The sequence below is a fragment of the Methylobacterium sp. XJLW genome (assembly GCF_003254375.1).
GTDB classification, from domain to species: Bacteria; Pseudomonadota; Alphaproteobacteria; order Rhizobiales; family Beijerinckiaceae; genus Methylobacterium; species Methylobacterium fujisawaense.
Genome location: NZ_CP016429.1, coordinates 3,374,718 through 3,430,026, shown reverse-complemented (window position 1 = coordinate 3,430,026; position 55,309 = coordinate 3,374,718). Strand labels below are relative to the sequence as shown.

Here is a 55,309-nt window from a genome sequence, read left to right as displayed (position 1 = left end):
GCAGATCCCGGCCCTGCGGCGCTACGCGACCGCGCTGTTGCGGCAGCGCGAGGCGGCCGACGACCTCGTCCAGGACACGCTGGAACGGGCGATCCGCGCTTGGCCGCAACGCCGCGAGGGCGATCTGCGGGCGTGGCTATTCGCGATCCTGCGCAACCGCTACCTCGAAGGCGTGCGCCGCCGCCGGGGCATTGAGGTCGGCCCGGAGGCGCTGATGGAGATTGCGGAGGTCGGGGTCGATCCCGAGGCGGCCGTGGGCGCGCGGGACGTGCTCGACGGGATCGCCGCGCTTCCCGAGGAGCAGCGGTCCGTCTTGCTCCTCGTCGCGGTCGAGGACATGTCCTATGCCGAGGTCGCCACCGTGCTCGCGGTCCCCATCGGCACCGTGATGTCGCGCCTCAGCCGGGCACGCGGCCGGATGCGCGCTTTCCTCGATCAGGCCCCGACTATCGTCACCGGGCATCTGCGGAGGGTGAAATGACCGCGTCCGACCCGCGTCCCGTCGGCGAGGACGATCTGCACGCCTTCGTGGACGGACGGCTCGATCCAGGCCGCCGCGACCGCGTCGAGGCGTGGCTCGCTGCGCATCCGGAGGCGGCCGCCCGGGTCGCCGCCGACCGGGCGGTGCGGGAACGCCTGCGGGCGCGCCTCGCGCCCGTGGCGGACGAGCCGATCCCCGCCCGCCTGCGCATCGCGAATCTCGCGGGCCCACGCCGGAGGCGCATCCCGCGCTGGTGGCCTAACGCGGCGGCGGCGGCGCTCCTGCTCACCGTCGGCGGCGCGGCCGGGTGGGTCGGGCGCGGCGCCGTGCCGAGCGCTGGCGCCCCGGCCGAACCAATGACGCAGGCGGCCGTCTCTGCCTTCCGCACCTACGTGGTCGAGGCCGCCCATCCGGTCGAGGTCCGCGCCGACGGCTCGACCGACCTCGTGCGATGGCTCAGCGCGCGCCTAGGCCGACCCGTCACCGTGCCGGACCTGCGGGCGCAGGGCTTCCGGTTGATGGGCGGGCGCCTGCTCCCCGCCGGAGACGAGCCGGCGGCGATGCTGATGTACGACGACGACCGGGGCACCCGCCTGACGCTCTACAGCCGGGCCGGGCCGACCGGCGGGCGCGGCGTGTTCCGTTATGCCCGCGCCGACGACGTCGCCGCCTTCTCGTGGATCGACGCCGGGATGTCTTACGTGGTGACGGCCCGCACGGACGAGGCGCGGCTGCTCCGGGTCGCCGAGGCGGTCGATGCGCAGGTCTCGGGCAAGCGCGAAGGCGCGCGGTGACGCTCGTATCCGAACCCTGCCGGACCACGCCGGCCAAGGCCTCCGCCGAGCCCGAGACGCCATGACCCTCGACCAGTTGCGCATCTTCGTGGCGGTCGCCGAGCGCCAGCACGTCACGCGGGCGGCCGAGGCGCTGAACCTCGTCCAGTCGGCGGTCAGCGCCGCCATCAACGCCCTGGAGAGCCGGCACGCCGTCAAGCTGTTCCACCGGGTCGGCCGGGGCATCGAGTTGACCGAGGCGGGCGGCGTCTTTCTCGGCGAGGCTCGCGCGGTGCTCGCCCGCGCCCAAGCGGCCGAACTCGTGCTCGCGGACCTCAGCGGCATGCGGCGCGGCACGCTGGCCATTCAGGCGAGTCAGACCATCGCCAGCCACTGGCTTCCCCGGCACCTCGTCGCCTTCCGGGCGGCCTATCCCGACATCGTCCTGCGGCTCGGCATCGGCAACACCGCAGAGGCCGCCGAGGCGGTCCGGGCGGGGACGGCGGAACTCGCTTTCGTGGAGGGCGCGATCGACGACGGCAGCCTCGCGAGCGCCCCGATCGCCGAGGATCGGCTGGTCCTCGTGGTCTCGCCCGGCCACCCGTTGGCCGCATGCGCGCGGCCGGGACGATCCGATCTCGCGTCAGTCTCTTGGGTTCTGCGCGAACCCGGATCGGGCACGCGCTCCGCCTTCGAGGCGGCGATCACCGCACTGGGCATCGCACCGGACGCACTCACGGTTGCCCTCGAACTGCCGTCGAACGAGGCGGTCCTCGCCGCCGTCGTGGCAGGGGCCGGGGCAAGCGTTCTGTCCGAAGCGGTGGTCGGACCCTCGCTGCGAACCAGAGCGCTCGTCGCCGTGCCCTTCGCCCTGCCGACGCGGACCTTCCGGGTCCTGCGCCACAAGGAGCGCTACCGCAGCCGCGCCGCCGACGCGCTGCTCGACCTGATCCGTGCCGCTCCTTGATCCGTCGCGGAACTCAGGCGACCTCGACCCTCACACAGTGCCAGGAAGCGCTGAGATAGCCCTTGAAGTTCCACGTCTCGTCCGGCCGCGCCGGTTGGGTCTGCCCAGCGGCGTCCCAGGCGCGCACCACGAGGTCGCGCTCGCCGGACGGAAGGTCCAGCACGATCTCCCAGAACGTCCAGGCGAAGGGGGCGCCGGCCTCGTGTTCCAGCACGGCTTGATGCCAGGACCGACCGCCATCGCTTGAGACATCGACGCGCACGACCGCCCGGTCTCCCGCGATGGCGTACCCGCGGACGGTGGTCTCGCCCATCTTGAGCCGGGCTCCGCGTGCGGGCTCGCAGATCGCGGCGTTGAGCGGCATCGTCTCGATGGTGTGGCCTTTCGCCGGATCGGCGGTCTCGGCCGTCACGTCCGGCGGGAACAGCTTGTAGTCGTCGGCTTGCATCGGGTTGGTCGAGGGGTGGTCCTGCACCGTGATGCGCTTCAGCCATTTCGGGCTGCGCACGCCTGCGAAGCCCGGCACGACGGCTCGCACGGGGAAGCCGTGTTCGGGCAACAGCGGGGCCCCGTTCATCGCGAAGGCCAGCAGCGTCTCGTCGGCGACCGCCTTGGCGAGCGGGATCGAGACGCCGTAGAACTGGCCCTCGACCACATCGTGGCTCTCGAAGGCCACGTGGAGGTCCGAGTGGAGGTTCGCTCCCGGCGCTACGCCCGCCGCACGCAGGACGTCGCCGAGGCGGATTCCGGTCCAGTCCGCCGTCCCGATGGCGCCGCCGTCCCAGGGATCGCCCGAGACCGGGGCCACCGCCCGCATATCGGCGCGGCGGTTGCCGGCGCACTGCATCGTGGCCGTGACGGTCGCCTCGGGAAAACGCGCGCGCAGATCCGCCAGCGACAGATCGAGGGGGCCGACACCCGCGCCGTCGATGGACAGACGCCATGTGGCGGGGTCGATCTCCGGCAGGTCGCCGTGGGAGCGGACGTAGAAGTCTTCCGCAGGGGTCCGGTAACGGGCCCGCAGGCGAGTCAGCGGCGGCTCGGCGTTGTAGGGGCGCTCCCCATGAACGATCAGGCGCGCCATACGCTCGGTCAAGCTCGACATCGGGTGTCTCTATCGCAGAAGGTCGGAGCTCAACGCGCGCGGACGCGCCAGGTGGCAGGCCTCTGTCAGGCGATGCCGAGCAGGCGGATCAGCCCGAGGCTCACGGCCGTGAGGGCGGCGAGCGAAGCGACCACCGCCAGGGTGACGCGCGGTCCCGCCTTGGCGACGCTGCGCACGTCGACGCCGAGGCCGAGGGCCGCCATCGACACGATGGTCAGCGCGTTCGCCGTCGCGGCCATGGGGTGCAGAGCCCCTTCGGGAACGAGCCCCGCCGAGCGAAGACCCGCCAGGGCCAGGAAGGCTAGGATGAACCACGGCACCAGCCGGTGCAGCGGCATCCGGCCCGGGGCGGGGCGCTCATCGACCGCCTGGGACGGTACGGTCGCGTCCGTTTCCGCCCGCAGCCGGCCGATCCCGAGCGAGAGAGCCAGGACCACCGGCCCGAGCATCAGCACGCGGACCAGCTTGACCAGGGTGCCGACCTGGACGCTGAGGGCGGCCACCGGCGCGGTTGCGGCGAGAACCTGCGGCACGGCGTAGACCGTCAGCCCCGCGAGCACGCCGTACTGCATCGGCGAGAGGCCGAGCAGGGGCACGAGCAGGGGCAAGCCGAGAACGACGAGAACGCCGAGCACGGCGGTGAAGGCGATGGACGAGGCGACGTCCTCGCCGTCCGCGTCGATCACCGGGGCCGCCGCCGCGATCGCCGAGTTTCCGCAGATCGAGTTGCCGCAGGCCACGAGGATGGCGAGACGCGGGGCCAGCCCGAGAGCCCGGCCAATGCCGTAGCTCGCCGCGATGGCGAGAGCCACCACCACCGCGATGCCGACGAGAAGCCCCGGCCCGGCCGCGAGCAGCGTCCCGAGGCTGAGCGAGGCGCCGAGCAGGACGACGGCGATTTCCAGGACGGTCTTGGCGCCGAACGCGATACCGTGAACGAAGCGCCGACCTGGGCTCCAGGCCGTGCGGACGGCCGTGCCCAGCACGATGGCGAGGACCAGAGCCTCCAGCCACGCACGGCCGAAGATATGTTTCTCGACCCTCTCCAGCCCGAGGGCGACGCCCGTCACCGCGAGGCAAAGGCTCAGGCCGGGCAGGATGGAAGGCAGGGCAAGCGCGCGTGATCGGAGAAATGCTGCTGCGGGCATGGTGCGTGCACCTCGTGGAATGGATCTGCTACGACCATGACCGCATCCATTCGTTCGCTCCAACGGAACGTATCAATCGTTTTGATCACATGATGCGATGATTTGGCTGGCGACGACGAACGTCGTGCTTCGGACTGAAGCGAGCCTTGTCGATCGGGCAACCCGAGTTTGTGGCTTCGCTGATATGCAAGGAACGTTGCAGATCCCCGCTGACTGGGTCTCCGGAGACACAAGCCGTTGAGGTCAGCGGCGGGCCGTCAGGTCGGTGAACGGGCGCGTCAATTGGATGCCTGAGTGACGGCACGGTCGATGTTCACCCTCTCCGCCCAGTCCTTGGCCTCGGACTGACCCTTGAGGTTGATCAGCCGGGCACCGCTGACGTCGACGTTCTTGAAGTCCGCGCCCGTGACCGTAGCACCGGTCAAATTGGCCCCGGACAAGTCCGATCCCATCAGCACCACGCCGGTGAGATCGGCATCCTTGAGATTCGCATACTCCAGGCGTGACCGGCCGAGGTTGGCTCCCCTGAGGTTCGCGCCCGACAGGTTCACCGAGGTGAACACCGCCCGCATCAGACCCATGGACTGATTCTTGATGTCGGCTCCGCCCTTGAGATCGACCAGCGTGGCGCCGCTCATGTTGGCGCCCTTGAAATCGCCGATGGGCATGGACCGGCTGAGGTCGGCCTCGCTGAGGTTGGCGTCCCGCGCCGTGATGCCGAACATCTTCGCGTCTGCGAGCTTGGCGCCGGAAAGGTCTGCCTTCAGGAGCCATGCCTGTTCGAGGTTTGCGCCGCTGAGATCGGCGCCGCGCAGATTGGCCTTGTTCAGGCGCGCAGTGCGTAAGTTGACGCCCCGGAGATTCAGCCCCGAGAGATCGAGCCCCGACAGCGCCTTGTCGTGCAGGTCGATGGGCTTTCCGTTCGCGTCCTGGATCATCGCCTCGACGTCGGCGCGGCTCATCTCGGCCTTCGTCATGGCGGGTGAGGACATATCGGCACCGAGCAGCAGATCTTGTTCGGCCGCGGCAGGGCCGGCAGCGAAGACGGCGAGCATGAAGCTGAGGGCGAAACGGCGCATCGGTTTACTCCCGGCGGGCGCCACGCATGGCGGGCACCCTTATCGTGTTCGTTGTGTCGCGATGCTATGCCGGGCCGCTGCACCCGGTCGGTGACCCCGGTCACACAAATCAGGCGCGGCGGGAGAAAAGCGCAACGCGCGCCGGACGATCAACCCGTCGTCATGGCCGGGGGACCACGCCAGCCATGACGGATGCCCAGAAGGTCGAGCGGTGGATCGATCGGTTTCCGCTCCTACAGGCTCTCAGCCCGGCGCACCTTCAGATCGCTCGGGGAACCGTGCATTTCCCGGTGCTGGATGCAGGCGCCATCGCCTACGAACTGAATGGCGAGTGTGCCAACTACCTGATGTGCCTGGAGGGACGCACGCGGATCTTCCGGATGTCGGAGGGCGGACGCGAGGTGCTGATCTACAAGGTTGGCCCGGGTGGCACCTGCGCCCTGACCACCCAGTGTCTCCTGTCTGGCGGCACCTTTCCAGCGCAGAGCGTGGCCGAGGAGCGGACCGAGCTCGCGGCCCTGCCGGACAGCACGTTCCAGCACCTGATGGGCGACAGCGCGGCGTTCCGCAGCTTCGTCATGGATGATTACACGCGATTGATGTCCGGCCTGTTCACGCTGATCGACGAGGTCGCGTTCGCACCGCTGAAGCAGCGCCTCGCGCAACGGCTCCTGGCCGAGGCTGATCCGCGGGGCGTCGCCGCGGTGACTCATCAGAAACTCGCGGACGATGTCGGCAGCGTGCGCGAGGTGGTGAGCCGCATCCTGGCACAATGGGCCGAGGCGGGCCTAATCGAACTTCGTCGAGGCGCGGTCGAGATTGTTGACCGGACCCGCTTGGAGGCCGCAGGGCGGCGGTGACTGGCGGCGTGCTGGTGTCCATTTTTGAGGCCGACGCCAATCGAGCTTTACGACTGGGTTGGTTCGGCAGGACCTTGTCTGCTCTTTTTGGCAAGCCCTCCCCAGAGCAGACAGGCCACTACTGGCCAGAAGTTGCCGAACCGTGTCCATTGAACTGCCTGGAAGCGGACATTCCGACCGTCTGCAATGGGTCAGCAGTTCGCCTGCCGCTTTCTTAACTGTCGGCGGACCGCGCGACCACGAAGGCTGGCATCGTGGCCTTCCCGAAAGTGCTGACGGGGTGGCAATTGCCGATATGGCCGGTGCCCGCCCCAGCTAGAGACGACGCCCGAAGACCGCCGACGCTTGCCCCACTTGCCGGCCGACCTCACCTACGGCTCCATGGGCAGCGAGTTCGACGTCATCATCGTAGGGGGAGGCGCCGCCGGTGTCGGCGCGGCGCGACGGCTCACGGCGCACGGGAAGACGACGCTGCTCCTTGAGGCGTCGTCGCGCCTGGGAGGCCGCGCCTTCACGCAGGAGCTCGGGCGATACCCGCTCGACCTCGGTTGCGAATGGCTGCACTCGGGCGACCGCAACGCCTGGGTCGGCATAGCCGAGGCGTCCGGGTTTCCGGTCGACCGGAGCGACCCGCCGTGGGCGAAGGTGCACCCCGGCATCGCCTGGAGCGAGGACGACGAGGAGGCGGCCCGGAAGGCGTTCGGCGATTGGGAGGAGCGGCTCCGGGCGGTCGCGCAGGCCAGCGACCGGGCGAGCGACGCCATGGAGCTCGGGGGCGAGTGGAACCCCTACGTGCGGGCCATCGCAGGCTTCATGAGCGGGGTCGCGCCCGAGGCAGTCTCGGCCACCGACTACCTCGCCTACGATGATGCCTCGACGGGCAAGAACTGGAACTTGCCGCTCGGCTACGGCACCCTGGTCGCCGCCAGCCTCCCGCCCTCGGTGACGCTGCGCCTGGCCACCCCCGTCGAGCGGATCGACCTGACGGCGGACGGCGTCGCCGTCTCGACGCGGGCCGGCACCGTCCGCGCAAGGGCCGCCATCCTCACGGTCTCGACCGCGGTCCTGGCCGGTGACGCGATCCGCCTGCCTCCCGGGACCGAACCCTGGCGCGAGGCGGCGGCCGCCCTTCCGCTGGGTTGCAACGAGAAGGTCTTCCTTGAAATCACGCGCAAGTCCGCATTCGAGCCGGACTCCCACGCCTACGGGAACCTGCGCGACGCGCGGTCCGCCGCCTACTCGATCCGACCGAACGGCTGGCCTGTCATCGAGGCGTTCCTCGGCGGCGAGGGCGCCCGCATCCTGGAAGAGGAGGGCCCCGCCGCCGGCTTCGCGTTCGTGTCTGCCGAGCTGACCGGCCTGTTCGGCAGCGACGTGGCGTCGGCGGTCCGTCCGCTGGCGGCGACTTCCTGGAGCCGGATGGCGTCCGTCAGCGGCGCCTATAGCTGTGCCCTCCCGGGCCAATCACAGGCACGGGCGCGGTTGGCCCGGCCCTTCGAGGACCGGCTCTTCTTCGCGGGAGAGGCGACGCACCCCCACGACTTCACGACGGCCCACGGAGCCCACGACAGCGGGCAGAGGGCCGCCGACGAGGCCTTGGCGGCCCTGCGCGACAGGGACCGCCAGGGAGGGCGCGTCGCCATCGCCGAGCCGACGCGGCCGGCCGGGTAGGGACCTCAGCCGCGGTAGCGCAGCGCGTCGACCAGAACGGCCAGCGCCGGCTCCGGCTCACGCCGGCTCGGGTAGTAGAGGTGATAGCCTAGGAACGGGTCGCACCAGTCCTCCAGCACCCGGACGAGGGTCCCCGCTTCCAGGTGCGCCCGCACCCCGTCCTCGAACAGGTAGGCGATCCCGAACCCGTCCAACGCGGCCTGGAGGAGTAGCGGCTCGGTGTTGAACACCAACTGTCCCTCGACCCAGACCCTCAACTCTCGCCCGTCCTTCTCGAACTCCCAGGCGTAGAGGCCGCCATGCGTCGGCAGGCGCAGGTTGATGCAGGCGTGCGCGGTAAGGTCCTCCGGGCGCTGCGGCTTCGGTCGGCGTGACGCTGCGCGTCGAACGGTTCAGCAGGCGCAACCCGACCCGCGCCTCCAATCCGTTCATGGCGTGGCTCAGCGCCGACTGCGTGACCCCGAGGCGCTTGGCGGCCCGGGTGAAACTGCCCTCGTTCGCCACGGTGGCGAAGGAGAGCAGGTCGGTCATGTCCTGTCTCGCCATCGCCCATCCCCGGCCGAGCGAGTTGTCCCTGGTCCCGTACCACGACGGCGCGAGGATCCATAAGCCTGGCTCATGAGCCTATGTGCAAACAGGGCCTGATCGTTGCGGCCAAGCGCCGTACCTTGGAGCCTATCCAAGCTGTCGGGGTTGCCCGGGCATCCCCTGAACGATGCCGGCCTTCGGTCGGTCATCCCCCGCAAGCTCGGAGGCCGCGATGGGTCGTCCCGGAGACATCTCATTGAATCGGAGAGACATGATGGTCGGAGCATCCGCCGCGGCGGCCCTGGCCGCCACGCCAGCCGGCGCCCGCACCGACGCGGCCCTCGGCGGCACCGACAAGCCCGTGATGGCAAAGGTATCGCTCACCGTGAACGGGCAGCGCCGGGAGCTTGAGCTCGATACCCGCACCAGCCTGCTCGACGCCGCGCGGGAGCACCTGCACCTGACCGGCTCCAAGAAGGGCTGCGACCACGGCCAATGCGGCGCCTGCACCATGATCGTCGACGGGCGGCGCATCAACGCCTGCCTGACGCTCGCCGTGATGCACCAGGGCAGCGAGATCACCACCATCGAGGGCCTGGGGCAGCCCGAGAACCTGCACCCGATGCAGGCGGCCTTCGTGAAGCACGACGGCTACCAGTGCGGCTACTGCACGCCGGGCCAGATCTGCTCCGGCGTGGCGGTACTCGCCGAGATCAAGGCTGGTATCCCAAGCCACGTCACCGCCGACCTCACCGCGCCGACGCAGGTCACCGAAGCCGAGATCCGCGAGCGCATGAGCGGCAACATCTGCCGCTGCGGCGCCTACTCCAACATCGTCGAGGCGATGACCGAGGTCGCCGGGAGGCCCGCATGAAGTCCTTCACCTATGAGCGCCCGTCGAGCCCGGCCGAGGCGGCCGCCGCGGTCGCGCGCACGCCGAACGCCAAGTTCATCGCCGGCGGCACCAACCTCCTCGACCTGATGAAGTTGCAGATCGAAACGCCGACGCACCTCGTCGACGTGAACGGCCTGAACCTGGACAAGGTCGAGGCGACGCCGGAGGGTGGCCTGCGCATCGGGGCGCTGGTGCGCAACACCGACCTCGCCGCCGACGCGCGGGTGCGCAAGGATTACGGCGTCCTCAGCCGGGCTCTGCTCGCGGGGGCCTCGGGCCAGCTCCGCAACAAGGCGACCACCGCCGGCAACCTGCTGCAGCGGACCCGCTGCCCGTACTTCTACGACACGGCGCAGCCCTGCAACAAACGCCAGCCCGGCAGCGGCTGCTCGGCGCTCGACGGGGTGAGCCGGTCGCTCGCCGTCATCGGATCAAGCGAGGCCTGCATCGCTACGCATCCGGGCGACATGGCGGTGGCCATGCGGGTCCTCGACGCAACCGTCGAGACCGTCGACGCCAAGGGGGCCGAGCGGAAGATCGCCATCGCCGATTTCCATCGCCTTCCCTATGACAGGCCCGAGGTCGACACGACCCTGAAGCCCGACGAGCTCATCACGGCGGTGACGCTGCCGAAGCCGGTCGCCGGCACGCACATCTATCGCAAGGTCCGTGACCGGGCCTCCTACGCCTACGCCCTGGTCTCGGTGGCGGCCATCCTCGGCAAGGACGGCGGCGGCCACGTCGCCTTCGGCGGCGTCGCCCACAAGCCCTGGCGGGTCGAGGCTGCGGAAGCCGACCTGCCGCGAGGCGCCAAGGTGGTGACCGACAAGGTCTTCGCCGGCGCCAAACCGACCGAGGACAATGCCTACAAATTGAAGCTCGCCGAGCGCACGCTTGCGGCGGCGCTCAACCAAGCGAGGGCCTGAGCCATGAAGTTCGATACCCCCGCCGGCCAGAACCCCATCGACCAACTTAAGGTCGTGGGCAAGCCGACCGACCGCATCGACGGCAAGTACAAGACCACCGGCACGGCGCCCTACGCCTACGAGCGCCACGACGTGGCGGCGAACCAGGCCTACGGCTACGTCCTCGGCGCCGGCATCGCCAAGGGGCGCATGCGCCGCATCGACACCGCGGCGGCAAAGAGGGCGCCCGGCGTGCTCGCCATCGTGACGACCCTTGAGCATCCCCGCATGGAGCGGGGAATGATGAACGCTGCCTACCTGTTCGGCGGCGACGAGGTGCAGCACTACCACCAGGCCATCGCGGTCGTGGTGGCCGAGACATTCGAGCAGGCCCGGGCCGCCGCCTTCCTCGTGAAGGTCGACTACGCCCCCACGGCGGGCAAATTCGATTTGGCGGCCGAAGCGAAGGGCGCCAAGCCCGTGCCGGGCGACAGCGGCGAGGGCAGCGCCGGCAACGGAGAGGAGCGGGTCGGCGACTTCGAGGGGGCCTTCGCGCAGGCGCCTGTCCGGTTCGACGAGACTTACTCCACCGCCGACGAGAGCCACGCGATGATGGAGCCGCACGCGACCATCGCGGCGTGGGACGGCGACAAGGTCACCCTCTGGACCTCGAACCAGATGATCGCCTGGGGCCATGGCAGCCTCGCCAAGATCCTCGGCGTCCCGAAGGAGAACGTCCGCCTCGATTCCCCCTACGTCGGCGGCGGGTTCGGCGGGAAGCTGTTCGTGCGCGCCGACGCGGTCCTGGCGGCGCTCGGGGCCAAGGCGGCCAAGCGCCCCGTGAAGGTGGCGCTGACCCGGCCGCTCGTCATGAACAACACCACGCACCGGCCCGCCACGATCCAGCGGGTACGGATCGGCGCGACGAAGGACGGCACCATCACGGCCATCGCGCACGAGAGCACCTCGGGAAACCTGCCCGACGGCGACCCCGAGACGGCGGTGAACCAGACCAAGCTGCTCTATGCCGGCGCCAATCGCCTGACCGCGATGAAGCTCGCACATCTCGACCTGCCCGAGGGCAACGCCATGCGCGCGCCCGGCGAGGCGCCGGGCCTGATGGTCCTGGAGGTCGCCATGGACGAGATGGCGGAGAAGCTCGGGATCGACCCGGTCGAGTTCCGCATCCGCAACGACACCCAGGTCGACCCGCAGGACCCGAAGCGCCCATTCTCGCACCGTGATCTGGTCGGTTGCCTGAAGCTCGGGGCCGAGAAGTTTGGCTGGTCGAAGCGCAACGCGAAGCCGGGCCAGGTTCGCGACGGGCAATGGCTCGTCGGCATCGGCATGGCGGCGGCGTTCCGCAACAACATGGTGATGAAGTCCGGCGCGCGGGTGCGGCTGGCCGCCGACGGTACGGTCACGGTCGAGACCGACATGACCGACATCGGCACGGGCAGCTACACCATCATCGCCCAGACCGCCGCCGAGATGATGGGCTTGCCGCTCGACAAGGTGGTTGTCCGCCTAGGCGACTCCGCCTTCCCGGTCTCGTCCGGGTCCGGCGGGCAGTTCGGCGGCAACTCCTCGACGGCCGGCGTCTATGCGGCTTGCGTGAAGCTGCGCGAGGCGGTGGCGCAGCGCCTCGGCATCAACTCGGCCGACGCGGTGTTCGCCGACGGGCAGGTGCGGGCCGGCAACCGCGCGGTGCCGCTCGGCGAGGCGGCGAGCAAGGGTGAGGTTTCGGCCGAGGACACCATCGAGTTCGGCGACATCTCGAAGAAGCAGCAGCAATCGACCTTCGGGGCGCATTTCGTCGAGGTCGGCGTCGACGCCTACACTGGCGAGACCCGGGTCCGCCGGATGCTGGCGGTGTGCGCGGCCGGGCGCATCCTCAACCCGAAGTCGGCCCGCAGCCAGGTCATTGGCGGGATGACCATGGGCACGGGCGCGGCCCTGATGGAGGAGCTCGCGGTCGACACCAAGCGCGGGTTCTTCGCCAACCACGACCTCGCTGGGTACGAGGTGCCGGTCCACGCCGACATCCCGCATCAGGAAGTCATCTTCCTCGACGAGGTCGACCCGATGTCTTCGCCCATGAAGGCCAAGGGCGTGGGCGAGCTCGGCATCTGCGGGGTCGGCGCGGCGGTGGCGAACGCGGTCTACAACGCCACCGGTATTCGGGTTCGGGATTACCCGATCACCCTCGACAAGCTCCTCGACCGCATGCCGGAGGCGGCATGAGGCGGGGCGAAGGAGGCAAGCCGATGCGTCCGAAGATCATCTGCCACATGGTGACGTCCATCGACGGCAAGCTGCATCCGAGCCGGTTCACCAGGCCGGCCGCCGGCGTCGACGCCGGACGGCTCCGCAAGCACTACGACGAGGTCTCCGCTAAGTTCGGCGCTCAGGGCTGGATGTGCGGGCGCGTCACCATGCAGGAGATCTCGAAGGGGAAGGCCCGGACGGTGACAGGGCCGGGCGTCTCCTCGCGCGAGCCGTTCGTCGGCGACCGGAAGGACCGGGACCTCGCTGTCGCCATCGACCCGCACGGCAAGGTGCATTACGGGCAGGACCACCTGCACGGCGACTACGCCGTGGCCGTCCTCTCGGAAGGGGTGTCCGACGCCTACCTGGCGGAGTTGCGGGAGGACGGCGTGTCCTACGTGTTCGCCGGCCCGGACGGACGGGACCTCGCCAAGGCCATGAATGCGCTGGGCGAGGTGTTCGGCGTGGAGACCTTGCTGCTGGAGGGGGCGCCGGCATCAACGGCGCTTTCCTGAAGGCGGGGCTCATCGACGAGATCAGCGTGCTCATCCAGCCTGCCGTGGATGGCCTCGCGGGCGTGCAGACGATCTTCGAGTACCAGGGCGGGCCCGACGAGCGCCCAGGGGCTGGGCAGGCGCTCCGCCACTTCCACACCGAGACGCTTGAGGGCGGCATGGTCTGGCTTCGATACCGGGTCGAAGAGGCACCGGGGAGCTGACACCGAGCGAGGAAACTGTCCCACCGTGACTGCGGTGGGTAGGGTTCGCGGTGACAGGCAGGCCGCGGCGGGTGACGGCGCTCAAACGAGACGGGCGCCGCCGTCGACGTGCAACGTCTCGCCGTTCATGAAGCCGTTGCCCATCAGGAAGACGACCGCGGCGCCCGCCTCCTCCGCCGTGCCGAGGCGGCGCTGCGGCAGCTTCTCGGTGAGCGCGGCGACGTAGGCGTCGCGGTGGGCGCCGAGCGTGCGGGCCAGGAGCGGGGTGTCGGTGGTGCCTGGCGAGAGCGTATTGACCCTCACCGGGGCCAGTTCGAGGGCGAGGCCGCGCGCGAACGCCTCCATCGCGGCCGAGGCGGCGGCGAGGACCGCGGTGCCCTGGGCGCTTGGGCGATCCGCCAGGGCACCGGAGATGAAGGTGACGGAGCCGTCCCGGGCCAGCCGGTCGCCGAGCGCGCGTAGGGTGTGCACCGCCGCCCAGATCCGCTCGTCGAAGGCGCGCTTCAGGTAATCGACCTCGGCCTCCAGCACCTTGCCGGCCACGAAGGTGCCGGCGAGCAGGACGAGGTGGTCGACTCGGGGGACGTCGGCGAGCGCCGCCGCGATGGTCTCGGGGCGGGTCACGTCGGCGGCGCGCCAACCGGCAAAGCCGTTCTCGGCGGCCACGCGCTCGGCGCCCTCGGCGTTGAAGCCGACCACGATGACCTCGGCGCCCTCCGCCTTGGCCTGTTGGGCGGCCGCGAGGCCGATGCCGGAGGTGCCGCCGAAGATGACGACGGTGCGGTCCTGAAGAGTGCTGTTCATGACGATGATCCTTCCCGACGGCGCCCCGATGGCGCCTGTGGGAAGAAGGATGGGGCAGCGCTTCGAGCTTGATAATCGGGCTTGTTGTCGGTTCACTCCTGCCTTCATGGAACAGATCGGCCTCGACCGGCTCACCGGCATCATCGCCTTCGCGCGATCGGCCTCGCTCGGCAGCTACACGGCCGCCGCGCGCTCGCTGGGCATATCGCCGTCCGCGGTCAGCAAGAGCGTGCAGCGGCTGGAAGGGCGGCTGGGCCTGAGCCTGTTCACCCGGACCACGCGTTCGCTGACCCTGACGCCGGAGGGCCGCGACCTGCATGAGCGGGCGCTGCGCCTCCTGCGCGAGGCCGAGGAGATCGAGCAGGCCGCCGTGGCAGCACGCTCGGAACCGGCCGGCGTCCTGAAGGTGACGGCGCCCGTTCCGGTCGGCGTGCACCTGCTGGCGCCGGCGCTTCCGCGCTTCCGCGAGCGCCACCCGCGGCTATCCGTCGACCTGCGCCTCGGCGACCGCTTCGCCGACCTCGTCGAGGAGGGCATCGACGTCGCCATCCGCGTCGGGGAACTCTCCGACTCCCGATTGGTCTCCCGGCGCCTCGCGCCGCACCGGCTCTGCGCGTTCTCGTCGCCCGCCTACCTGGAGCGCCGCGGGACTCCGAGGCACCCCGACGAGCTGGTCGACCACGACTGCGTGAACTTCCGTTTCCAGAGTACGGGCCAGGCCCTGCGCTGGCCGTTCCGGATCGGCGGCCGCACGGTCGAACTGGCCCCGGACGCCGGCATCGTCACGGATTTCAGCGACGCGGTGGCGACCATCCTGGTGGCCGGCGGCGGCATCGGCATCTCGCCGACATACATCGCAGCCCCCTACGTCGAGCGGGGCTTGCTGGTGCCGGTCCTGAAGGAGTTCGCGGTCGAGCGTTCCGTCATCACCGCGCTGTGGCCCGAGAGCCGTCGCGGCAGTCCGAACGTGAGGGCGTTCCTGGCTTTCCTCGGGGAGGTGTTCCCGTCCCCGGCCCCGTGGGACGGCAAGCTTGCGGTCCTGGCGCTCCACAAAGACCCCGGGAATGGGACCGCGTCATGAAGGGAATAGCGGAGCTCCACGTCGGGCGGGCTTCCCTGACGCCGTCGGTGATCCTGCCGGGGCCCAGGGCGGTGATGGCCCGGGCCGCGACTTCGCACAATAGTTCGCTCACGCCGGGCACGCTCGGGAGGAAGATCGACGCCCCGTCCTCCACGGCCGTTACTTCGAGGCGCTGGGCGAGGGCCACGGCGGCGATGCGGCAAGTCTGACCGGATTACCGTGGATCGGCCGCGACCTCCCGGCCACTTCCGCGTTATCCTCCGCTGTCGAGCGAGGGGCGTGGCGATGGAAGGCGACGAGGGCACCGACGACCTTCCCACGGTCACGGAGGACATCGGCCTGCCGACGCCGCCCAGTCCCGGCCGCGTGCCCCCGCCGAACCTGCCGCCGGCCGATCCCGGGGAGGGCGACATCGGAGGCGAGCGTCCCGCGCCCGCGCCGCCTGGGGACGAGGCGTGACAGGCCGTCCGATTGCCCGGGCCACCTTCGTGGGCGATAGGCCCCGCATGCAGACCGGGCCGTTCCTTGTCACCTCTACACTTGGCTCGTGCGAACTCCCGGGCAACTTGCCGCCGTGCCTCCCGGATCGGGCAGGCCGAACAGCGGTCGCGGGGTCCGGTCCGGCGTGAGCGAACCATTCCCGTTCCTTCCATCGGGCGGCGTCACCGGCGCCGAGATCCGGGCGCGCGACTGGTCCGACAGCTCCCTCGGTACGCCGGAGGCGTGGTCGCCGGCCCTGAAGTCCACGCTCGCGCAGATGCTGTCGTGCCCGACGGCGATGTTCCTCGCCTGGGGCCCGGACCTGCTCTGCTTCTACAACGACGCCTACCGCCCGATCCTCGGCTACCGGCTCGACACGGCCCTGGGCCGGCCCTTCCGGGAGGTCTGGGCCAGCATCTGGGATGAGATCGGCCCCCTCGTCGACAAGACGCTCGCCGGCGGGAGCATGACCCTGACCGACATGCCGCTCGACCTCTCGCGCGACGGCACGCCCGAACGCAGCTGGTGGTCCTTCACCTACTCGCCGGCCATCGACGAGGCCGGCAAGGTCGCCGGCCTGCTCTGCGTCACCGGCGAGACGACCACCCGCGTCCTCGGAGAGGCGGCGTTGCGCGAGAGCGAGGATCACTTCCGGCACACCGTCGAACTGAACCCGCAGGTTCCCTGGACCTGCGACCCACAGGGCAACATCACCTCGTTCTCGAACCGATGGCTGACCCTGACCGGCCAGGGGCCGCGCGAGCCCTACGGGTCCGGTTGGATCAGGGCGGTCCATCCCGACGACGTCCCATCGACGGTCACGGTCTTCACGGCGTGCCTCGCCTCGGGCGACCCCGTCGACGTCGATTACCGGCTCCGCATGGCCGCGACGGGCGATTACCGCTGGATGCGCGCCCGCGCCCAGCCCCGCCGGGACGGGACCGGGGCCATCGTCGCCTGGTACGGCGTCGTCGAGGACATCCACGACCGCAAGCTCGCTGAGCGGGACCTGCGCGAACTCAACGCTCACCTGGAACGCCGGGTCGAGGAGGCGCTCGCGCAGCGCAAGCTCTGGGCCGACGTGTTCGAGGTCACCGACGCCCTCGTCTGCGCCCTCGGCCCGGACTTCCGGCTGCTCGCCCTCAACCGCGCCTACGCCGACGAGTTCGAGGCCATCTACGGGGTCCGCCCACGGGTCGGCGACGACCTGATCGGGCTCCTGTCGGACGTTCCCGAGCAGCAGGCCCAGGCGCGGGCCGTCTGGGCGCGGGCGTTGTCGGGCGAAGCGTTCACGCTGGTCGAGGAGTTCGGCGACCCCGACCGCAAGAGGCCCTACTACGAACTGGCCTTCACCCCGCTGCGCGACGCCGACGGCGGCCGGATCGGCGCCTTCCAGTACGCGACCGACGTGACCCAACGGCTGCGCGACCTGGAGCAACTCGCCAAGGCAGAGGAGGCCCTGCGCCAGGCCCAGAAGATGGAGGCGGTCGGGCAACTGACCGGGGGCGTGGCCCACGACTTCAACAACCTGCTGACCATCATCCGCTCGTCGGTCGACCTGCTGCGCAAGCCCGACCTGCCGGAGGAGCGCCGCCGCCGTTACATGGACGCGGTTTCCGACACCGTAGACAGGGCCGCCAAGCTCACCGGCCAGCTCCTCGCCTTCGCCCGCCGCCAGTCGCTGATGCCCGAGACCTTCGATGTCGGCGCGCGCATCGCCGCGACCGCCGACATGCTGGCCTCGGTCTCCGGCGCCCGCATCCGGGTCGTCGTAGAGGTACCGCCGACGGTCGCCTGCCACGTCTTCGCCGACCCGAGCCAGTTCGAGACGGCGCTGATCAACATGGCGGTCAACGCCCGGGACGCGATGGACGGCGAAGGCACTGTCACCCTGCGGCTCGAATGTCGGCGAGGCCTGCCCGAGATCCGTGGGCATGCCGGCACGAGCGGACCGTTCGTGGCGGTCTCGGTGACCGACCAGGGGGCGGGCATTGGCCCGGCGGTTCTCCCGCACATCTTCGAGCCCTTCTTCACGACGAAAGAGGTCGGCAAGGGCACCGGCCTCGGCCTCAGCCAGGTCATCGGGTTCGCCAAGCAGTCGGGCGGCGACGTCGACGTCGCGAGCGAACCCGGCCGGGGGACGACCTTCACCCTCTACCTGCCCCAGGTCGAGGCACCCGCGAAGGACGCCCCGGAGGAGCCGAAGGCGGCCCCCGACGGACGGGCGCTCCGCATCCTCGTCGTCGAGGACAACCTCGACGTCGGGCGGTTCTGCACGCAGATCCTGGAGGAGCTCGGCCACGCTACCGTCTGGGCGAAGAACGGCGAGGAGGCCCTCGCCACGATCGAGCGGGACCCGGACCGGTTCGACGCGGTGTTCTCGGACGTGGTGATGCCCGGCATGGGCGGGGTCGCGCTGGCCCGGCGCCTGCGGACGCTCGTCCCCGAGCTGCCCATCATCCTCACGTCCGGCTACAGCGACGTGCTGGCCCGCGAGGGCACGCACGGCTTCGACCTCGTGCGCAAGCCCTACTCCGCCGCCCAGGTCGCCGAGGCGTTCCGCGTGGTCCCGGGACGGTTGCGTATCCCTGCCGGCTGACGCGGACGGAGCGGTGCGGCCTCTTCGCTCCCCGCGAACGACAGGCGGCGGGACGCGTGCGCGCGACCCGCCGCCCAGGGTCTCAGGTCCGGTTGATCGGGCCGGGCGGCTGCGGCGCCGGCGGCTCGGTCGGCGGATCGCCCTCGGGAGGGGCCGTGTCCGGCGGCGGGTCGCCGATGGGCGGCATCGGGTCGTCCCCCGGGCGCGGCGTGTCCGATTGCATGGTGGGTTTCCCTATCCGGCCCCCAAGGCCGTGAGCGGACGTCAACGCGCTCGGGTCCCGGGGGATGCGCCCATTGGCGGGGGGACGAGGTTTCGTCCACTTCAACCGTGCGCGGCCCTCGCCGCCAGCGCCTCGCTGATGGCCTCATGCAGACGGCTTTCCAGATAGGGACGGGCGACGAAGGGAATGCCGTCAGGCAGGTCCCCGGGCCGCGGGGCCACCAGCGCCGAGACGACCACGACGGCCATGTTCGGGCGGCGGCGCATCACCTCGCGCGCGAGCGCGAGGCCGTCCATCGGTCCCGGCATGCGAACGTCGGTGACCACCAGCCCGACCGCGTCGTCGAGCCTTTCGAGCGCCTGGGCCGCGTTGCCGGCCTCGACCACGGCATAGCCGTCGGCCTCCAGGAGGTCGCGGACCTCCAGGCGGCAGAGCATCTCGTCCTCGACCACCAGGGCTGTCGTCGCGCTCGGGTTATCCGTCATGGCAACCGGTCGCCCGGCCCTTCGTTGCGTCGCACCCTCATGCGACCGCCTGGAAATCGGCCAGCGAGGCCTCGACGACACAACTCACCCCCTCGGGGCGATAGTCGAGGGCGAGGCTGGCGTTGACCTGCGCCGTCAGCCCACGCTCGATCAACCGCGATCCGAACCCCTTCCGGGTTGGCGGCACGACCGGCGGGCCCCCGCGCTCGGTCCAGGCGATGCGCAGCCGCGGCGCCCCCTCCGTTCCGACCAGGGACGCGTTCACCGCGACCTCGCCGTCCGGCACCGACAACGAGCCGTACTTGACCGCGTTCGTCGTCAACTCGTGCAGGGTCAGCGCGAGGGACAGCGCGGCCTTGCCGCCGATCTCGACGTCCGGCCCGGCGAACGAGACGCGCCGACCGGCCGATTCCTGCACGCCGACGCCCTCCCGGACCACGGCCGACAGGGAGGCGCTCTCCGCGGCACCGCCGAGGAGCACGTCGTGCGCCTTGCCGAGCGCGACCAGCCGGCTGCCCAGGACCTCGCGCGCCGCCTCCATGTCGGTGGCGCCGCGCAATGTCGAGGCGGCGATGGCCTGCACCATCGCCAGCAGGTTCTTCATACGGTGCGAGAGCTCCTGGTTGAGCAGCTCCTGCCGTTCCTCGGACCGACGGCGGGCATTGATGTCGGCCACGGCGACGACCGCACCGACCTTCTTCCCGGCCTCGTCGCGCATCGGCGCACCCGCGATCTCGATCCAGAGGCGGCTGCCGTCGCCGCGCTGGTACTCGCACCGCATCTCGGCGTGCTCGACCCCCTCCCGGATGAGGCGGCTCAGCGGGTACTCCTCCGGCGCCACCCGGTTACCGTCCTCATGGAAGGCGACCCACTCACCGTAGCTGTCGGCGTCGGGCGAGGGTAGGACGGGATGGCGAAAGATCTCCTCCAGCCGCCTGTTGCCGCCGATGATGCGGCCGGAGGGCGCCTCCGCGAACAGGATGCCGACCGGCACCGTATCCAAGACCGCCCGCAGGGTCGCCTCGCTAGCTTGCAGCGCCTGGCGCGCCCGCTTCTGTTCGGTGAGGTCGCGGGTGACGGTGCCGTAGCCGAGCCTGCGTCCGTCGGCACCGCGCACGGGGAAGAGGTTGTAGAGGACCGGGACCGCGGCCCCGGTGACCATGTGCCGGAATTTCAGCTCGCCCTCCCAGAAGCCGTCCCGCTCGACCGCCGGCAGCACCTCGTCGAGGACGCGCGAGTGCTCCTCCGGCATGAAGTAGTCGACGATGGGCATGGCCCGGGCCGCGGCGAGGTCGGTCAAGCCGATCAGGCGCCGGCCGGCCTCGTTGACGAAGTCGACGCTCCCGTCGGGAGCCGCCAGGCCGATGAAGTCCTGGCTCTGCTCGACCAGGGCGGCGAGGCGACGCGTCTCGGCATCCGCCCGGCGCTGGTCCCCGACGTCGACCAGCACGGTCACCGCGGCCTGGATCGCGCCCTCGGCGTCACGCACGGGACCGCTCGACACCTCCAGGAGGCGCACCTCGCCCGTCCCGGGGTTACGGTAGCGCATCTCCTCGCCGCGCACCGTCTCGCCCTCCCGCAAGGCGCGCAGGGTCGGGTACTCCGCCGGATCGTACCGGCGACCATCCGTGTGCAGGGCACCGTAGGAGACGTAGCGGGCGTCGCCCTCCGTCCCGAGCCCGTGGCCGAGAAGCTCCTCGGCCTTGGCGTTCAGCGACGACGGCACGCCGGCCCCGGCCCCGGCGATGGAAATGCCGACCGGGGCCTGGCGGAAGATCGCCTCCAGCAGGCCGCGCTCAAGCCCGAACCGCCGTTCGCTCTCGCGCAAGGCGTCCTCGGCCTGCTTGCGCTCTGTCAGGTCGAGCATCGCGCCGATCATCCGGACGGCCCGGCCGGCCTCGTCGCGCAGGACGTAGCCCCGGTCGAACACGTGCGCATAGGAGCCGTCCGCGCGGCGAAAGCGGTACTCGTCCGACCAGGCCGTGCCGGCGCCGTCGATGACGGCGTGGATCGAGGCGTCGACCCGTGCCCGGTCGTCGGGATGGATCTGCGCGATCCACCAGTCGCCGGTCGGCTCCACCGCGTCCGAGGCGTGGCCGTAGGCCTCCCCGAGGGCTTCGTTCCAGAGAACGTGGTTGGTGGCGAGGTTCCAGTCCCAGATCGCGTCGTTGGTGGCACGCGCCGCCAGCCGGTAGCGGTCTTGGCTCTCCTGCAGCCGGAGGGCGCTTTGCTTCTGCTCCGTCCGGTCGCGCAGGATCTTCACGAATCCGATGGCCGCGCCGCCCTCGTCGCGCAGCACCATCATCTCGCCGTTGGCCCAGAAGCGGCTGCCATCCTTGCGCAGGTGCCAGCGCTCGTCGATGCCCCGACCTTCCTCCAGCGCGGACCGCATCTCAATGGCCGGGATGCCGTCGCGTCGGTCTTCGGCCGTGAAGAATGCGTCGGCAGGCTTTCCGCACATCTCCTCGGGGTGCCATCCGAGGATCCTGGTCGCCCCGGCGTTCCAGTCCGTGACCTTGCCGTCGAGGTCGAGCAGGACGATGGCGTAGTCGTGCGCGCTGTCGAACACGGCGCGGCGCCGGTACTCGGTCCGGGCGGCCGCCCTCGTCGCGGCGAGCTCGCCTGCCTCGGCGAGCCCGGAGGCGACCGAACTGGCGAAGACGCCCAAAACCTGCAGGTCATCCTCCGCGAAGGCGTCCGGGCTGCTCGACTGAAGCTTCAGCACGCCGACCGCGACGCCGCCGCGCCGCACAGGCACCAGAAGGCAGGACCTCATCCGCAGGCTTTCGGCGAGATCCCGCTCGACCCGATGGTCTTGCTGTATGTCGGGAACGCGGAGCGGCACGTCGTCGAGGTAGCAGGCACCCGCGAGGCTTCCACGGACCGGGAGGCGAAGACCCAGATGAGGCGCGAGCGCGTCGGTGACGGCACGGTAGACCAGGGAATCCCCTTCGCGGATCTCGACCGCGCCGGCCTCGGCGGTGGGCACGGCGCGCAACGCGCCGGCGAGCACGGCGCGGAAGCTCGCGTCGAGGTCGCCGCCGGCCGCCGCGACCCCCGCGAGGGTCCAGGCTACCGCCTCGCCCTGGCGCCAAGCGCAGTCGCGGTCGGCGAGCGACCGGCGCAACAATAGCTGGTCCATGACCTGCCGGGCGAGCGCCTCCAGGTCTTCGACCTGTTCCGCGATCAGGCCGCCCGGGCGCGGGACGTGGTCGATCACGCACAGGCTACCTAGCACCTGGCCCTCGGGCGTGCGCAGCGGCGCGCCGGCGTAGAAGCGCAGGTGCGGCACGCCGGTCACCAGCGGGTTTCTCCGGGTCCGGGGGTCGAGCGTCAGGTCCGCGATCTGCAGGACGCCCGGCTCCGCGAGAACGAACTTGCACACCGAACGGTCGAGGTCGGTCTCGCAGGGCGGGAAGCCGGCACGCGCCTTGAACCACTGGCGGTCGCGGTCGACCAGGCTGATCAGGGCGACGGGCGCGGCGCAGAGGCGGCGCGCGAGGTTGACGATGTCGTCGAAGCCGCGCTCGGGCGGCGTGTCGAGGATGTCGAACGCGGCGAGCGCGGCGAGGCGCGCGTCGTCCTCGACGAGGGGCCGGTTCGTGAAGTCGAGGTTCACGGAGCCAGCTCCCTAAGCGTGACCGTGGGAGAGGGTGGCTTGAGCCTGTCCGGCTCGCTAGCGTCGACGGCAACTATCCGGCCGCCCGGGGCGTAGATGGCCCCGAGAACCTCGGCGAAGTGGTGCCGTACGGCGGCGTGGCACTCGCACGAGGCCGCCTCGGCCCGCGCCCGGTCCGGAAGCGTCAGCCGCCTATGGCCGATCTCGATCAAGCCGTCGCGTCGCAGGCGTCCCAACACCTCCGTGAGGTAGGCGCGCCGAACCCCGAGCATGTCGGCCAGCACCTCATGGGTCACCGGCAGGTCGGGCGTCCCCAGCCTATCCTGCAGGGTCAGGAGCCAGCGCATGCAGCGTCGCTCGATGGTGTGAGCGGCGTTGCAGGCGACCGACTGCAGCACCTGCGCCAGCAGGCAGTCGGCGTAGCGCACGAACAGGTCGCGAACGGTCTTCGAGGCGTGCTTGGCCTCGGCCAGGCGGTCGGCGTTGATGCGGATGACCGGGCCGGCGACCTGCACCACGGCCTGCCCGAAGGCTGGCAGGTAGCCCTGGCTGACCACGCCGCCGATGGCGCCTTCGCGACCGACGGTGGCGGTCTCGACCGACTTGCCGTCCTGGAGCGGCACCACGAGCGTCACGACGCAGCCCTGGGCCGGGAAGGTGACGTGGCTGACGTCGTCGCCGGCCCGGAACAGCACGTCGCCGCGTCCGACCTCGCGCCGCTCGGCATGCGGGGCCAACAGGCCGCGGTCGGCGTCGTGGAGGGCTTCGAGCAGCAGGTTGCCGTCGAGGGAGCGCAGGGGGGATTTTGTCACGGAACTTCGTCGGTCGGCGGCAATCGGGTTGTCCAGTAGCGAACTTCCCGGCGCAAAGATGTCCGTTACCTGACAAGTTGCTGTGAAGCGGTGGCCGAGAAGCCAATTTTCTCGACTACGAGGTCGGGTAGCCGAGAACGAAGAAGCCGGTGATGGTCGTGAGGGGGGCCCCAGCGCGTCGCGTGCCGCCCTCGACGTGGACGTCGAGGTGGAGGGCGGTCTGGTCACGGATGTAGATGAACACCGACCGGTCGCCGCCGTCCGTGCGGGCCGTCGCCCGATACAACGTCACGCCCGCCAGCGTGAAGGGCGTGGGCCGGTCGAACGCCGTCGCCATGCCCTTGCTGACCGAGCGCACCACGGACCTCGCCCGCGGCGTTCAGGCCCGCCACCATGGCGGCCTGGACGTCGGCGGCGACCTAGCGGTCGACCACGCGCTGGAAGGATTCGGCGTCGACTTCGAGGGATAGGGAGAGACGTGCCATGGGCCACGGTCGCCGGGGCGCACGCAACGGCCAACCCCCGCACGTCACGGTCGGTCTGGTCCCATGCGTGACGTGCGGGCACGATGCTCCCATGCAGACCGAGACCGAACGCGCCCGCTGGGCCGCCGCCTTCGCCGACCAGTTGGCCGGATTCGCGCCCGGCCCCTATCCGGAGGCGCCCGAGGAGGCGCCGGCCCGGCCCGCGTCCCCGGCGACCAGGCTCGCCAAGTCACAGGAGAACGCGCGCGGCCGCGCCCAGCGGTCCCGCGAAAAGGCCAAGCGGGCGGCGGAGCTCGACAGCGCCATCGCCGACGGGCTGCGTGGCATACTCCGGGCCCGCAAGGTCTTCGAGCGCATGCGCGACGGCGAGCCCTTCGCCGACATGGCGGTGCGGATCGAGCCGATTTTCGCGAAGGCGATGGAACGGCTCGTCGAAGAGCACGGCTGGGAGCGCCCGCTCGCGAGCCGCGCCCTCACGGCCCGCCTGCTCCGCCCGGCCAAGCCACCGCCGGCGTAGACGCCATCACCGCCCCGCCTTCGAGGCCGCCCCATCCCGGGCGGCCTTTTTCATGTCGGGCCGTGACGTTCGCGGCGACCCCGTGACGTGCGCCGAGCGCCCTTGGGCGTGCCGTACGCCGAAGTAACGGAGACGTCCCTGCAGGGAGAATGGCTGGCCGTCAGGGCTCGTTAACCATAGCGCCCAGGGGTTCTTTCACCCCGATCACAGGCTTCCGGCGCGGGACTCTTGAGGACGGATTCGAGAGCTGCGATCTCCAATGCACACCCGCTCCACGGAGGCCCGCCATGACCTACCACACGTCCGCTCACCAGGTCGCCGGCGCCTTCGACAGGGGCATGCAGAGCATGGCCCTGGGCATCGGCTCCGCCCTCATCCAGGAGCGTGCCGTGCGCCAGGCCGACCGCCAGGCTGCGAACGCGATCCGCGCCCAGACGGCGCGCCTCGTCTACGACCGGGTCCTCGCCGAGGAGATGGCGGCCCAGCGTGCGGAGGCCGCCCGCCAGGAGCAGGCCGAGCGCGCCGCGCGGTTCCGGTTGCAGCGCCAGATGGCGGCGCTGGCGGCCAAGCGCGCCCGGGGCTAACTCGTGCCTTCGTGCGCACGATTCGGCGGCGCGCAGCAAGAATCCAGGGCCACGACCCCGTGACGGGCTCAGTCAGCGCAAATAAAGAAGGCCGCCCTGATGAGGGGCGGCCTTCGTCGTTCCGGAGTGGCTGCGGGCGTCAGGCGGCCCGGGGGCGCGGCGCCGGGACCGGCTCGCGCATCGTGGCGGCGACCTCGTCGATCTTCGCCTGGATGACTGCGCGGCCTTCGCGGACCGGCCCGGCCAGGGCGGCGAGGCGAGCCTTCTCGGCATCCGTCCACTGCGCCGCCGTCGGGACCGGCGGGAGCCCCTTGAGCGCCCGCTCGCCGAGGAGGAACTGCCCGATGTGCTTCGCCTCGTACGCCAGGAGCGCGGCCCTCTCCTCCACGTCGAGGCTGTCCAGATACGCGCGAGCGCGCTCGTCGAGGACGCCGGCTGCGCGCTCCTCGCCGCAGGGGAAGAGATGGTCGCCGGCGGCGCGGCCCCACTCCTCGCGGGCGTCCGGCTCGACCACGTCTGCCTTGGGAAGCACGCGGGGGCGAGAGAGCTCGCGCATGAGCTCCTCCTCGGCCATGGCCTCCTCCTGCGGGGGCGTCGGCAGGACGGAGGCCGCGGCGCGGAGGACGTAGCGCGTGCCGTCCCAGACGAGGCGGGGGGCGCGGGCCATGGCGGCGGCTACGGACCGCATGACGGAAGCGACGAAAGAACGAAGCGACATCAGTGTCTCCTGGTGATGGGGTGATGCTGAAGGGCGGGGTGGAAATCGACTAGGGGACGACGCCGAGAGCGACCGCCTCGGGGTACGTGACGTTGCGGACCCAGACGTGCCGGCCGGCAACGCGGGCACAGTAGACGTGAGCGAGCTCGTCATCGTCGGCCGGGTAGGCGCCGTCGGCCTGCCAGTCGTGCCCCGGCTCGGCGACGATTCGCGTGAGCCGGTCCGGCCATCCCGCCGCGACGACGGCGGCCCGGTACCGGCGTTCGCTCGCGCCGGCGGGGTCGACGAGGTCCTCCGCCGCCTGCTCCGACACCGGCACCAGGGCCCCGCTCCGGACGACGGCGTGGCCGCCGCGCGTGTCGACGACAGTCCCCTCGGGCGGGAGGGATTCGAGGAGCTCGACGCGGCGCAGGCGACCGCCAGGGCGGGCCTCCAGCGTCACGAGCCATAGGGGGGTCTCTCTCATCGGCATGCTCCCGAGATCCGCTGACAGGAGTATCGTGCCACCCATCCCGGAAAGTATCCAAGGGGCCTGACCTGCGACATGTTGAGCATTAAATGACACCATTAAACAGTTTAATGATACCACTTAATCGGTCGACTTGAGTTTTTGAGGTAAAGTTCAAAATAATCTCTTGTATCTTTCGGGCCGAGGGCTACCTATATCCGCGTACAACAGGATTTGGGGGCGTCGGGTGGCACGGGCACTTCGAGAGACTGACGTCGTCTCGCGTCTGCGGGCGGCATGTAAAGAAGCCGGGGGGCAAGCTCGCTGGGCGGAGGGGGCGGGCTGCTCGCCGCAATACGTCTCCGACGTTCTCCTGGGACGGCGTGCTCCGGGCGATTCCGTCCTGCTGGCCCTCGGTCTGCAGCGCGACGTTCGTTACGTGCCGCGCGCACCGGAGCCGGTCGAGCTCTGCGACGCCGCCGGCGAGGTCCTCGTCCGCGCTCAGAGGGTCTTCGCCTGATGCTCGGCTCCAGGGACTACATCATGGCTCCGACGGGCCTCATCCTCCCCGGCAAGGTCGCCGCCGACCGTGCCCGCGCCGCCCGCAAGCCGAAGGCGATGGACTTCTTCGCCGGTGCCGGGGGCATGTCCTTTGGCCTGATCCAGGCTGGCTACGAGGTGGTGGCCGCCGCCGAATACGACTGCGGCGCGGTCGTCACCTACTGCCTGAACCTGTGCAGGTACGGTCAGTTCACGATGCACTTCGTGACGCCGGAGGACGGCGTCCGGATGGAGCGATTCCTCACGAAGTCGTTCAAGGCGGCGGGCGTCACCGTCGCCGACGGCGCCGTGAAGGTCGACGGCAAGCTCACGGACAAGCGGCTTGGCCTCGCCGGGGCCGGGCTGATCTCGGGCGACCCCTCGATGCCGGGCGTGAGCCACGTGTTCGTCGGAGACGTCCGGAAGCTCACGTCCGAGCGCATCCTGGAAACGCTCGGCATGAAGGTCGGCGAGCTCGACGTCGTCTGCGGAGGGCCGCCCTGCCAGGGTTATTCCAAGGGCGGGAAGCAGGACGTCTACGACCCCCGGAACGGCCTGGTCTACGAGTTCGCGCGCTTCATCGTCGAGCTCCAGCCCAAGGCCATGATCATGGAGGAGGTGCCCGAGGTCGCGACGATGATGGACCCGGACGGCGTGCCGGTGCTCGACAAGCTGCGCCGCATCCTGGAGGACGGGGATTTCCGGGGCTATGACGACTTCCGGAAGATGGCTCATGGCGGCCCGGACCGCGTCGGGGTCATGAGGGGCGCCACGCCCAAGCGCCTCGCCGCCGAGGCCAAGCGCGAGTGCAAGGCTGCCGCCCGCGCCGCCAAGAAGGCCTCGGCGCCTCGTCCCCATGGCCTTCCCGGCCAGATCGATCTCTTCGGGGAGGCTGCGTGATGCCCCGCGGTCTCGCTCACCCTGACGAGGACATCTACGTCCGCCCGTCCGCCAAGCTCGTCGCCCGGGTCTGGGACGACTGCGGCGAGCACGCGGTCCTGGAGCGCTGGTTCTGGCTCGGCAAATGGACCTTGCAAAGGCTGGCCGTCGAGGGCCGGGCCGAGGCGCGCAAAGCCATGGGCGCCGCGCCGATTCGCGGTTACCACCGTTCGACGACTCCGGAGCAGGAGGCCCAGGCGGTCGCCGCCGTGCTGCGCCTCGGGACGATAGATGCCGCCTGCGCCGCGCTCGGGCTGCACTACACGACCGTGCGTCGCGCCCTGACCGAGGCCGGCGTGCAGCCGCCCCGCGTCGACCGCCGCGCCGTCGCGCTCCGGTCCGCCGCCACCAGGCGGGCGAGGAGGGCCGCATGACCCGGGCCTTCGACGACTACGACTTCGACGCCCGCCAGCGCGCCGCCGAGGCGGTTGAGGAATACGCCCTCTACGCGGCGACGACGTTCGCTTGCCAGGCCTGCGGCGAGGAGCACGACATAGCCGACCGCGTGGTCCTGCGGTCCCATCCCGAGATGCCGGCGGTCTGCTGGCTCTGCGCCTCCTCCGAGTTCCCGAGCAGGAGGTCGTGATGCCCTCTAGGCCTCGCTCCATCTTCGTCGACCAGCTTTACGGCGTCGACGCCGTCGAGACCCGGCGCCGCCTCGCGCTCGCGAAGGCGGCGGTGAAGGCGGCCGCCATTGAGGGCGGCTACGACCGCGCGCTGCTGGCGACGCTCTCCCGCGTCGAGGCGGATCTCCTCTGCGCAGCGCGGGCGGCGGTCGTCGACCTCGCCGAGGCGCTCGCCCTTTACGAGGACGGCCGCGCGGCGCCGCCGGAGCCCGTGCCGGAACCGAAGCCTCCGCCCGCCCCGGTGGCCCCGGTTCGCTACGCCCGCCTTCCCAAACTGAAACCGAGGACTGCCCCATGAACAGCCGCCATCCTCCCGTCTCGCACATCGCCGGTGTCCTCGCCGCCCGGGAAGGCCGCGTCCCGTCGCACATCCTCGCACAGGACATCATGGACCGCCTGACCCGTGAGGGATTCGTCATCGTGCCGGCCGGCGGTGACGCGGCCGCCGCGCACGCGGCCCTCGCCGAGCTCGACAGCGTCCTGCACTTCCCCGGCGAGCCCGAGCCTCTGGCCGGCTTTGCCGCCCAGCTTGAGATCGAGGACGACACCGACCTCGGACGAGCCTGCGCCCGGGCCCGGGCAATCCTCGACTACGGGGCCGCCCCATGAGCGCCGTCGTAATCGTGGAGTGCGGGCGCGAGACCCGCACCGCCTTCGTCTCCGAGCGCGACGCGAACGGGGACGAGCGCACGGAGGCCGCGGCCTCCATCATCGCGGGCTTCCGCGTCCACGGCTACATCCTAGCCACCGGGCCTATGCCCGATGGCGACGTGGCGCCCGCCCTATGGCCGTTCCCCCTGAGCGACACCCTCGACATCCACACGCAGATCGCCGGCTTCCAGCGGCGAATGGGTAGCGGAACCGCTTCCCCACGCGCCGCGGTGTTCAAGGCCATCCGTGGGACGGTGCGAACGGTGACGTCGTCCGAGATCGACGCCTACCTCGGGCGCCCGCCCGCTACGCCGGCCAAGCCGGCTCGCCGCAGGGCCTTGCCGCCGGCGCGCCCGAACGTCCCCGTCCAACTCGCCCTCTTCTAGGAGCCCGCCAGTGTCCCATCTTCGCCTCGTCCCCCCTTCTGTCCCGCCGGCGCCCGAGCCGGCCATGCCGCGGGCCTACGCGCCCCCGCCGGCGCCGGTCCGCGGCTTTCCGTACCCCTCGCAGGCCTTTGCCGTGCACGGCGCGCGCCTCGCTCCGTCCCGCGCCTACCCGGACCGCGTCCCCGCGCCCCCCGGCGGCCGCGCGCACGTCACCGAGAGCCCGTCCGACCTGGACTTCGAGCAGGCGGTCCTCGTCGGCCTGGAGCGCCTCGCCGCCGGGCGCGAGCTCGTAGACGACCTCGGCAAGCCGGTCGACCGGTACGAGCGGCAGAGGTGGGCCGGGCGCCGGGCCGCCGGGTTCGCCGGCATGCAGGCGCGGATTCGGCCGCATCTCACCGGCTCCCATCCCTGGGTCGAGCACGCCCGCGAGCTCATGGAGCGCCTGGCCGCCGAGGAGGCCTGGTGGCTCACGGTCGAGGGGAGGCGCCGGACCTGAAGCCGCTCCGTCGCGCGCCCGGCGATAGGGGCGCCATCGCCTTCCCCATCCACCCCGGTTTCCCGTGAGGACCAACGTGCAGTACATCGACGAGCTCCGCGACAACGCAGGCACTCATTTCCGCGAGTGGCTCCGCGCCCTTTCCGCCGGGGAGGCCTCGGCCCGCGCGGCGGTCTGGGGCCTCGGCCTCGACCTGGGCGGCCTCGATCCGGCCGATGCCTTCAAGCGCGTGGCCGAGGCCGTGGACCGGCACGCCTCCCGGCACCGCGTGCTCTACGCCGCGGCGACGTGCGGCGGCCCCTACGACGACGACGCCATCGAGAGCGCCCTCGCCATCATGGCCGTCGCCGAGCGCGGCATGCCCGAGGGCGAGCGGGAGGTCCGCCTGCGCGACCGCATCGTCGCGCGGATTCGTGAGGGCTCCTACGACGAGGGCGATGTCGAGTGGCTGGAGGTGCGCGCCGCCGGGATGACGGACGCGCAGGTCCTGGCCATGGACCCCTTCGATAGTCAGGGCATCGTCGAGATCGGGCGCCGCGTCGTCACCTGCGGCAGCCCGGTTAGGGACCACTGGACCCGGCGCGTCATCGAGCCGGGCGAGCGGCATCTGGTGCTGCGGGAAGCCCTGCAGGGCCGCGAGACCGAGACGAGGCACTCGCTGCTCTCGGCCTATCTCCACGTCGTCTGCAAGGACGGCGGCGCGGCCGAGTTTCTCGACGTCTATGACGAGCTTGTCGCCCTCGCGAGTTAACCACTCGTTAACCGTACAACAGCACATCCCCTTGCAGGCCGAGAGCAGCCGGGGTATCCATTGGGTTAGGTTCGACGGTAACCATACCTCTAACCTTGACTCGACGCTGCGGCCCCAATGGCCCTTTCTCGTGCGCATGGGGCGACCCGCCCTGCGCACGAGGAATACATGACGCACGACCGTTTCACGCCGCCTCGCCTCCCGAAGGCGCTCGAACCGCGCGTGGCAGAGATGATCGCCGCCGCGAAGCAGAACCTGCTCCTGCAGCAGCGCATGTCGCAGGACGAGCAGACCGCCTTCATCCGGAGCCTCGCCGAGGCCAAGGTCATCGTCTCCATCGGGCCGTTGCCGAAGGGGGTGGGCCTTCGCGGCGAGGTGTCGATCTCCGTGATCAAGGGCGAGGACATCATCGCCGCCCTCAACGCAGCCGGCTGGGAGCTTGAGGACTTCGTCACGGTCTTCGTCCACGACGACATGCTCGCGACGCTCTGGCATATCGCCTACGGAGACGGCGACATGGGCGTCGTGGCACGGGAGGCCCTGCAGAGCCGGGACGCCGGCGCCCTCGACCGCCTGCCGTACTGGCTCACGCTCAGCCAGGTGGATCGCGTCCGCAAGATGGGCGAGAAGCTGCGCCGGAATCCCAACAAGAAGGTGCCCATCGAGATCAAGGCCGCGGTGCGGCTCGCGGACGCCTGGACGGCGAGCCGCCCGGTCTCCACGCCCCCGGATGCAGTCTGGCACTAAGCTCCGCTGCCTCCCCCGGGGCGGGCGAGGTTTACTCCTCCGCCTCGCCCTCCATCGCGCGCCCGAGCCGGATCTCCTCCGGCACGTCGGGCGTCGCCGCCATACGCTCCCTGATCTCCTCCAGCGAGGCCGGCCGGTAGCTCCACCGGTCCACGCCGACGTCGCATGACTGCGCGGTGTCCGACAGCAGGCCGTGCACGTGCCCGAAGCAGTGGCGCGAGCCCCGGAATGCGCCGACCCAGGCGCGCATCGGGTAGTGCGAAAACACCCACCTTTCGCCGGCAAGCTTCGGCGTCGCCAAGTCGTGGACGGCGTGCCAGCCCAAGCCGGTCGTCTTTGTCTTGTCGTGGTTGCCCCGGACGAGGATCTTTCGGCCGCGCAGGCGCCGGAAGATCTGCGCGCACCGCTCCGCGCTCGCCCCAAGGGCAAAGTCGCCGAGGTGCCAGACCTCGTCGCGCGGGCCGACGACCGAGTTCCAGGCCGCAATCAGGGCCTCGTCGTGCTCGGCGATGTCGGTGAAGGGCCGGCCTGCCATAGTCAGGATTCCGGCGTGGCCCCAGTGGTGGTCGGCGGTTACGAAAATCGTCATGAAGGCAGCCTCCTGCAGGGGCTGCCGCCGCGCGGTCACGCCCCGGGAATGGGTCTCGTCGGGATGGGGCGCGCTATTCGTTTCACGGTGACCTCGCGGTTGACGGGCCAGGGATCGCAGCTGGGGATTCCCCCGGTCAAGCGTCGTCGCCCGGGACGGTTAACAAACCCTGGGCGGTCGGCCGGCCGGCGGCTACCGAGCTCGGCGAACCTCGCCCGACACCAGGGCGCATATTTCGCTGGACGCCTGACGTGCCACGGCTTCGGCCACCGGCACCGGACGAGGGCCGCGAGGACGTCCTCCATGGAAGCCCGGGGCCCGAGGCGCGCGGTCAGCCTCTCGACGCAGTAGTCCCCCTTCCGCGCCGGGCACCAGGGGCAGACCAGCCGCACCCGCCGGTAGGGGAACTCGCCCAAGCACCGCGGTACCCGCATCGCGTCCCCTCCGTTGAACCGCCTCGCTCGTTCACTATTTGTTCTTCATGGGGAGACGGTCAATGCCAAGCCTGGACGACATCGTGGCCGCGGCCGCCGGGGACGAGCGGGACGCCCTCTGGAGGGCCATGGCGGAGGACATCGAGGCCCTACGGTCCGGTAGGGGAGGGCCGGGATTCGTGCGGGCCGAGCGCCCGGCCGACCTGGCGAGGGCGCTCGGCCGGGACCGGCGGGCTCAGGCCCCGAGGCGCGCCCGTTCCTGATCCACCGCCTCCAGGATGGCCTTGACCCAGACCTGCATCCCCTCCGCCTTGAGTTCGAGCCTCTGACTGTGAATGTAGTGCCGGAGCGTGATGGCCTGGGCCAACTCGCGCTCCTCGTCGGCGCCGCCCTGCGCCTTCCGCCGCGCGTGGGCCAGGATGGCCGATCCCGCGCCGCCCAGCCGCTCCATGTCGAGGAAGGTCGGCAGCGTCCGCCGGACGTCGTGCGGGGTCCAGTGCCGGATGCCGTGGGCGGTCAGCAGGTCGTCCTCGGGCCGGAGCGTCACGCCGCCCTTCCGGGCCGCCTTGGTCTTTCCCTTCATGCGGTCCAGGAACTGTGTCATCCCGACGGCGGTCGTGCGCTTGCCCGGGACACGGCTCGGGAACAGGCAGACGCCCTCCCGGGGCGCGCCGACGCGGTCGAGCGCCGCCAGGGCCTCGGGCGGCACCGGCAGGGCGTGCGGCCGCGCGCGCTTCTTCTGGCCGTTGGCGTGCCCGGCACCCTTCATCTCGGCGGCCGTCCAGGTCCAAATCCTCCAGCCGGGCCGCTCGGGCCAGTCCCGCGTCGTCGCCCGCAGCGTCCCGGTCAGGGCGGTGGCGCGCTGCCCGGTTAGGACGACGGCCCATAGCGCCGCGAGCATCCCGGGCCCGGTTTCCTTGGCGGTTCCCCCGAGCGCCTTGAACCGCTCGGCCAGGACGAGCGTCCGGGCGAGCTCCTCGATGGTGGGCGTATGATCGCGGGTTCCGGAGGCGTATTCGACGGTGAGCCGCTCCCGCCACCACGGGAATTCGACATGCGCCAGACCGGCCCGCGGGGCGTGGTGGCGCCAGGCCCAGTCGAGCGCTGCCTTGACCGCCTCGACGCTGTCGGCGGCAGCGGACAGCGTGTGGGCCTTCGTGACCCGGTCCCGCATCGCGACGAAGTCCTTGAGCTCGACCGCCGCGACGCGCCTCATGGCGAACCCGTCGTCCAGCGTCCGGCGCAGGTGGCGCTCGAACTGGACCCGCCACCTGTCCTTCAGGGTCGGGAGCTTCGTCTCCAGGAACAGGTCGACGAGGTCGCGCCATTCCCACGGCCCGCGCCGGCGCCGCTCCTCCTCGGTCATCTCCGGCGGGTCGTCGGGGTGGGGCTTCGTGAAGGCGATGTCGAGGGCCTGCTCGGTCCCGATGCCCCGCGCCGAGACCTGGGCGAAAACGTCCAGCTCGAACGCGACCTCCCTCTTCGTCAGGCCCCGGCGCTCCGCGGACCGGACCTCGTCGGCGGCGACGCGGGCCGCGACGACGGGCAGATCGTCCATGTCGCCGAGGGTGACGGTCCCGGTGCGGCGCTTGAGGAGCCACGTCCCGGAGCGCCGGGTTACGCGCAGCACCAGCCCCTGGCACTCAGTGTCCACGAAGTCGAAGCCGCGCCCCTCCAGCGCCTCCTTCGAGATCAGGCCCTTCGCCCGCTTGACGTGGGCCTGCGTCAGCTTCGTCCGCTCGCGCCCGTAGCCCCCTCGTTCCGCCCCCGCCATCGACGCCTCCGCCTGGATACCATGGGGATACCACGCACTTCGCCGGGACCCGGGGCAAGCCGTCAGGCTGCGTAGGAGGGTGAAAAACCGTTTGTTATCAAAGGGAGGGTTAACGGTCGACGGCGTCAGCCGGACCTGCCCGGAAGGGCCTTATCAGCTTCCCAAGCTGAATGTCGTCGGTTCGATCCCGATCGCCCGCTCCAAAGACTTTTTCACTTGTCCAAGGTATCAGGCAGCATCGTCGTTCGCTGCTCATCAGCCGGCGACTGTTCTCGTACGACGATTGGACAATAGACCCAGCCTCTCCAGTGCGGCATTTCGTCTGGGGTAGCTGCTAATGTTCGGCGGCTGCAAGGCACGTCCCGCGAAGGAATAACCATCGTCCGATGGGCCTGAGGGACCACCGTGCTCAAAGGAGCCGCGCGAGGGCCGTGGCTGATCGTCTGACCGGACGCGAGGCTGCAACAATCCCCTCCCCTCAACTGCCAGCCCGTTCCTTCAAAGCATTCGGTCATCCTGACTTCGTACCTTCGTTCGTTCCGCAGGAAGGCTGGCGCCATTGTTTCGAGCCGGAAGTAGGAAAGCTGGCCCGGAAGGTTCCGCACGCCGGAGAATGGGACGGCAGGCCTTCCTGCCGGAACGAATGCTTGGTTGAAAGTCGAGACGACCAAGTCAGTTCTTAGATTTTATTCGCGATTCCGATTGTTTATCGATACGAACGAAGTACAGCGACCAGGTTTTCATCGCGCTCGTGGGCCGATGTCGGCAATAGGCGATCTTTTGGATCACCTGCCGCCTATCCGAAAGATGATGGTCAGTTTCGATCGACCATCAACTCCGTATTTCCTGACCAGGTGCGCTGGACTGTCAGCGTCGGGCGGAACAAGTTCGGCAAGCCAATCATCGTCCGGGTGATCGCGCCAGCGATGCTTGCGGAGCGCGACGTCGAAGCAAGCCGGATCCCGGAAAGCCGATGGCGCCACACCCATCGGCGCTCGACGAGGGCCGCAGCCAGTTTCTTGAGACGTCTCACTCCTTGCGCCAGCAGTTATCACTCTGCGCGGAGATCTCCGCCTCCTCGCACGCCGGCGCCAAGCTCTTGCCTTGGGCTATCCGCACCTCGATCTGGCGCAGCTTCAGCACCACCTGTTGCGCACCCGTCTTCCGGCCTCGCCGCATGTCCGACTCCTCCGGTCCTGGCTGATCCCCTCTATTAGACCGGCCCAAAGCCGGCCGGTCAGGTCACTTCGACCTGTGCGCGGCTCGGACGGGTCAGATATAGGCGGAGGCCAGGGCCGGCGAGCCTTCGAGCGCGTGGGCGAGCACTTCCAATCCGTGCGTGATCTGCTGCCGGGTCGAGGGGCCGCCGAGACAGAGACGCACCGCCTCCGGCGGTGTCCCCGCGATGCAAAACGGGTCGCTGCCGATGACGCCGAGCCCGGCCGACCGACCTTGGCTGGCGAAAGCCGATCGCGTCCAGCCCTCCGGCAGCGTGATCCAAACGTGGAAGGCATGTGGGTCGGCAGTATAGATCCCGGCTGGAAGCATCGCGGCCGCGATGCGCTGGCGCGCGGCCGATTCCTCGCGAACGAACTGGACGATGGACTCCGCCGTGCCATCCATGATCCAGCGCGTCGCCAAGGCCGTCGCGATCGGCGAGGCCATCACGGTCGCGGCTCGGAGTGCGCCGCCGAGCGGCAGGGCGGAACGGGCGCTCGGGGCGACCAGGAAGGCGAGGCGAAGTCCGGCACCCAGGCACTTGGTGTGTAGGGCGGTGACAAAACCATCCACTGGAGCGTCGGCTTTGTGCTGATGCGGGCGGTGTAAAAGCCGGCCAGTGGAGAGGCTTCTCTTTCGAGAGGAGCCGAGGATGTTCGTCGTGGAAGTCTACGCAGCCGTTCGGCAGTTCGTGTTCATCGAGGGCCAGTCCCGGCGTGAGGCGGCTCGGGTCTTCGGGTTGAGCCGAGAGACGATCGCCAAGATGTGTCGGTTCTCGTTGCCGCCGGGCTACACACGCTCGAAGCCGGTCGAGAAGCCGAAGCTCGGCCTCTTCTGCCAGTGATCGCGGCGATCCTTGAGGCGGACCGGACTGCACCGCTCAAGCAACGCCATACGGCCAAGCGGATCTTCGAGCGCCTACGCGACGAGCACGGCTATGCCGGTGGCTATACCGTGGTGAAGGACCACGTACGGATCTGCCGAGCACGGGGCAGGAGACTTTCGTGCCGCTCGCCCACCCGCCCGGCCATGCCCAGGTCGATTTTGGCGAGGCGGTCGCCACCATCGCTGGCGTGCGCCGCAAGATCCATTTCTTCTGCATGGATCTGCCGCACTCCGACGCCTGCTTCGTGAAGGCGTATCCGCGGGAGACCACCGAAGCTTTTCTCGACGGCATGTCGCCGCCTTCGCCTTCTTCGGCGGCGTGCCTCTGTCGATCCTGTACGACAACACCAAAATCGCAGTGGCCAAGATCTGCGGCGACGGACAGCGTGAGCGTACGCGCGCCTTCACCGAGTTGGTGAGCCACTGCCTGTTCCGGGATCGCTTCGGCCGTCCGGGCAGGGGCAACGACAAGGGCAAGGTCGAGGGGCTGGTCAAGTTCGCCCGGTCCCACTTCATGACCCCGGCTCCGGAGGCGGCCTCGTTCGAGGCGCTGAACGCTGACCTGGAGCGCCGCTGCCGAGCTCGGCAGAACGAGTGCGCCGGGCGGCATCCCGAGAGCATCGGAACGCGGCTCATGGCCGATCGAGTGGTTCTGCGAGCCCTGCCGGCGGTGCCGCTGGAGCCGTGCGAGAAGAGGGCCGGGCGCGTCTCGTCGACCGCGCTGGTGCGCTATCGCGGCAACGACTACTCGGTGCCGACCACCTACGGCTTCCGGGACGTGCTGGTGAAGGGCTTCGTCGAGGAAGTCGTGATCCTGTGTGCGGGGTCGAGATCGCCCGGCACCCGCGCAGCTACGGCAGCGGCGTTTTCGTCGCCGAACCTCTGCACTACCTCGCGCTGATCGAGACCAAGCCGAACGCCCTCGACCAAGCCGCGGCACTCCAGGGCTGGGATCTGCCCGAGGCGTTCCAGCACCTGCGCCACCTTCTGGAGGCGCGCATGGGCAACCGCGGCAAGCGCGAGTTCATCCAGGTGCTGCGCCTGATGGAGGCGATGCCGAAGGACCTCGTGGCCTGGGCCGTCACCGAGGCGATCCGGCTCGGGCGATTGGCTTCGATGCGGTCAAGTTGATCGCGCTGGCCCGTCTCGAACGGCGGCCGCCTCGGCTCGACTTGTCGGCCTACCCGCATCTGCCCCGGCCTGCGGTGCGCGCGACGATGGCCGCCGACTACACGGTGCTGGTGCCGGAGGTGGCGGCATGAGCGTGAGCGGCGATGAGACGACACCGGGCGTCCTGCTCGCCCATCACCTCAAGCAGTTGAAGTTGCCGACGGTCCTGCGCGAGTACGACAAGGTCGCCCGGGACTGCGCCCGGAGCGGCCTCGACCACCCCGCTATCTGCTGCGGCTGGTTGAGCTGGAACTGATCGACCGCGAACGGCGCATGGTCGAGCGCCGGATCCGGGCGGCACGCTTCCCGGCGGTGAAGAGCCTCGACACCTTCGACTTCGCCGCCATCCCGAGCCTGAACAAGATGCTCGTGCTGGAGCTGGCGCGCTGCGGCTACGTCCTCGGTCGGGAGAACGTCATCGCGCTCGGCAACTCCGGCACCGGCAAGACGCACATCGCCCTGGCTCTCGGACTGGCAGCCTGCCAGAAGGGCTTCTCGGTCACGTTCACCACGGCGGCCTCGCTGGTCAACCAGCTCATGGAGGCGCGTGACGAGCGCCGCCTGCTCCGGCTTCAGAGGGAGCTGGCCGCGGTGAAGTTGCTGATTGTCGATGAACTCGGCTACGTGCCGCTGTCGCCGACGGGGCCGAGCTTTTGTTCGAGGTCCTGTCCCAGCGCTACGAGCGCGGCTCGACGGTGGTGACCTCGAACCTTCCGTTCGAGGACTGGACCTCGGTCCTGGGCTCGGAGCGGCTGACCGGTGCGCTGCTGGATCGGCTGACCCATCACGTCAGCATCCTGAGCCTGAACGGAGACAGCTACCGCCTCAGATCCTCCCGCAGCCGGCGGGCCGCACAGACAGGGCGGAGCAAAACCAGGCCACCCTTGATGACCCTGATCCCGCGACGGGCGAGATCCGGCCAGCCTGACCTCACGATCCGCGACAAACGATGAAGAGGCCCGATCGGGCCCCTTCATCGTTCAGGCTGTCCGCAGTCCGTGGCCTGGTTTTACTCCGCCACGGCGGCCTAAAATTGGTCCGCCCTTTACACACTTGGCGAGACCCGCCACGTAGTAGGTGATCTCCGGAGCAAGCTCCGCAAAACTCGGTGGCGGAGTCGGGCAGATGCGCGCGTAGGCGTCGTCCTCGATGATGGTGACGGCGTATCGCCGCGCAACCGCGATAATGGCCTCGCGCCGAGCCCTGGGCAGGGTCGCGGTGGTGGGGTTCTGCAGCAACGGATTCAGGTAGATGGCCTTCGGTGCGACTTTGGTGCAGGCGGCGGCAAAAGCATCCGGGTCGACCCCGAATCGGTCCATGGGCAGATCGACGAGGCGCAGCCGCAAATGCGCGGCGAGTGCGCGGATGCCCGGATAGGTAATCCGCTCCGCGCAGATCGTATCGCCCGCCTGGGCGACCTGACCCAGTATGCTGAACAGGGCGCTGTGCGCACCGGGGCAGATCAGCAGGCGCTCCCGGGGCGGGACGATTCCGCGGCCTTTCAGCCAGCGCAGAGCCGCTTCCTTATCCTCCTCGGTGCCGCCGAAGCCCTGGTAGCGCAGCAGGCTGGTGAGATCGCCGGACAGGTCCACGAACGCGGCTTGCATGCGGGCTTGCAGGGCCGGCGCGTCGGGCTCTGGGGGCAGGTTCATGGTGAAGTCGACCGGCCCGATCCGACGCGCTGCCGCCGCACCGCTCGAACGGGGCGGACGCGCCGGATCGATCACGAAGGTCCCCTGGCCGACGCGCCCCTCGATCAGCCCGCGCTTGTGGGCCTCGACGTAGCCGCGCGAGATCGTCGTGAAGTTCAGGTCGAGCGCCTCGGCGAGTGCGCGGTGGGTCGGGAGGCGCGTCCCCGCCGTCAGACGCCCGGTCCGGATGTCATCGGCCAACGCCTCTGCAATGGCGAGGTAACGAGGCTTACCCCACCGCTTCAGATCCGGCACCCAGAGTCCGACCCCACCCGTCTGCGGCTTGGGTCGTGCGTCTCGCTCCGGCGAAGTCATGCGTGGCGGCCCAGATCATGATGCGATCAATGCGTGATTGTATGGCTTGCAATAGCCATACCGCGGCCATACCTCGAACATTCCCTGGGTTATTTCCATACAATCCATATAATCGCAGATTCGCGAATGCGCACGCGTTGGCGATTTTTTGTCCACGTCACGCCCATCTGGTAGGCCCCGGATACAGATCCAGCGAGCCTAAGCCGTGATTATTGATCGCATTATTGTATGAATATAACACCCGCGCTTTGTATGGCCCATTGATCGAAGCCCTCTGGCACACCGCTTGCCATGAATGGACTGCGACCGCTCGAAGATCAGTCTGCCGCGGTTCAATCCATCGAGGAGAACGATCAATGCCTGCTGTGAACCGCGAGCCTCACAAGAAGGGCGATGTCCTGGTCGATTACGAGGAGAAGGTCTTCGAGGACGTCAAAGCCGAGCCGGGCCAGAAGGCGCTTGTCACCTTCCACACCGTCGCGTTCGAGGGCTCCATCGGCCTCGTCAACCTGCTTCAGGCGACGCGCCTGCAGCGCAAGGGCTTCGAGACGTCCATCCTTCTCTACGGCCCGGGCATTACGCTGGGCGTCCAGCGCGGCTTCCCGAGGCTCGGCGACGAGGCCTTTCCAGGTCACCTCAACTTCAACAACCAGCTTGAGAAGTTCATGGCCGAGGGCGGCAAGGTCTATGCCTGCCGGTTCTCGACCCAGGCGCTCTACGGACACGGCGAGGCCGCCTTTATCGAGGGCATCCGCATGATCAATCCCCTCGACGTGCTCGACTGCATCCTCCTGCACAAGCGCGACAACGCCGTGATCATCGACACCTGGACCGTCTGACCGGGCCCTCGGCCCCCAATCCGGGACGTCGCATCCGGCGGCCATGCGGGACGTGGCCGCCGTCACAGCCGGAGGTTCAACCATGTCAGAGAACCGGATCGTGCGGGCCGCCGCCGTCCAGATCGCGCCGGATCTCGACCGGCCGGAGGGGACCCTGGAGCGGGTGCTGAACGCCATCGATGAGGCCGCCGCGAAGGGCGCGCGCTTCATGGTCTTCCCCGAGACCTTCGTCCCCTACTACCCCTACTTCTCCTTCGTGCTGCCGCCCGCGCTGCAGGGCGCCGAGCACCTCCGCCTCTACGAGCGCGCGGTGGCCGTGCCGGGACCCGTGACGCAGGCCGTCTCGGCCGCCGCGCGCCGCCACGGCGCCGTGATCGTGCTGGGGGTCAACGAGCGCGACCACGGCTCGCTCTACAACGCGCAGCTGATTTTCGATGCGGACGGCTCCCTGAAGCTCAAGCGCCGAAAGATCACCCCGACCTACCACGAGCGCATGATCTGGGGTCAGGGCGACGGCGCCGGGCTCACCGTGGTCGAGACGGCGGTCGGCCGCGTCGGCGCGCTGGCGTGCTGGGAGCACTACAACCCCCTCGCCCGCTACGCCCTCATGGCGCGCCACGAGGAAATCCACGCGGCGCAGTTCCCGGGCTCGCTCGTGGGCCAGATCTTCGCCGATCAGACGGAGGTGACGATCCGCCACCACGCGCTGGAGGCGGCCTGCTTCGTGGTCAACGCCACCGGATGGCTCACCGACGCGCAGGTGGCACAGGTGTGCCCGGACGAGCGCCTGCGCGGCGCCTGCCGGGGAGGCAATTGCACCGCCATCGTCTCGCCGGAGGGCAAGCACCTCGCGGATCCCCTCGGGCCCGGCGAAGGCATACTCGTCGCCGACATGGACCTCGCGCTGGTGACCAAGCGCAAGCGGATGATGGACGCGGTCGGCCACTACGCGAGGCCCGAACTCCTCAGCCTCCTCCACGACGACCGGCCGGCCTCGTTCGTGCACCAGCCGATCCATTCCCAGACCGATTTCCGGAGCCTCGACCATGAGCCGTTCTCCGCTTCCGACGAGCCGTCCCGCGTGTCCGCCGGTGGTAGCGGGCCTGGTCGGGATGCCGACGGAGCGCCTGATCAACGCGTTGCAGTCCTACGGCGTTAGGCTCGCCGACACCCGCGCCGGGGCGCCGAGCCGTCGGGGCGGGGCCGGACCGTCGGACCACAAGGCCATGACCATCGCGGGCCGCACCGTGATGGTGCCGGTCCACACCGAGGCCGCCTTCGACTCGCCCTTCCTGGTCCGTCACCCGGACGCCAACGGGGTCTCGGCGATCGAGCATGACGGCGTGGTGATCGGGCAGGCGACCTTCCCGGGCAAGCCGCGCTTCTACGCGCTCTCGACCCTCGACGGCGTGCCTTACGCGAAGATCGCCGTTCTGCACGGGCGGGACGTGCTCGCCACCACCGTGCTCCAGACCTGTATCCGCTACGCCAGTCGCACGAAGACCTGCCAGTTCTGCTCCATCGGCCAGTCCCTCGCCGCCGGTCGCACCGTCGCGCACAAGACGCCCGAACAGCTCGCCGAGGTCGCCCGCGCGGCCGTGCTCCTCGACGGCGTCAAGCACATGGTCATGACCACAGGCACCCCGAACGCGACCGACCGGGGCGCCGCCGTCCTCTGCGCGAGCGCCTTCGCCGTCAAAGCCGCGGTCGACCTGCCGATCCAGGCGCAGTGCGAGCCGCCGGATGACGACCGCTGGTTCACGCGCATGAAGGCCTCGGGCATCGACGCCCTCGGCATGCACCTGGAGGCCGTCACGCCCGAGATCCGGGCCCGGATCATGCCCGGCAAGGCGAGCGTGCCACTGGAGCGGTACTATACGGCCTTCGAGGCGGCCGTTCCGGTCTTCGGGCGGGGCCAGGTCTCGACCTACATCCTGGCCGGCCTCGGCGACGCGCCGGAGGCGATCCTGGAAATGGCCGAGCGCCTCATCGGGATGGGCGTCTACCCGTTCGTGGTGCCGTTCGTGCCAATCTCCGGCACGCCGCTGGAGAGCCACCCGGCGCCCGGCCCCGAATTCATGCACGGCATCCTCAAACCCCTCGCGGACATGCTGGTCGGCGCGAATCTCCGCGCGACCGACATCAAGGCCGGCTGCGGTCGCTGCGGCGCCTGCTCGGCGCTTTCCACCTACGAGCGCGCGGGGGCGACCTCATGATCCTCGAACCCGTACCGCCGTACTGGCCAAGCCACTTCCGCATCAAGTTCGCCACGAGTGCGTGGGAGCGGCGCGCCTGCGCGGCGCTGCGCCGCCAAGTCTTCTGCGCGGAGCAACGCATCTTCACCGAAGACGACCGGGACGCCGTCGACGCGCACGCCATCCCGATCTGTGCCCTCTCGACGCTCGGCGGCGACGCCGATGCCGTCGTCGGCACCGTTCGCATCCACCACGGATCGGAGCGTCCCGGCGAGTGGTGGGGCTCGCGCCTGGCCGTCGCCGGACCGTTCCGCGGCACCGCCGCGCTGGGCGCCGGGCTCATCCAGGTCGCGGTCGCCTCGGCCCATGCGCGGGGCTGCACGCGGTTCCTGGCCCATGTGCAGGACAGGAACGTCCCGTTGTTCCGGGCCCTGCACTGGACGAGCCTCGAGGAAGTCGCCTTGCACGGGCGAGCCCATCACCTGATGCAGGCGGACCTCGCGGCCTACCCGCCGATGCACGATCCGGAGCACGGGCTCGTCACGTTCCGCAAGGCCGCGTGATGACGGCGGGCTTCGACCTCCAGGCCCTGGCCGGCCAGATCCGTGACGCGCGCGGCGTCGCCCATAAGCGCGACATCGATGCCGTGGTCGCGCGGCTCGGCCTGACCAGCCGGCGCGCCGCGGTGCCGGTCGGTGACGATTGTGCCGCCATACCGGATGGCGACGGCCACCTGCTGTTCGCCATCGAAGGCTTTCTCGACAGCTTCGTCGCGGCCGATCCGTATTTCGCCGGCTATTGCGGGGTCATGGTCAACCTCAGCGACATCGCCGCCATGGGTGGGCGGCCGCTCGCCGTGGTCGACGCGCTGTGGAGCCGGGATGCCGCGGCGGCGGACCCGATCCTGGCAGGCCTGTCCGACGCTGCCACGCTCTACGGGGTCCCGATCGTCGGCGGTCACACCAACACGCGCGCCCAGGCGGGCAACCTGGCGGTCGCCGTGCTCGGCCGGGCCGGGCCGCGCCTGCTCACGAGCTTCGACGCGGCGCCCGGCGACGACCTCGTCGCGGCGATCGACCTGCGCGGACGCTTCCGCGAACCCTACCCGTACTGGGACGCCTCGACCGGCACGGCGGGCGAGCGCCTGCGCGGTGATCTCGCGTTGCTGCCGGGCCTCGCGGAGGACGGGTTCTGCCGGGCGGCCAAGGACATCAGCATGGCGGGCGTCGTCGGCACCGCCCTGATGCTGCTGGAATGCTCGAAGGTCGGCGGTGTCATCGACCTCGACGCGATCCCGCGGCCTGCGGATATACCGCTCGCCCGCTGGCTCAACGCCTTTCCGAGCTTCGGCTACCTCCTGAGCGTTCGCCTTGAGCGCACGGCCGCCGTGTGCGCGCGGTTCGCCGAGCGGAACATCGCGGTCGCCAGGGTGGGTCAGCTCGATGCAAGCCGGGTCGCCCGGGTGCGCGATGCCTCCGGCGAGGAAGCCGTGGTCTGAGACTTCGCGGTCGGCCCGCTGATCGGCTGCGGCCAGGACGACAAGGATGCCGTCCGATGACGGCCCTGCGCATCGCCGTCCTGACGCATTCCACCAATCCGCGGGGCGGGGTCGCGCATTGCCTCGCCCTGGCCGAGGCCCTGTGCGCGCTCGGGCATGAGGCCGTGGTCCACGCGCCAGATCCGTTCGGGCGCGGCTTCTTTCGCCCTGCCGCCTGCCCGATGGTCTCAGTGGCCGCAAGGCCGGTCGCCGGCACGACGGTCGACCTCGTCCGGGCTCGGATCGACGATTACCTGCGCCACTTCGCGTCCCCCGCCGCCTGTGACTTCGACGTCTTTCACGCCCATTGCGGCATCGGTGGCAATGCCCTCGCGACGCTCAAGCACCGCCGCTTGATCCCCGGCTTCGTCCGCACGGTCCATCACCTCGACAGCTTCTCCGACCCGGTGCTGGCGGATTGGCAGGATCGCTCGATTCGTGAGGCCACGCGCCTGCTCTGCGTCAGCCGCGCCTGGGCGGACCGGATCGCGGGCGATCTCGGTACGGAGATCCCCATCGTCGGGAACGGGGTGGACCTGTCGATCTACCGAGCGATGCCGACCGAAGCCGACGCGATCGTGCGGGCGCGCTGGGGCCTCGGTGGCGGGCCGATCGTCCTGAGCGTCGGCGGATTTGAGGAGCGCAAGAACACCACCGGGATCATCGAGGCCTTCGCGCTCCTGCGCAGACGCCACCCGCAGGCACAGCTCGTGGTCGTGGGCGGCGCATCGCTCCTCGATCATGCGTCCTACGGCGCCCGATGCCGCGCCGCACTCAGCGCCCACGGACTTGTGGTCGGGCCCGGCGAGGCGGTGATCAAGACCGGGCCGGTCTCTCAGGCGGAGATGCCGGCCTTCTATCGGACGGCGGACGTTCTCGCCTTCCCCTCCTGGAAAGAGGGCTTCGGCCTCTGCGTGCTGGAGGCGATGGCCTGCGGCCTTCCGGCGATCGTCTCCCGCCGGCCGCCCTTCACCGAGTATCTCCGGAGCGACGACGCCCTCTTCGTCGATCCTGGCGATCCGCGGGACATCGCCGACGCCATGACGGCCGCCCTGGCCCCGATGACCCGCGCCGGCCTGCACGCTGCCGGGTCCGCCCGGGCCGCCACCCACTCCTGGCGCGCCTGCGCCGAGCGTCACCTCGCGACCTACGCGGCCTGCGCCAGCGTCGAACGGGAGCCGATCCATGCCTGAGATGCATTTCCACATCCGCTGGCCCGATGGCCGGCGCGAGGCCTGCTACTCGCCCTCCCTCGTCGTGAAGGACTTCCTCGCCCCAGGCGAGAGCTATGCCCTCGACGACTTCGTCGAGAAGACCCGCACGGCCCTCAACATCGCGAGCGAGCGGGTGCGCGAGAGGTACGGCTTCGCCTGCTCGTCGGCGATGGCCCAACTCGCCCGGATCGAGGCCGCGGCGAAGCGGCAGGCCCCGGGCGGCCTCGTCACGGTCGAGACCTTCGAGCCTTGAACCAGAGCGTCCTTAGGAACATCCCGGAGTCAGAGCCATGACGTCCACGTCCCGTCACGTCCCTGTCGCCATCGTCGGTGGCGGCCAAGCCGGCCTCTCGGTCAGCTACCACCTGAAGCAGCGCGGCATCGAGCACCTCGTGTTCGAGAAGGAATCCGCGGCGCATACATGGTCCTCGCAGCGCTGGGACACGTTCTGCCTGGTCACGCCGAACTGGCAGTGTGACCTGCCGGGGCACCCCTACGATGGGCCGGATCCTCACGGGTTCATGAAGAAGGACGAGATCGTCGCCTACCTGAAGGGCTTCGTCGCCAAGGTGAACCCGCCGATCCGCGAGGGTGTCGCGGTCACACGGGTCGAACGCCGCGAAGATGGTCTTTTCTCGGTCCGGACCTCGGACGGCGACTACACGGCGAGCGAGGTCGTGGTCGCGTCGGGCGGATATCATACGCCGATCATCCCGCGTATGGCCGAGAAGCTGCCGGGTTCGGTCACGCAGATCCACTCGAACCAGTACCGCAACCCGGCGCAACTGCCCGCGGGCGCGGTTCTGGTGGTCGGCTCGGGCCAGTCCGGCGCCCAGATCGCCGAAGACCTTCATCTCGCCGGCCGCACGGTCCATCTCGCGGTCGGCGACGCGCCGCGCTGCGCCCGGTTCTACCGGGGCCGCGACGTCGTCACGTGGCTCGCCGACATGGGCTACTACGAGATGACGGTCGACAATCACCCGCTGCGCGACGGCGTCCGCGACAACACCAACCACTACGTGACCGGCCGCGACGGCGGGCGCGACATCGACCTGCGCCGCTTCGCCCGCGAGGGCATGAAGCTCTACGGCGCTTTGGACGACTACCACGACGGTACGCTGCGCTTCCGCGACAACCTCAAGCGCTCACTCGACGGGGCAGACCAGACGTACAACGGCATCAACGCGGCCATCGACAAGTACATCGCCGAGAACGACATCCTAGCTCCGGTTCAGCAGCCCTACACACCCGTTTGGGAGCCGGGTGAGCCCGTCACCGGCCTTATCCTTGCGGGCTCCGGCATCACGTCGATCATCTGGTGCATCGGCTTCTCGCCGGATTTCCGGTGGCTCGATGCGTCCGTCTTCAACGGCGCAGGAAGCCCCAAGCACAAGCGCGGGGTGACGAAGGAGGACGGTGTCTACTTCATCGGCCTGCCCTGGCTGCACACCTGGGGCTCGGGCCGCTTCGGCGCGGTCGGCCGCGATGCCGAGTTCGTCGCGCAAGCCATCCAGAAGCGCCTCGGTACCGAGCGGTTCGCTCTGAAATTCGCCGTGTAGCTATCCACCCCATCCACTTTCCGACAGTCGGTGCGATGACGCGCGGACATTGCTGCATCCCGGCTTGTAAGTCTTAGTCGCGCCACGTCCAGAGATTCGTCTTGAAATCGCCAGGGCCGGGATTCGCGTAGGCGGCTCGAAGGGAAGACGTTTCACGTCGGTCGATGCCTGTGTTCCTGCAAACGAAGCATCCTGGCCCGATCGGCCACCCGGATCCGAATCGCGCACATCGGGCGATCATTTTATATCGACCTGCGGGATGATAGATTTTGCATCCGTCTCGCCCCAGGAAAATAAATAATGTCGCGACGAGCGGGGCGCCAGCATCCTAGCTTGGCCATTGCCACTGCATTCGATTTGTGAGACCCTTCAGCAACGTCGAATATACCGAGAGCGTTGCGATGCGCAGGGCTTGGCGAATATTTTATTTGGCCATCGCCTGCGCCGCGGGGCTCGTTGCTTCGCCGGATGCACAGGCGGCGGAATATGCGCAAGGCATCTACGTTCTCGGCAACCGCGGCCCCCTCGCGGGCGTGACACCGCCGCCGGGCTTCTACTTCGAGAGCGAGACATACTACTATTCCGGCAATTTCGGCGGAAACCGCCTCTTCCAGGGCGGCGGCGTCATCGCCGCCAACATCAAGAACGACACGAGCGCGAACTTCGTTACGCCGATCTGGGTCACGCCGTTCGAGATCCTGGGCGGCAATCTCGGCTTTTCCATCACTATTCCGTTCGGCACGCCCAACGTCAGTGCCGGGGCCGTCCTCGCTTCGCCGCGCATTGACCGCATCATTGCCGGCCGCGAGCGGGATGCCAACTTTACCGTCGGCGACATCTATCTCGCCTCATTCGTAGGCTGGCATTCCGGCAACTTCCACTGGAGCGGCACGCTCCTCGGCGTCGTCCCGTCCGGCAGTTTCGAGAACGGCCAGCTCTCCAATATCGCACTCAATCGCCCGGCGATCGATCTCAGCGCCGCGCTCACTTACCTCGATCCGCTTCTCGGCTACGAGCTCTCGGTCGTGCCGGGCATCACATTCAATTGGATCAATCCAGCGACGCAATACCTCACTGGCACGGAGTTCCATCTGGAATGGGCGGCTTCGAAGTACCTGAGCAAGGAACTGTCGGTCGGCCTCGTTGGCTACTATTACAACCAGCTCACCGGCGACAGCGGTTCGGGCGACAGGATCGGCTCGTTCAAAGGTCGAGTCACGTCGCTCGGTGCCCAGATTGGCTACACCTTCAAGCTGGGCGAAATCCCGGTCTCGACGAATGTGCGCTTCTTCCGCGAGTTCGATGTCAAGAACCGCTTCGCCGGCACGGCAACGTACCTGACGATCTCTGCGCCACTCTGGGTCGCTCCGGCACAGCAGCTGGCGGACCATAAGCCGCTCGTGACGAAGCTCTGACGTCGGTTACGGATTATCTCTGCCCAAGAACGCGGCCACACGGGCTAGCCTCACATCCGAGGTCGATTTGGCCAAGTGGGACGGTGAGGGGTCAGACACCGGGCGTCGTCATCGGCCGATGGGGTGAACGCGGATGTGCGGTGCAGATCGGCTTGTTCTCCAAGCATGCAGTCTGCTTGGCGCCTCCCGGACCGCGCCAGAACACGACCGGCGACAAGCCAAAGCTGCGTGGACGCCTGCAGCCTACGGACTTCCCGCGCGGGAGCAGCGTGCATCGCTGGCCACTGCGCTGAAGGACAACGTCCCTGAACGCCGATCGCAGCCCGGCCTATATCTGCGCCGATCGCCTCCAGGGAGGAATGACTCATGCCCTGCAAGGCCGCACCATTGGCTTCTTCAAGGGCGGGCAGATTGTGAGAAGGCCTGCAGCGCGTTTGATGCCGCCGCAGGCAGAGCTTGCAGATCGTTCATCCGCGCTTTTGCGCCTGCGATTGAAAATCGCGGAGCGCTTCAGGTGTCACGCTCGACTCCCCGAGATCCACAATGATCCGATTCAGCTTGCCGGTGAAGTTGAACGGAACCTGATAGTCAGAGTCATCGACAGGCGTACCGGTATCGAGACCGACATCCAGGGTTTCATCCCAGGCAAAGGTGAAGGGCAGCGTACGCGGCAGGGAACGCCGTGCCACTTCCTGGCCGTCGACGGAAAGCGTACCCGACCCGCCTCGCGAGAACGGGCCGCCGTTCGCGTCCATCTGCCAGTCGAAGACAAGGGTGTGCCGACCGGGCGACAGCGCGACCGCGGCTTCCCATTTCGGTCGCTCCATGCCCAGCAGGTTCATTGTAAACACAGGCTTGCCCTCGCGCAGGTACAGGCCCCAGCCGGCAAAGCGGCCGCCTTGGGTAATCAGCATCCCGTTGGCCCCGCCCTGCGGCACCTCAATTTCGGCCGAAATTCGATATGAGCGATTGAGGATATTGGGCGCCGAATTCGCCTGAATGCCGAAGACCGGCGCTGTATAGATGAATTGCTTGCGGCCGGCGGCCGGGCCCGGTCGTGGCGTGATCATACCCGTGATCACCGAATTGTTTACAGGGAGCACTTGATAGCGGGTCGCTTCCACAAGCCAGAGCTCCTGCATGACACGCAGTCGCTCAGGCTCCTGTCTCGCAAGATCGTTCAACTCTGTGGGATCCTGCGCGAGATTGTACAGCTCCCAATTGTAGCCGTTGATCGCATCATCGGGAACCGGGGCGCCCGGATTCCACGGCGTGGCTATGGGTGTCGTGCACGCGACCCATCCGTCGTGGTAGATCGCGCGGTTGCCGAAGATTTCGAAATACTGGGTCTTGCGATGGGACGGCGCATCCGCGTTGGGCTTGTCCCAGGTGTACACAACACTGGTGCCTTCCACCGGCGCTTGTGCAATCCCGTTCACCATGGTGGGAGGTGGAATGCCGATCGCTTCGAGCAGCGTTGGCACGATATCGATCACGTGGTGAAACTGCATTCGTATTCCGCCCATGTCGGCGATACGCTTTGGCCAGGAGATTGCCATACCATTGCGTGTGCCGCCGAAGTGCGACGCCACCTGTTTGGTCCAGCGATAAGGCGTATTGAATGCGAACGTCCATGGCACGGCCATGTGATTATAGGTGCGGTCGCTGCCCCAGGCCTCGATCAGCGGCAACTGCTGCTCGACCGTGAATGACTGAAGATTGAAATAGGCGACCTCATTCGGCGTGCCGTTCATGGAGCCTTCGGCACTGCTGCCGTTATCGCCGCTGATGTAGATGATCAGCGTATTGTCGAATTGTCCGAGATCTTCGACCGCCTGGATCACGCGGCCGATCTCGTGGTCGGTGTAGGCGAGATAGGCCGCATAGACCTCCACCTGCCGCGTGAAGAGCCTCTTCTCGTCGATCGTCAGGCTATCCCACCGCTTCAGGAAATCCGGCCACGGCGGCAATTGCGCGTTCGCCGGAATCACGCCCAGCGTCTTCTGATTGTCGAAGATCTGACGGGCAAGCGTTTCCCAACCGGCGTCGAACTTGCCCTTGAACGTCTCGATCCAGTCTTTCGGCGGCTGGTGCGGCGCGTGCGTGCCGCCTGGCGCGTAGTGGATGAACCAGGGACGGTTGGGCGTGACCGCCGCAAGCGTCCTGATGTGGCTGATGGCATCGTCGGCCATCGCGGTCCCGAGATTCCAATCCTTCCGTCCGACGTAAGGATGGATCGGTGTTGTGTTGCGGAAGAGGTTGCCCGGCTGCCATTGGCTCGTATCGCCGCCGACGAACCCGAAGAAATAGTCGAAGCCCATGCCGACAGGCCAATTGCCGAACGGGCCGACGGGATTGGCTTCCCACGCAGGGATATTGTGGTTCTTTCCGAACCAGGCTGTGGAATAACCGTTCAGACGCAGCGTCTGCGCCACCGTGGCTTTCTCCGGCGGAATAATCGAGTTGTATCCGGGAAAGCCCGAAGACATTTCCGAGATATTTCCGGTCCCTGCCGAGTGATGGTTGCGGCCCGTGAGCATGGCTGCACGCGTGGGCGAGCAAAGGGCCGTGGTGTGGAAGGCCGTGTATCGAAGACCGGCCGCAGCGATCTTGTCGAGCGCGGGGGTCGGGATGAGGCCGCCGAAGGTCGACGGCGCGCCGAAACCGACGTCGTCGGTCAGGATCAGAAGTACATTGGGCGCGCCCTCCGGGGCAGCAACCGCGGGCGGCCAAGCGGCAACGCTATCCTTTGCCGTCGGCATGATCGTGCCGCTGAATTGCGGCGTTGGCGTCGGCAACACACGGCTGTTCGGGAACTCGACGGCATTCGGCGCCCCTGGGCTTCCACGGAGCTGCGCGTGGACAGCGGTTCCTGTCACAGCCAGAGCGGCCGTTCCGGAGAGCAGGGCACGGCGGGTTGGACGGAACGTTGCGCCTTCGGGGGGCGTCGGCAAATCAATATTCGGCGCTGTCTCAGAGGGCTCGCTTTTCTTGATCATCGCAGTCCTCCCGCTGAGGCCGATCGCGTTCGATGCCCGGATCTGACGACGCAACGAAAGCCAAGATGGCTCGTCGAAGTGTCGACTGCCTCGGCATGTCGCGCCGCCGGACGGTAGCGTTGGCAGTAGTTCGGCGAGCACAAGTGTGAACCGCCCTTGATCACCTTCCGGGGAATGTTGATCTCCGGCTGACCAGGGTCGTAGCTGCCTTCCACGCATCCGCCGCGCGGATTCATCGGGATACAGCAAGCCTTGGGCGCATCGCCCTCATGCCTTGGCGCGTACCAGTCGGTCGTCCACTCCCAGACATTGCCGATCATGTCGTGCAGGCCGTAGCCGTTGGGCGGGAACGCGGTCACCGGCGAGGTGCGCTCGTAGCCGTCCAGGGCGAGATTCTCGTGCGGGAAGGCGCCTTGCCAGGTATTGGCCATGTGCCGGCCGCCCGGCGTGAGCTTGTCGCCCCAGGCGAACTCGGCCCCGTCGAGACCGCCGCGCGCGGCGTATTCCCACTCAGCCTCGGTCGGAAGGACCTTGCCGGCCCAGGCTGCGTAGGCATCAGCGTCGGCGTAGGCGACGTGCACCACCGGGTGATCGTCAAGGCCGGCGATCGAGGAGCCCGGCCCGTAGGGCCGCCGCCAATGCACGCCGAATCTAAAGCGCCACCACGCGCTCCAATCGTGCAGTTCGACCGCGCCCCTGGGCGGCTTGAACACGAGTGAGCCGGGCTTCAGCATGTGCGGCAACGCGCCGGGGTAATCCTTCGGGTCGGGCCGGCGCTCGGCCATCGTCACGTAGCCGGTGGCGCGCACGAAGGTCCGGAAATCGGCATTGGTGACCGGCGTGCGGTCGATCCAGAAGCCGTCTATGCAGACTCGATGGACCGGGGCCTCTTCCGGATAGTGCCGGTCCGAACCCATCCGGAACGTCCCTCCAGGCACAAAGACCATGTCCGGCGAGGGATCTGACGACATGGCGAACCGGTGGAGGATGGGAGCTCTCGGCATCGCGCGCGCCTCAACGCGGACCAACGAGAATGCCTGCTGAAGGCGTGCAGCAACGTATCAAGTCTGCGCACGGCAGCTTGACCGAATGGGACAGGGGATCGGTTTCGGCTCGGAAGCGCACTGTCCCATCCGGCTAGATCTGATGGAAGTTTCCCTGAGCCTGCGCGCCACGGTCCGCACCCGTAGGCCGAGATACCGGATCTCCGGATACTCTTCGCTTCAGCCCCGATCGAAAGAGCCCCTTTCGACGGCCCGTTCAGGGGCGGCACAGGCCGATATGGGACGTCTGTCTAGCCCGCTGGGGCGCCCAAAAACCGCCGTTCGGATCTCGGCCCGATCCCGCAGGCTGCCTCGTGTTACGATAGCGGTTTCGAGTGCCGCGCGTGATCGGCGGAGAACGGGCGCGCCGTGCGGGTAAGCCGTGCGGCCCTTACGGAAAGGCGCTAAAGGCGCTCCATGTCAGACGCTCTGTTTTCGCCGGCCGTGGCGCGCAACGCCGGACCCATCGTCGAAGTCCTGAAGCGCGTCATGCCGCCCGACGGCCTCGTTCTCGAGATCGCAAGCGGGTCTGGTGAGCACGCCGTTCACTTCGCCAATGCGATGCCCGCGCTCGATTGGCAGCCCAGCGATGCAGACGAAGCGGCGCGCCGCAGCATCGGCGCCCATGCGCGGGCCTCGGGCCTGGCCAACATTCGTTCGCCGCTCGCGATCGATGCGGCCCGTCCGCCATGGCCGGTGGCGCGGGCCGATGCGCTCGTCGCGATCAACATGATCCATATCGCGCCCTGGGACGCCACCACCGGGTTGATGGCGGGCGCGGGCGCAACGCTTCCGGCGGGGGGCGTTCTCTATCTCTACGGTCCGTTCCGAGAGAATGGTGCCCACACCGCGCCGAGCAACACAGCGTTCGATGACAGCCTGCGAGCGAGGAACGCGTCCTGGGGTGTGCGTGACATCGAGGCCGTCGCGGCCGCCGCCGGGGCGCAGGGGCTACACCTTATCGAGCGCGTCGCGATGCCGGCCAACAATCTGAGCCTGATCTTCCGGAAGACAGGCCAATCCCCTGCGCCTGTCCGGGAGGCATCGCTTTGACCTCATCGACCTCGACAAGCGCAGTCGTGATCGGCGCTTCCGGCGGCATCGGCCAAGCCCTGGTCTCCCGACTCGCCGCGAGTGAGGCCTATGCGCCGATCTTCGCGCTCTCCCGCTCGCAGCCGTCAGTCCCGCGTGGCGTCCGCACCCACCCGATCGATCTGGGCGACGAGGCATCGATCGCGACGGCCGCGGCCAAGGTCGGTGAGGCCGGATCAGCCGGTCTGATCATCGTCGCGACCGGCATCCTCCATCAGGAGGGCGTCTTGCCCGAGAAGGCGCTCAAGGCGCTCGATCCCGCCGCCATGGCCGCCGTCCTTTCAATCAACACGATCGGCCCTGCGCTCGTCGCCAAGCATTTCGTGCCGTCGCTGGCGCGGGAGGGACGGTGCGTGTTCGCGGCGTTGTCGGCGCGGGTCGGATCCATCGAAGATAATCGGCTCGGGGGCTGGTACGCCTATCGCGCCTCGAAGGCGGCTTTGAACCAGATCCTACGGACCCTCTCGATCGAGGTGGCCCGCAGCCGACCGGACGCAATCGTCGTCGGCCTGCATCCGGGCACAGTCGCCTCCAACCTGTCGCGGCCCTTCCGGCCCGACCCGAGTGCCGAGGGTGTCTTTCAGCCCGATGAGAGTGCGGCTCATCTCCTGCGCGTGCTCGGCGACCTCGAAGTGAAGGATACCGGAGGCGTCTTCGCCTGGGACGGCACGCGTATCCCAGCCTAGGCGCGGCACCCGCTGGCGCGCGTCATACGGTTTATGCCGGGGGGATCGGCAGAGGCCAACGTCTGGTCTTCGCGTGGCCAGCATATTCGCATCCAGAATGCGCCCCTTTCGGTTTTGTGAGGCAAAGTCCTTCGGACCCTGAAGCGGCCGGGGTCCCTCGGTTGTCGTCGGCACTGTCTCGTCGGGGGACATGGACGCCGGCTCGCGCCGTCGGTCGGACCTGCAAGCCTTGCCTGTGTGCGGCCTGTCCGGCTCAGGGCATCGGAAACCAGTTTCCGTGGAAACCTGGCGGGATCCGGTGCCCGAGCCGGACAATCGCCATGGGGGGCGCCTCGAACGAGCGAGCATCGAGGATCGCAAAGTCCGTCGTTTCATGCGCCGTGTCGATCACGAAGCCCATCAGCCAGCCTTCGTCCTCACCAGCACCTTCGCTTGCAGGCACGAACACGAACTCGCCCGGGACGTGATGCTCGCCGAACGGGTGCACGCGGCGCTCACCCGTCTCAAGATCATGCTTGTAGAGCGTCGTCGCGCCGGCAAGCTGCGGATTGCCGTCTGCGGGTACGGACACCGTGTAGGCATACCGATATCTCTGTCCGAAGCGGCGCTCGTCGATGCGGGGAAACTCCTGCGCGGCCTGGTCGATCACGCGACGCTCGACGCGTTGCGTCGTGGGGTCCAGGGTCCAGCGCTCAAGCCGACCCAGCGTGTCGAGTTCGCCGCCCTCCGAGGCGAACATCGTCGGATAGGCGATCACGTCGAGGATCACGCGCCCATCCTCACCGTCGAAGGCGTTGACGGCATGGAAGACGAAGGACGGCTCGACGTCGCACCACACGATGTCGGTGGCGCGCCCGTGACGAGGAAGCAGCCCGACCCGGGCGCGGTGAGCGCTGTTCCAGCGAAACGGGAAGCGGTGGCCGGCGAGCACGGCCCGCATCGAGAAGGTGACGGGAAGGTCAAGCACGATCACGAAGCGTGCCGTGATCGCGCAGTCGTGGACGCAGGGACCGTGCTGGACCGCGATCGGTACGTCGCGGACCACCTTGCCGGTCGCCGAGACGACGACGTGGCGGATGGCGTCCCAGACACGCCCGTCATAGGCGATCGCGTGGGTCTCGCCGGTGATCGGATCGCGGTGCGGATGACCGGTGAAGGATCCAGCGAGCGTGCCCTCGAACGGATTGTAGCGTTGCGTCTCCAGGGTGTCGGAGAGTTCGACAGGGAAGCTGCCTGCTTCGACGACCGCGAAGGCGCGGCCCCCG

Annotated in this window: 52 protein-coding genes and 6 pseudogenes (2 of these 58 only partly in view); 38 read left to right on the top strand and 20 right to left on the bottom strand. The window is 69.0% G+C overall.

The genetic code is table 11. The annotated features are described in order from the left end of the window. The 3 genes from A3862_RS15895 to A3862_RS15885 all read left to right on the top strand — a co-directional run. Positions 1-481 carry the 3' portion of a sigma-70 family RNA polymerase sigma factor gene (locus A3862_RS15895; RefSeq protein ID WP_056459972.1) on the top strand. It extends 29 nt beyond the left edge of the window, so 481 of the gene's 510 nt are visible here — the last part of the coding sequence; the start codon falls outside the window, past its left edge; it ends in the stop codon at positions 479-481. Then, positions 478-1,275 (top strand): anti-sigma factor family protein, encoded by a 798-nt coding sequence (locus A3862_RS15890; RefSeq protein ID WP_091970823.1) that lies wholly within the window; start codon positions 478-480, stop codon positions 1,273-1,275. The genes A3862_RS15895 and A3862_RS15890 overlap by 4 nt, the downstream gene beginning before the upstream one ends. A gap of 61 nt (positions 1,276-1,336) precedes the next feature. Next, entirely contained in the window at positions 1,337-2,221 is an 885-nt protein-coding gene (locus tag A3862_RS15885) for a LysR substrate-binding domain-containing protein (RefSeq protein WP_056459965.1), read from the top strand. 13 nt (positions 2,222-2,234) lie between these two features. Here A3862_RS15885 and A3862_RS15880 read toward each other — a convergent pair whose 3' ends face one another. The 3 genes from A3862_RS15880 to A3862_RS15870 form a co-directional block, all read right to left on the bottom strand. Continuing rightward, a complete protein-coding gene (locus A3862_RS15880; protein WP_024830153.1) occupies positions 2,235-3,326 on the bottom strand; it encodes a molybdopterin-dependent oxidoreductase in 1,092 nt (363 codons plus the stop codon). A 65-nt stretch (positions 3,327-3,391) separates the two neighbouring features. After that, a complete protein-coding gene (locus tag A3862_RS15875; RefSeq protein ID WP_024830154.1) occupies positions 3,392-4,474 on the bottom strand; it encodes a YeiH family protein in 1,083 nt (360 codons plus the stop codon). 278 nt (positions 4,475-4,752) lie between these two features. After that, entirely contained in the window at positions 4,753-5,553 is an 801-nt protein-coding gene (locus A3862_RS15870; protein WP_024830155.1) for a pentapeptide repeat-containing protein, read from the bottom strand. A gap of 185 nt (positions 5,554-5,738) precedes the next feature. Between A3862_RS15870 and A3862_RS15865 the strand changes: the two genes are divergently transcribed. Further along, positions 5,739-6,413, top strand: coding sequence for a Crp/Fnr family transcriptional regulator (locus A3862_RS15865; RefSeq protein ID WP_024830156.1), 675 nt, complete (start codon positions 5,739-5,741; stop codon positions 6,411-6,413). A gap of 381 nt (positions 6,414-6,794) precedes the next feature. Then, on the top strand, positions 6,795-8,084 hold the full coding sequence (locus A3862_RS15860; protein ID WP_111474357.1) for a flavin monoamine oxidase family protein: 1,290 nt from the start codon (positions 6,795-6,797) through the stop codon (positions 8,082-8,084). Between the two features lie 5 nt (positions 8,085-8,089). Here A3862_RS15860 and A3862_RS15855 read toward each other — a convergent pair. After that, positions 8,090-8,630, bottom strand: a pseudogene (locus A3862_RS15855) (LysR family transcriptional regulator). Between the two features lie 256 nt (positions 8,631-8,886). Between A3862_RS15855 and paoA the strand changes: the two are divergent. The 5 genes from paoA to A3862_RS32100 are packed head-to-tail and all read left to right on the top strand — an operon-like array spanning position 8,887 to position 13,398. Further along, on the top strand, positions 8,887-9,486 hold the full coding sequence (gene paoA / locus A3862_RS15850; RefSeq protein WP_236962116.1) for an aldehyde dehydrogenase iron-sulfur subunit PaoA: 600 nt from the start codon (positions 8,887-8,889) through the stop codon (positions 9,484-9,486). Next, positions 9,483-10,433: an FAD binding domain-containing protein gene (locus A3862_RS15845; protein WP_111473746.1), complete on the top strand. Its 951-nt coding sequence runs from the start codon at positions 9,483-9,485 to the stop codon at positions 10,431-10,433. The genes paoA and A3862_RS15845 overlap by 4 nt, the downstream gene beginning before the upstream one ends. 3 nt (positions 10,434-10,436) lie before the next feature. After that, entirely contained in the window at positions 10,437-12,656 is a 2,220-nt protein-coding gene (gene paoC / locus A3862_RS15840; RefSeq protein ID WP_111473745.1) for an aldehyde oxidoreductase molybdenum-binding subunit PaoC, read from the top strand. Between the two features lie 23 nt (positions 12,657-12,679). Beyond that, entirely contained in the window at positions 12,680-13,195 is a 516-nt protein-coding gene (locus A3862_RS15835; RefSeq protein WP_236961312.1) for a 5-amino-6-(5-phosphoribosylamino)uracil reductase, read from the top strand. Further along, positions 13,177-13,398, top strand: coding sequence for a hypothetical protein (locus A3862_RS32100; protein ID WP_236962114.1), 222 nt, complete (start codon positions 13,177-13,179; stop codon positions 13,396-13,398). Before A3862_RS15835 ends, A3862_RS32100 begins: the two co-directional genes overlap by 19 nt. Before the next feature lie 81 nt (positions 13,399-13,479). Here the strand turns inward: A3862_RS32100 and A3862_RS15830 are convergent, their stop codons facing one another. After that, entirely contained in the window at positions 13,480-14,202 is a 723-nt protein-coding gene (locus A3862_RS15830; RefSeq protein WP_111473744.1) for an SDR family oxidoreductase, read from the bottom strand. Between the two features lie 106 nt (positions 14,203-14,308). Between A3862_RS15830 and A3862_RS15825 the strand changes: the two genes are divergently transcribed. The 3 genes from A3862_RS15825 to A3862_RS15815 all read left to right on the top strand — a co-directional run bounded on the left by A3862_RS15825 (position 14,309) and on the right by A3862_RS15815 (position 18,362). Then, on the top strand, positions 14,309-15,283 hold the full coding sequence (locus A3862_RS15825) for a LysR family transcriptional regulator (protein ID WP_111473743.1): 975 nt from the start codon (positions 14,309-14,311) through the stop codon (positions 15,281-15,283). Positions 15,284-15,568: 285 nt separating this feature from the next. Continuing rightward, positions 15,569-15,742: a hypothetical protein gene (locus tag A3862_RS31545; RefSeq protein WP_164706372.1), complete on the top strand. Its 174-nt coding sequence runs from the start codon at positions 15,569-15,571 to the stop codon at positions 15,740-15,742. A 166-nt stretch (positions 15,743-15,908) separates the two neighbouring features. Continuing rightward, on the top strand, positions 15,909-18,362 hold the full coding sequence (locus A3862_RS15815; protein WP_236961310.1) for a PAS domain-containing protein: 2,454 nt from the start codon (positions 15,909-15,911) through the stop codon (positions 18,360-18,362). An 82-nt stretch (positions 18,363-18,444) separates the two neighbouring features. Here A3862_RS15815 and A3862_RS31540 read toward each other — a convergent pair whose 3' ends face one another. The 5 genes from A3862_RS31540 to A3862_RS32370 form a co-directional block, all read right to left on the bottom strand. Next, entirely contained in the window at positions 18,445-18,585 is a 141-nt protein-coding gene (locus A3862_RS31540) for a hypothetical protein (RefSeq protein WP_164706371.1), read from the bottom strand. Between the two features lie 101 nt (positions 18,586-18,686). Further along, a complete protein-coding gene (locus A3862_RS15810; RefSeq protein ID WP_236961306.1) occupies positions 18,687-19,037 on the bottom strand; it encodes a response regulator in 351 nt (116 codons plus the stop codon). A gap of 70 nt (positions 19,038-19,107) precedes the next feature. Then, positions 19,108-22,689, bottom strand: coding sequence for a PAS domain S-box protein (locus A3862_RS15805; protein ID WP_111473740.1), 3,582 nt, complete (start codon positions 22,687-22,689; stop codon positions 19,108-19,110). After that, positions 22,686-23,501 (bottom strand): Crp/Fnr family transcriptional regulator, encoded by an 816-nt coding sequence (locus tag A3862_RS15800; RefSeq protein ID WP_111473739.1) that lies wholly within the window; start codon positions 23,499-23,501, stop codon positions 22,686-22,688. The genes A3862_RS15805 and A3862_RS15800 overlap by 4 nt, the downstream gene beginning before the upstream one ends. A gap of 115 nt (positions 23,502-23,616) precedes the next feature. Continuing rightward, positions 23,617-23,745 carry a hypothetical protein gene (locus A3862_RS32370; RefSeq protein ID WP_257791595.1) on the bottom strand — a complete coding sequence of 43 codons (129 nt, stop codon included), beginning with the start codon at positions 23,743-23,745 and terminating at the stop codon, positions 23,617-23,619. Here A3862_RS32370 and A3862_RS31830 point away from each other — a divergent pair. The 3 genes from A3862_RS31830 to A3862_RS15785 all read left to right on the top strand — a co-directional run bounded on the left by A3862_RS31830 (position 23,738) and on the right by A3862_RS15785 (position 25,087). Then, positions 23,738-23,971, top strand: coding sequence for a hypothetical protein (locus tag A3862_RS31830; RefSeq protein ID WP_205782289.1), 234 nt, complete (start codon positions 23,738-23,740; stop codon positions 23,969-23,971). The two genes, A3862_RS32370 and A3862_RS31830, sit on opposite strands and share 8 nt — an antisense overlap. 106 nt (positions 23,972-24,077) lie before the next feature. Continuing rightward, a complete protein-coding gene (locus A3862_RS15790) occupies positions 24,078-24,503 on the top strand; it encodes a hypothetical protein (RefSeq protein ID WP_111473737.1) in 426 nt (141 codons plus the stop codon). Positions 24,504-24,790: 287 nt separating this feature from the next. Next, positions 24,791-25,087 carry a hypothetical protein gene (locus A3862_RS15785; RefSeq protein WP_111473736.1) on the top strand — a complete coding sequence of 99 codons (297 nt, stop codon included), beginning with the start codon at positions 24,791-24,793 and terminating at the stop codon, positions 25,085-25,087. 139 nt (positions 25,088-25,226) lie between these two features. Here the strand turns inward: A3862_RS15785 and A3862_RS15780 are convergent, their stop codons facing one another. Beyond that, positions 25,227-25,805 carry a hypothetical protein gene (locus A3862_RS15780; RefSeq protein ID WP_111473735.1) on the bottom strand — a complete coding sequence of 193 codons (579 nt, stop codon included), beginning with the start codon at positions 25,803-25,805 and terminating at the stop codon, positions 25,227-25,229. A 49-nt stretch (positions 25,806-25,854) separates the two neighbouring features. Continuing rightward, complete coding sequence (locus tag A3862_RS15775) at positions 25,855-26,271, bottom strand: hypothetical protein (protein ID WP_124262982.1); 417 nt, start codon at positions 26,269-26,271, stop codon at positions 25,855-25,857. A 525-nt stretch (positions 26,272-26,796) separates the two neighbouring features. On the opposite strand from A3862_RS15775, the gene A3862_RS15765 reads away from it, so the two are divergent. From A3862_RS15765 to A3862_RS15725, 9 genes are all read left to right on the top strand, one after another. Next, entirely contained in the window at positions 26,797-27,693 is an 897-nt protein-coding gene (locus A3862_RS15765) for a DNA cytosine methyltransferase (RefSeq protein ID WP_124262981.1), read from the top strand. Further along, the gene (locus tag A3862_RS15760) at positions 27,693-28,106 is read left to right on the top strand and encodes a hypothetical protein (protein ID WP_111473732.1); all 414 of its coding nucleotides are present in this window, start codon (positions 27,693-27,695) and stop codon (positions 28,104-28,106) included. Before A3862_RS15765 ends, A3862_RS15760 begins: the two co-directional genes overlap by 1 nt. Next, positions 28,103-28,318: a hypothetical protein gene (locus tag A3862_RS15755; RefSeq protein ID WP_111473731.1), complete on the top strand. Its 216-nt coding sequence runs from the start codon at positions 28,103-28,105 to the stop codon at positions 28,316-28,318. The genes A3862_RS15760 and A3862_RS15755 overlap by 4 nt, the downstream gene beginning before the upstream one ends. Beyond that, a complete protein-coding gene (locus tag A3862_RS15750; protein WP_111473730.1) occupies positions 28,318-28,656 on the top strand; it encodes a hypothetical protein in 339 nt (112 codons plus the stop codon). The genes A3862_RS15755 and A3862_RS15750 overlap by 1 nt, the downstream gene beginning before the upstream one ends. Then, entirely contained in the window at positions 28,653-28,967 is a 315-nt protein-coding gene (locus tag A3862_RS15745; protein WP_111473729.1) for a hypothetical protein, read from the top strand. The genes A3862_RS15750 and A3862_RS15745 overlap by 4 nt, the downstream gene beginning before the upstream one ends. Continuing rightward, on the top strand, positions 28,964-29,395 hold the full coding sequence (locus tag A3862_RS15740; protein WP_111473728.1) for a hypothetical protein: 432 nt from the start codon (positions 28,964-28,966) through the stop codon (positions 29,393-29,395). The genes A3862_RS15745 and A3862_RS15740 overlap by 4 nt, the downstream gene beginning before the upstream one ends. A gap of 64 nt (positions 29,396-29,459) precedes the next feature. Beyond that, positions 29,460-29,891 carry a hypothetical protein gene (locus tag A3862_RS15735; protein WP_111473727.1) on the top strand — a complete coding sequence of 144 codons (432 nt, stop codon included), beginning with the start codon at positions 29,460-29,462 and terminating at the stop codon, positions 29,889-29,891. 76 nt (positions 29,892-29,967) lie between these two features. Beyond that, the gene (locus A3862_RS15730) at positions 29,968-30,642 is read left to right on the top strand and encodes a hypothetical protein (protein WP_111473726.1); all 675 of its coding nucleotides are present in this window, start codon (positions 29,968-29,970) and stop codon (positions 30,640-30,642) included. Between the two features lie 168 nt (positions 30,643-30,810). After that, positions 30,811-31,389, top strand: coding sequence for a hypothetical protein (locus A3862_RS15725; RefSeq protein WP_111473725.1), 579 nt, complete (start codon positions 30,811-30,813; stop codon positions 31,387-31,389). 31 nt (positions 31,390-31,420) lie between these two features. Here the strand turns inward: A3862_RS15725 and A3862_RS15720 are convergent, their stop codons facing one another. The 4 genes and pseudogenes from A3862_RS15720 to A3862_RS15695 form a co-directional block, all read right to left on the bottom strand. Continuing rightward, the gene (locus tag A3862_RS15720) at positions 31,421-31,978 is read right to left on the bottom strand and encodes a metallophosphoesterase family protein (RefSeq protein WP_111474355.1); all 558 of its coding nucleotides are present in this window, start codon (positions 31,976-31,978) and stop codon (positions 31,421-31,423) included. Between the two features lie 669 nt (positions 31,979-32,647). Beyond that, positions 32,648-34,186 carry an integrase family protein gene (locus A3862_RS15710; protein ID WP_111473723.1) on the bottom strand — a complete coding sequence of 513 codons (1,539 nt, stop codon included), beginning with the start codon at positions 34,184-34,186 and terminating at the stop codon, positions 32,648-32,650. 1,032 nt (positions 34,187-35,218) lie between these two features. Further along, a pseudogene (locus tag A3862_RS15700) lies at positions 35,219-35,365 on the bottom strand (IS3 family transposase); the annotation flags it as partial. A 93-nt stretch (positions 35,366-35,458) separates the two neighbouring features. Then, a pseudogene (locus A3862_RS15695) lies at positions 35,459-35,953 on the bottom strand (PLP-dependent aminotransferase family protein); the annotation flags it as partial. A gap of 103 nt (positions 35,954-36,056) precedes the next feature. On the opposite strand from A3862_RS15695, the pseudogene istA reads away from it, so the two are divergent. After that, positions 36,057-37,551: pseudogene (gene istA, locus A3862_RS15690) on the top strand (IS21-like element ISMdi7 family transposase). Further along, a pseudogene (gene istB, locus A3862_RS15685) lies at positions 37,548-38,387 on the top strand (IS21-like element ISMdi7 family helper ATPase IstB). Before istA ends, istB begins: the two co-directional pseudogenes overlap by 4 nt. A gap of 109 nt (positions 38,388-38,496) precedes the next feature. Here istB and A3862_RS15680 read toward each other — a convergent pair. Continuing rightward, positions 38,497-39,465: pseudogene (locus A3862_RS15680) on the bottom strand (aminotransferase-like domain-containing protein); the annotation flags it as partial. A gap of 356 nt (positions 39,466-39,821) precedes the next feature. Here A3862_RS15680 and A3862_RS15675 point away from each other — a divergent pair. From A3862_RS15675 to A3862_RS15635, 9 genes are all read left to right on the top strand, one after another. Further along, complete coding sequence (locus A3862_RS15675; protein ID WP_012317268.1) at positions 39,822-40,304, top strand: MSMEG_0572/Sll0783 family nitrogen starvation response protein; 483 nt, start codon at positions 39,822-39,824, stop codon at positions 40,302-40,304. An 82-nt stretch (positions 40,305-40,386) separates the two neighbouring features. Beyond that, the gene (locus tag A3862_RS15670) at positions 40,387-41,463 is read left to right on the top strand and encodes a Nit6803 family nitrilase (protein WP_111473722.1); all 1,077 of its coding nucleotides are present in this window, start codon (positions 40,387-40,389) and stop codon (positions 41,461-41,463) included. After that, complete coding sequence (locus A3862_RS15665; protein ID WP_111474354.1) at positions 41,417-42,520, top strand: MSMEG_0568 family radical SAM protein; 1,104 nt, start codon at positions 41,417-41,419, stop codon at positions 42,518-42,520. The genes A3862_RS15670 and A3862_RS15665 overlap by 47 nt, the downstream gene beginning before the upstream one ends. Then, complete coding sequence (locus A3862_RS15660; protein WP_111473721.1) at positions 42,517-43,062, top strand: MSMEG_0567/Sll0786 family nitrogen starvation N-acetyltransferase; 546 nt, start codon at positions 42,517-42,519, stop codon at positions 43,060-43,062. Before A3862_RS15665 ends, A3862_RS15660 begins: the two co-directional genes overlap by 4 nt. Further along, positions 43,062-43,997, top strand: a complete 936-nt coding sequence (locus A3862_RS15655) for a sll0787 family AIR synthase-like protein (RefSeq protein ID WP_111473720.1) — start codon at positions 43,062-43,064, stop codon at positions 43,995-43,997. Before A3862_RS15660 ends, A3862_RS15655 begins: the two co-directional genes overlap by 1 nt. Before the next feature lie 56 nt (positions 43,998-44,053). Further along, positions 44,054-45,229, top strand: coding sequence for an MSMEG_0565 family glycosyltransferase (locus A3862_RS15650; RefSeq protein ID WP_111473719.1), 1,176 nt, complete (start codon positions 44,054-44,056; stop codon positions 45,227-45,229). Then, on the top strand, positions 45,222-45,503 hold the full coding sequence (locus A3862_RS15645; protein ID WP_043378887.1) for an MSMEG_0570 family nitrogen starvation response protein: 282 nt from the start codon (positions 45,222-45,224) through the stop codon (positions 45,501-45,503). The genes A3862_RS15650 and A3862_RS15645 overlap by 8 nt, the downstream gene beginning before the upstream one ends. 37 nt (positions 45,504-45,540) lie before the next feature. After that, complete coding sequence (locus tag A3862_RS15640) at positions 45,541-46,809, top strand: MSMEG_0569 family flavin-dependent oxidoreductase (RefSeq protein WP_111473718.1); 1,269 nt, start codon at positions 45,541-45,543, stop codon at positions 46,807-46,809. A gap of 401 nt (positions 46,810-47,210) precedes the next feature. Further along, a complete protein-coding gene (locus A3862_RS15635; RefSeq protein WP_111473717.1) occupies positions 47,211-48,224 on the top strand; it encodes a transporter in 1,014 nt (337 codons plus the stop codon). 467 nt (positions 48,225-48,691) lie between these two features. Here the strand turns inward: A3862_RS15635 and A3862_RS15630 are convergent, their stop codons facing one another. Both A3862_RS15630 and A3862_RS15625 read right to left on the bottom strand, forming a co-directional pair. Continuing rightward, complete coding sequence (locus tag A3862_RS15630) at positions 48,692-51,223, bottom strand: arylsulfatase (protein WP_111473716.1); 2,532 nt, start codon at positions 51,221-51,223, stop codon at positions 48,692-48,694. Beyond that, positions 51,220-52,227, bottom strand: coding sequence for a formylglycine-generating enzyme family protein (locus A3862_RS15625; RefSeq protein ID WP_111473715.1), 1,008 nt, complete (start codon positions 52,225-52,227; stop codon positions 51,220-51,222). Before A3862_RS15625 ends, A3862_RS15630 begins: the two co-directional genes overlap by 4 nt. 456 nt (positions 52,228-52,683) lie before the next feature. On the opposite strand from A3862_RS15625, the gene A3862_RS15620 reads away from it, so the two are divergent. Together A3862_RS15620 and A3862_RS15615 are read left to right on the top strand one after the other, a co-directional pair. Continuing rightward, positions 52,684-53,319, top strand: coding sequence for a DUF938 domain-containing protein (locus A3862_RS15620; protein ID WP_111473714.1), 636 nt, complete (start codon positions 52,684-52,686; stop codon positions 53,317-53,319). Positions 53,320-53,345: 26 nt separating this feature from the next. Next, positions 53,346-54,044 (top strand): SDR family NAD(P)-dependent oxidoreductase, encoded by a 699-nt coding sequence (locus A3862_RS15615; RefSeq protein ID WP_236961299.1) that lies wholly within the window; start codon positions 53,346-53,348, stop codon positions 54,042-54,044. Between the two features lie 253 nt (positions 54,045-54,297). Here A3862_RS15615 and A3862_RS15610 read toward each other — a convergent pair whose 3' ends face one another. Beyond that, a protein-coding gene (locus A3862_RS15610) for an 8'-apo-carotenoid 13,14-cleaving dioxygenase (RefSeq protein ID WP_111473712.1) crosses the window boundary here: on the bottom strand, positions 54,298-55,309 show its 3' portion. It continues 419 nt past the right edge of the window; 1,012 of the gene's 1,431 nt are visible here — the last part of the coding sequence; its start codon lies beyond the right edge, outside the window; its stop codon occupies positions 54,298-54,300.

Excerpts from the sequence above, each read along its gene's own strand:
- A3862_RS15890 (WP_091970823.1), top strand. The coding sequence starts at position 478 with ATGACCGCGTCCGACCCGCGTCCCGTCGGCGAGGACGATCTGCACGCC.
- A3862_RS15885 (WP_056459965.1), top strand. The coding sequence starts at position 1,337 with ATGACCCTCGACCAGTTGCGCATCTTCGTGGCGGTCGCCGAGCGCCAG.
- A3862_RS15880 (WP_024830153.1), bottom strand. The coding sequence starts at position 3,326 with ATGTCGAGCTTGACCGAGCGTATGGCGCGCCTGATCGTTCATGGGGAG.
- A3862_RS15875 (WP_024830154.1), bottom strand. The coding sequence starts at position 4,474 with ATGCCCGCAGCAGCATTTCTCCGATCACGCGCGCTTGCCCTGCCTTCC.
- A3862_RS15870 (WP_024830155.1), bottom strand. The coding sequence starts at position 5,553 with ATGCGCCGTTTCGCCCTCAGCTTCATGCTCGCCGTCTTCGCTGCCGGC.
- A3862_RS15865 (WP_024830156.1), top strand. The coding sequence starts at position 5,739 with ATGACGGATGCCCAGAAGGTCGAGCGGTGGATCGATCGGTTTCCGCTC.
- A3862_RS15860 (WP_111474357.1), top strand. The coding sequence starts at position 6,795 with ATGGGCAGCGAGTTCGACGTCATCATCGTAGGGGGAGGCGCCGCCGGT.
- paoA (WP_236962116.1), top strand. The coding sequence starts at position 8,887 with ATGGTCGGAGCATCCGCCGCGGCGGCCCTGGCCGCCACGCCAGCCGGC.
- A3862_RS15845 (WP_111473746.1), top strand. The coding sequence starts at position 9,483 with ATGAAGTCCTTCACCTATGAGCGCCCGTCGAGCCCGGCCGAGGCGGCC.
- paoC (WP_111473745.1), top strand. The coding sequence starts at position 10,437 with ATGAAGTTCGATACCCCCGCCGGCCAGAACCCCATCGACCAACTTAAG.
- A3862_RS15835 (WP_236961312.1), top strand. The coding sequence starts at position 12,680 with ATGCGTCCGAAGATCATCTGCCACATGGTGACGTCCATCGACGGCAAG.
- A3862_RS15830 (WP_111473744.1), bottom strand. The coding sequence starts at position 14,202 with ATGAACAGCACTCTTCAGGACCGCACCGTCGTCATCTTCGGCGGCACC.
- A3862_RS15825 (WP_111473743.1), top strand. The coding sequence starts at position 14,309 with ATGGAACAGATCGGCCTCGACCGGCTCACCGGCATCATCGCCTTCGCG.
- A3862_RS31545 (WP_164706372.1), top strand. The coding sequence starts at position 15,569 with ATGGAAGGCGACGAGGGCACCGACGACCTTCCCACGGTCACGGAGGAC.
- A3862_RS31540 (WP_164706371.1), bottom strand. The coding sequence starts at position 18,585 with ATGCAATCGGACACGCCGCGCCCGGGGGACGACCCGATGCCGCCCATC.
- A3862_RS31830 (WP_205782289.1), top strand. The coding sequence starts at position 23,738 with ATGAACACCGACCGGTCGCCGCCGTCCGTGCGGGCCGTCGCCCGATAC.
- A3862_RS15790 (WP_111473737.1), top strand. The coding sequence starts at position 24,078 with ATGCAGACCGAGACCGAACGCGCCCGCTGGGCCGCCGCCTTCGCCGAC.
- A3862_RS15785 (WP_111473736.1), top strand. The coding sequence starts at position 24,791 with ATGACCTACCACACGTCCGCTCACCAGGTCGCCGGCGCCTTCGACAGG.
- A3862_RS15780 (WP_111473735.1), bottom strand. The coding sequence starts at position 25,805 with ATGTCGCTTCGTTCTTTCGTCGCTTCCGTCATGCGGTCCGTAGCCGCC.
- A3862_RS15775 (WP_124262982.1), bottom strand. The coding sequence starts at position 26,271 with ATGAGAGAGACCCCCCTATGGCTCGTGACGCTGGAGGCCCGCCCTGGC.
- A3862_RS15765 (WP_124262981.1), top strand. The coding sequence starts at position 26,797 with ATGGCTCCGACGGGCCTCATCCTCCCCGGCAAGGTCGCCGCCGACCGT.
- A3862_RS15760 (WP_111473732.1), top strand. The coding sequence starts at position 27,693 with ATGCCCCGCGGTCTCGCTCACCCTGACGAGGACATCTACGTCCGCCCG.
- A3862_RS15755 (WP_111473731.1), top strand. The coding sequence starts at position 28,103 with ATGACCCGGGCCTTCGACGACTACGACTTCGACGCCCGCCAGCGCGCC.
- A3862_RS15750 (WP_111473730.1), top strand. The coding sequence starts at position 28,318 with ATGCCCTCTAGGCCTCGCTCCATCTTCGTCGACCAGCTTTACGGCGTC.
- A3862_RS15745 (WP_111473729.1), top strand. The coding sequence starts at position 28,653 with ATGAACAGCCGCCATCCTCCCGTCTCGCACATCGCCGGTGTCCTCGCC.
- A3862_RS15740 (WP_111473728.1), top strand. The coding sequence starts at position 28,964 with ATGAGCGCCGTCGTAATCGTGGAGTGCGGGCGCGAGACCCGCACCGCC.
- A3862_RS15735 (WP_111473727.1), top strand. The coding sequence starts at position 29,460 with ATGCCGCGGGCCTACGCGCCCCCGCCGGCGCCGGTCCGCGGCTTTCCG.
- A3862_RS15725 (WP_111473725.1), top strand. The coding sequence starts at position 30,811 with ATGACGCACGACCGTTTCACGCCGCCTCGCCTCCCGAAGGCGCTCGAA.
- A3862_RS15720 (WP_111474355.1), bottom strand. The coding sequence starts at position 31,978 with ATGACGATTTTCGTAACCGCCGACCACCACTGGGGCCACGCCGGAATC.
- A3862_RS15710 (WP_111473723.1), bottom strand. The coding sequence starts at position 34,186 with ATGGCGGGGGCGGAACGAGGGGGCTACGGGCGCGAGCGGACGAAGCTG.
- A3862_RS15675 (WP_012317268.1), top strand. The coding sequence starts at position 39,822 with ATGCCTGCTGTGAACCGCGAGCCTCACAAGAAGGGCGATGTCCTGGTC.
- A3862_RS15670 (WP_111473722.1), top strand. The coding sequence starts at position 40,387 with ATGTCAGAGAACCGGATCGTGCGGGCCGCCGCCGTCCAGATCGCGCCG.
- A3862_RS15665 (WP_111474354.1), top strand. The coding sequence starts at position 41,417 with ATGCCGACGGAGCGCCTGATCAACGCGTTGCAGTCCTACGGCGTTAGG.
- A3862_RS15660 (WP_111473721.1), top strand. The coding sequence starts at position 42,517 with ATGATCCTCGAACCCGTACCGCCGTACTGGCCAAGCCACTTCCGCATC.
- A3862_RS15655 (WP_111473720.1), top strand. The coding sequence starts at position 43,062 with ATGACGGCGGGCTTCGACCTCCAGGCCCTGGCCGGCCAGATCCGTGAC.
- A3862_RS15650 (WP_111473719.1), top strand. The coding sequence starts at position 44,054 with ATGACGGCCCTGCGCATCGCCGTCCTGACGCATTCCACCAATCCGCGG.
- A3862_RS15645 (WP_043378887.1), top strand. The coding sequence starts at position 45,222 with ATGCCTGAGATGCATTTCCACATCCGCTGGCCCGATGGCCGGCGCGAG.
- A3862_RS15640 (WP_111473718.1), top strand. The coding sequence starts at position 45,541 with ATGACGTCCACGTCCCGTCACGTCCCTGTCGCCATCGTCGGTGGCGGC.
- A3862_RS15635 (WP_111473717.1), top strand. The coding sequence starts at position 47,211 with ATGCGCAGGGCTTGGCGAATATTTTATTTGGCCATCGCCTGCGCCGCG.
- A3862_RS15630 (WP_111473716.1), bottom strand. The coding sequence starts at position 51,223 with ATGATCAAGAAAAGCGAGCCCTCTGAGACAGCGCCGAATATTGATTTG.
- A3862_RS15625 (WP_111473715.1), bottom strand. The coding sequence starts at position 52,227 with ATGCCGAGAGCTCCCATCCTCCACCGGTTCGCCATGTCGTCAGATCCC.
- A3862_RS15620 (WP_111473714.1), top strand. The coding sequence starts at position 52,684 with ATGTCAGACGCTCTGTTTTCGCCGGCCGTGGCGCGCAACGCCGGACCC.